At 57.4% G+C, this 55,472-nt stretch carries 59 protein-coding genes and 2 pseudogenes (2 of these 61 running past the window's edge); 32 read left to right on the forward strand and 29 right to left on the reverse strand.

The features are described 5' to 3' along the window. From RA27_RS09740 to RA27_RS09760, 5 genes are all read left to right on the forward strand, one after another. Positions 1-6, forward strand: partial view of an accessory factor UbiK family protein gene (locus tag RA27_RS09740; protein ID WP_039537794.1) — the 3' portion only. The gene continues 243 nt to the left of window position 1, outside the view; 6 of the gene's 249 nt are visible here — the last part of the coding sequence; its start codon lies off the left edge, out of view; the stop codon is at positions 4-6. Positions 7-320: 314 nt separating this feature from the next. Then, a complete protein-coding gene (locus RA27_RS09745) occupies positions 321-821 on the forward strand; it encodes a YbjN domain-containing protein (protein ID WP_039537797.1) in 501 nt (166 codons plus the stop codon). A gap of 33 nt (positions 822-854) precedes the next feature. Next, positions 855-1,670 (forward strand): pyrroline-5-carboxylate reductase, encoded by an 816-nt coding sequence (proC, locus tag RA27_RS09750; RefSeq protein ID WP_039537800.1) that lies wholly within the window; start codon positions 855-857, stop codon positions 1,668-1,670. After that, entirely contained in the window at positions 1,663-2,001 is a 339-nt protein-coding gene (locus RA27_RS09755) for a tRNA-binding protein (protein WP_039537803.1), read from the forward strand. The genes proC and RA27_RS09755 overlap by 8 nt, the downstream gene beginning before the upstream one ends. Beyond that, positions 2,001-2,951, forward strand: a complete 951-nt coding sequence (locus RA27_RS09760; protein ID WP_039537805.1) for a D-glycerate dehydrogenase — start codon at positions 2,001-2,003, stop codon at positions 2,949-2,951. Before RA27_RS09755 ends, RA27_RS09760 begins: the two co-directional genes overlap by 1 nt. Here RA27_RS09760 and RA27_RS09765 read toward each other — a convergent pair. Further along, entirely contained in the window at positions 2,948-3,526 is a 579-nt protein-coding gene (locus tag RA27_RS09765) for a thymidine kinase (RefSeq protein WP_039537808.1), read from the reverse strand. The two genes, RA27_RS09760 and RA27_RS09765, sit on opposite strands and share 4 nt — an antisense overlap. 357 nt (positions 3,527-3,883) lie before the next feature. Between RA27_RS09765 and RA27_RS09770 the strand changes: the two genes are divergently transcribed. Further along, positions 3,884-4,345 carry a hypothetical protein gene (locus RA27_RS09770; protein ID WP_039537811.1) on the forward strand — a complete coding sequence of 154 codons (462 nt, stop codon included), beginning with the start codon at positions 3,884-3,886 and terminating at the stop codon, positions 4,343-4,345. Positions 4,346-4,474: 129 nt separating this feature from the next. Here the strand turns inward: RA27_RS09770 and RA27_RS23135 are convergent, their stop codons facing one another. Then, on the reverse strand, positions 4,475-5,059 hold the full coding sequence (locus RA27_RS23135) for a hypothetical protein (protein ID WP_052265244.1): 585 nt from the start codon (positions 5,057-5,059) through the stop codon (positions 4,475-4,477). A gap of 176 nt (positions 5,060-5,235) precedes the next feature. Next, on the reverse strand, positions 5,236-6,360 hold the full coding sequence (locus RA27_RS09780; RefSeq protein WP_039538176.1) for a beta-ketoacyl-ACP synthase III: 1,125 nt from the start codon (positions 6,358-6,360) through the stop codon (positions 5,236-5,238). A 154-nt stretch (positions 6,361-6,514) separates the two neighbouring features. Here RA27_RS09780 and RA27_RS09785 point away from each other — a divergent pair, with 154 nt between their 5' ends. From RA27_RS09785 to RA27_RS09795, 3 genes are read left to right on the forward strand one after another with little or no spacing between them, the layout of a single operon-like run. Further along, complete coding sequence (locus tag RA27_RS09785; RefSeq protein ID WP_039537814.1) at positions 6,515-6,991, forward strand: MarR family transcriptional regulator; 477 nt, start codon at positions 6,515-6,517, stop codon at positions 6,989-6,991. Beyond that, the gene (locus tag RA27_RS09790; RefSeq protein WP_039537817.1) at positions 6,979-8,016 is read left to right on the forward strand and encodes an efflux RND transporter periplasmic adaptor subunit; all 1,038 of its coding nucleotides are present in this window, start codon (positions 6,979-6,981) and stop codon (positions 8,014-8,016) included. The genes RA27_RS09785 and RA27_RS09790 overlap by 13 nt, the downstream gene beginning before the upstream one ends. A gap of 11 nt (positions 8,017-8,027) precedes the next feature. Then, positions 8,028-11,069 (forward strand): efflux RND transporter permease subunit, encoded by a 3,042-nt coding sequence (locus RA27_RS09795; RefSeq protein WP_039537820.1) that lies wholly within the window; start codon positions 8,028-8,030, stop codon positions 11,067-11,069. A 20-nt stretch (positions 11,070-11,089) separates the two neighbouring features. Here RA27_RS09795 and RA27_RS09800 read toward each other — a convergent pair whose 3' ends face one another. Together RA27_RS09800 and carB are read right to left on the reverse strand one after the other, a co-directional pair. After that, the gene (locus tag RA27_RS09800; RefSeq protein WP_039537822.1) at positions 11,090-11,500 is read right to left on the reverse strand and encodes a VOC family protein; all 411 of its coding nucleotides are present in this window, start codon (positions 11,498-11,500) and stop codon (positions 11,090-11,092) included. A 109-nt stretch (positions 11,501-11,609) separates the two neighbouring features. After that, complete coding sequence (carB, locus tag RA27_RS09805; RefSeq protein WP_039537825.1) at positions 11,610-14,954, reverse strand: carbamoyl-phosphate synthase large subunit; 3,345 nt, start codon at positions 14,952-14,954, stop codon at positions 11,610-11,612. Positions 14,955-15,131: 177 nt separating this feature from the next. On the opposite strand from carB, the gene RA27_RS09810 reads away from it, so the two are divergent. The 4 genes from RA27_RS09810 (at position 15,132) to aspS (ending at position 19,384) form a co-directional block, all read left to right on the forward strand. After that, positions 15,132-16,259: an aminodeoxychorismate synthase component I gene (locus RA27_RS09810; protein WP_039537828.1), complete on the forward strand. Its 1,128-nt coding sequence runs from the start codon at positions 15,132-15,134 to the stop codon at positions 16,257-16,259. Continuing rightward, on the forward strand, positions 16,214-16,861 hold the full coding sequence (locus RA27_RS09815) for an aminotransferase class IV family protein (protein ID WP_039538179.1): 648 nt from the start codon (positions 16,214-16,216) through the stop codon (positions 16,859-16,861). The genes RA27_RS09810 and RA27_RS09815 overlap by 46 nt, the downstream gene beginning before the upstream one ends. A 5-nt stretch (positions 16,862-16,866) precedes the next feature. Then, positions 16,867-17,529 carry a CPBP family intramembrane glutamic endopeptidase gene (locus RA27_RS09820; RefSeq protein ID WP_052265245.1) on the forward strand — a complete coding sequence of 221 codons (663 nt, stop codon included), beginning with the start codon at positions 16,867-16,869 and terminating at the stop codon, positions 17,527-17,529. A 79-nt stretch (positions 17,530-17,608) separates the two neighbouring features. Next, positions 17,609-19,384: an aspartate--tRNA ligase gene (gene aspS, locus RA27_RS09825; protein ID WP_039537833.1), complete on the forward strand. Its 1,776-nt coding sequence runs from the start codon at positions 17,609-17,611 to the stop codon at positions 19,382-19,384. 207 nt (positions 19,385-19,591) lie between these two features. Here the strand turns inward: aspS and RA27_RS09830 are convergent, their stop codons facing one another. After that, a complete protein-coding gene (locus tag RA27_RS09830) occupies positions 19,592-20,308 on the reverse strand; it encodes a response regulator (RefSeq protein WP_039537837.1) in 717 nt (238 codons plus the stop codon). A 134-nt stretch (positions 20,309-20,442) separates the two neighbouring features. Between RA27_RS09830 and mce the strand changes: the two genes are divergently transcribed. Further along, positions 20,443-20,847 (forward strand): methylmalonyl-CoA epimerase, encoded by a 405-nt coding sequence (mce, locus tag RA27_RS09835; protein WP_039537840.1) that lies wholly within the window; start codon positions 20,443-20,445, stop codon positions 20,845-20,847. Between the two features lie 5 nt (positions 20,848-20,852). Next, entirely contained in the window at positions 20,853-21,128 is a 276-nt protein-coding gene (locus RA27_RS09840; protein WP_039537842.1) for a DUF1467 family protein, read from the forward strand. Position 21,129: 1 nt separating this feature from the next. On the opposite strand, the gene RA27_RS09845 is transcribed toward RA27_RS09840, so the two are convergent. The 3 genes from RA27_RS09845 to RA27_RS09855 all read right to left on the reverse strand — a co-directional run bounded on the left by RA27_RS09845 (position 21,130) and on the right by RA27_RS09855 (position 22,795). Then, entirely contained in the window at positions 21,130-21,828 is a 699-nt protein-coding gene (locus RA27_RS09845; protein ID WP_193746495.1) for an EI24 domain-containing protein, read from the reverse strand. Next, positions 21,825-22,403: a nitroreductase family protein gene (locus RA27_RS09850; RefSeq protein WP_039537846.1), complete on the reverse strand. Its 579-nt coding sequence runs from the start codon at positions 22,401-22,403 to the stop codon at positions 21,825-21,827. Before RA27_RS09850 ends, RA27_RS09845 begins: the two co-directional genes overlap by 4 nt. A 143-nt stretch (positions 22,404-22,546) precedes the next feature. Further along, positions 22,547-22,795, reverse strand: a complete 249-nt coding sequence (locus RA27_RS09855; protein ID WP_039538185.1) for a hypothetical protein — start codon at positions 22,793-22,795, stop codon at positions 22,547-22,549. 120 nt (positions 22,796-22,915) lie between these two features. Between RA27_RS09855 and RA27_RS09860 the strand changes: the two genes are divergently transcribed. The 5 genes from RA27_RS09860 to RA27_RS09875 all read left to right on the forward strand — a co-directional run bounded on the left by RA27_RS09860 (position 22,916) and on the right by RA27_RS09875 (position 24,846). After that, on the forward strand, positions 22,916-23,617 hold the full coding sequence (locus RA27_RS09860) for a M48 family metallopeptidase (protein ID WP_039537849.1): 702 nt from the start codon (positions 22,916-22,918) through the stop codon (positions 23,615-23,617). After that, positions 23,617-23,985, forward strand: coding sequence for a YigZ family protein (locus RA27_RS09865; RefSeq protein WP_052265246.1), 369 nt, complete (start codon positions 23,617-23,619; stop codon positions 23,983-23,985). Before RA27_RS09860 ends, RA27_RS09865 begins: the two co-directional genes overlap by 1 nt. Before the next feature lie 68 nt (positions 23,986-24,053). Then, positions 24,054-24,305 (forward strand): DUF6455 family protein, encoded by a 252-nt coding sequence (locus RA27_RS09870; protein WP_039538190.1) that lies wholly within the window; start codon positions 24,054-24,056, stop codon positions 24,303-24,305. Between the two features lie 15 nt (positions 24,306-24,320). Beyond that, positions 24,321-24,584: a DUF6455 family protein gene (locus RA27_RS23665; RefSeq protein WP_343294157.1), complete on the forward strand. Its 264-nt coding sequence runs from the start codon at positions 24,321-24,323 to the stop codon at positions 24,582-24,584. Between the two features lie 4 nt (positions 24,585-24,588). After that, complete coding sequence (locus RA27_RS09875; RefSeq protein WP_039537852.1) at positions 24,589-24,846, forward strand: DUF6455 family protein; 258 nt, start codon at positions 24,589-24,591, stop codon at positions 24,844-24,846. A gap of 2 nt (positions 24,847-24,848) precedes the next feature. Here RA27_RS09875 and RA27_RS09880 read toward each other — a convergent pair whose 3' ends face one another. Beyond that, positions 24,849-25,091, reverse strand: coding sequence for a CDGSH iron-sulfur domain-containing protein (locus RA27_RS09880; RefSeq protein ID WP_039537855.1), 243 nt, complete (start codon positions 25,089-25,091; stop codon positions 24,849-24,851). Between the two features lie 215 nt (positions 25,092-25,306). Here RA27_RS09880 and RA27_RS09885 point away from each other — a divergent pair, with 215 nt between their 5' ends. Together RA27_RS09885 and RA27_RS09890 are read left to right on the forward strand one after the other, a co-directional pair. Continuing rightward, a complete protein-coding gene (locus RA27_RS09885; RefSeq protein WP_010441832.1) occupies positions 25,307-25,495 on the forward strand; it encodes a hypothetical protein in 189 nt (62 codons plus the stop codon). Positions 25,496-25,631: 136 nt separating this feature from the next. Then, positions 25,632-25,988 (forward strand): diacylglycerol kinase, encoded by a 357-nt coding sequence (locus tag RA27_RS09890; protein ID WP_039537861.1) that lies wholly within the window; start codon positions 25,632-25,634, stop codon positions 25,986-25,988. Positions 25,989-26,005: 17 nt separating this feature from the next. Here the strand turns inward: RA27_RS09890 and rimO are convergent, their stop codons facing one another. Continuing rightward, complete coding sequence (gene rimO, locus RA27_RS09895; protein WP_039537864.1) at positions 26,006-27,403, reverse strand: 30S ribosomal protein S12 methylthiotransferase RimO; 1,398 nt, start codon at positions 27,401-27,403, stop codon at positions 26,006-26,008. Positions 27,404-27,501: 98 nt separating this feature from the next. On the opposite strand from rimO, the gene RA27_RS09900 reads away from it, so the two are divergent. Further along, positions 27,502-29,430 carry an AsmA family protein gene (locus RA27_RS09900; RefSeq protein ID WP_039537867.1) on the forward strand — a complete coding sequence of 643 codons (1,929 nt, stop codon included), beginning with the start codon at positions 27,502-27,504 and terminating at the stop codon, positions 29,428-29,430. A 53-nt stretch (positions 29,431-29,483) separates the two neighbouring features. Here the strand turns inward: RA27_RS09900 and RA27_RS09905 are convergent, their stop codons facing one another. Genes RA27_RS09905 through RA27_RS09920 form a run of 4 tightly spaced genes read right to left on the reverse strand, consistent with a single transcriptional unit; the run spans position 29,484 to position 34,058 of the window. Then, on the reverse strand, positions 29,484-30,980 hold the full coding sequence (locus RA27_RS09905; protein WP_039537869.1) for a phosphomannomutase/phosphoglucomutase: 1,497 nt from the start codon (positions 30,978-30,980) through the stop codon (positions 29,484-29,486). Between the two features lie 15 nt (positions 30,981-30,995). Continuing rightward, complete coding sequence (gene kdsA, locus RA27_RS09910) at positions 30,996-31,829, reverse strand: 3-deoxy-8-phosphooctulonate synthase (RefSeq protein ID WP_039537871.1); 834 nt, start codon at positions 31,827-31,829, stop codon at positions 30,996-30,998. 5 nt (positions 31,830-31,834) lie between these two features. Continuing rightward, a complete protein-coding gene (locus RA27_RS09915; protein ID WP_039537874.1) occupies positions 31,835-33,421 on the reverse strand; it encodes a capsule biosynthesis protein in 1,587 nt (528 codons plus the stop codon). Next, positions 33,399-34,058: an ATP-binding cassette domain-containing protein gene (locus RA27_RS09920; protein ID WP_039537877.1), complete on the reverse strand. Its 660-nt coding sequence runs from the start codon at positions 34,056-34,058 to the stop codon at positions 33,399-33,401. The genes RA27_RS09915 and RA27_RS09920 overlap by 23 nt, the downstream gene beginning before the upstream one ends. 209 nt (positions 34,059-34,267) lie before the next feature. Between RA27_RS09920 and RA27_RS09925 the strand changes: the two are divergent. After that, positions 34,268-34,540: pseudogene (locus RA27_RS09925) on the forward strand (uracil-DNA glycosylase family protein); the annotation flags it as partial. Between the two features lie 89 nt (positions 34,541-34,629). On the opposite strand, the gene RA27_RS09930 reads toward RA27_RS09925, so the two are convergent. From RA27_RS09930 to RA27_RS09945, 4 genes are all read right to left on the reverse strand, one after another. After that, entirely contained in the window at positions 34,630-35,301 is a 672-nt protein-coding gene (locus RA27_RS09930; protein WP_039537880.1) for a nucleoside triphosphate hydrolase, read from the reverse strand. Beyond that, on the reverse strand, positions 35,298-36,104 hold the full coding sequence (locus RA27_RS09935; RefSeq protein ID WP_039537883.1) for an ATP-binding cassette domain-containing protein: 807 nt from the start codon (positions 36,102-36,104) through the stop codon (positions 35,298-35,300). The genes RA27_RS09930 and RA27_RS09935 overlap by 4 nt, the downstream gene beginning before the upstream one ends. Beyond that, a complete protein-coding gene (locus tag RA27_RS09940) occupies positions 36,080-37,150 on the reverse strand; it encodes an ABC transporter permease (protein WP_039538196.1) in 1,071 nt (356 codons plus the stop codon). The genes RA27_RS09935 and RA27_RS09940 overlap by 25 nt, the downstream gene beginning before the upstream one ends. Positions 37,151-37,266: 116 nt before the next feature. Continuing rightward, the gene (locus RA27_RS09945) at positions 37,267-38,241 is read right to left on the reverse strand and encodes a sugar ABC transporter substrate-binding protein (protein ID WP_241484045.1); all 975 of its coding nucleotides are present in this window, start codon (positions 38,239-38,241) and stop codon (positions 37,267-37,269) included. A 231-nt stretch (positions 38,242-38,472) separates the two neighbouring features. Between RA27_RS09945 and RA27_RS09950 the strand changes: the two genes are divergently transcribed. The 4 genes and pseudogenes from RA27_RS09950 to RA27_RS09955 all read left to right on the forward strand — a co-directional run bounded on the left by RA27_RS09950 (position 38,473) and on the right by RA27_RS09955 (position 41,891). After that, a complete protein-coding gene (locus RA27_RS09950) occupies positions 38,473-39,672 on the forward strand; it encodes an ROK family transcriptional regulator (RefSeq protein ID WP_039538200.1) in 1,200 nt (399 codons plus the stop codon). 544 nt (positions 39,673-40,216) lie between these two features. Further along, entirely contained in the window at positions 40,217-40,813 is a 597-nt protein-coding gene (locus tag RA27_RS23670; RefSeq protein WP_082025098.1) for a uracil-DNA glycosylase family protein, read from the forward strand. A gap of 131 nt (positions 40,814-40,944) precedes the next feature. After that, positions 40,945-41,094 (forward strand): annotated as a pseudogene (locus RA27_RS24690) (uracil-DNA glycosylase family protein); the annotation flags it as partial. A gap of 8 nt (positions 41,095-41,102) precedes the next feature. Next, positions 41,103-41,891, forward strand: coding sequence for an SseB family protein (locus tag RA27_RS09955; protein ID WP_039537889.1), 789 nt, complete (start codon positions 41,103-41,105; stop codon positions 41,889-41,891). 13 nt (positions 41,892-41,904) lie between these two features. Here the strand turns inward: RA27_RS09955 and yghU are convergent, their stop codons facing one another. Continuing rightward, the gene (yghU, locus tag RA27_RS09960; protein ID WP_039537892.1) at positions 41,905-42,780 is read right to left on the reverse strand and encodes a glutathione-dependent disulfide-bond oxidoreductase; all 876 of its coding nucleotides are present in this window, start codon (positions 42,778-42,780) and stop codon (positions 41,905-41,907) included. 244 nt (positions 42,781-43,024) lie between these two features. Here yghU and RA27_RS09965 point away from each other — a divergent pair, with 244 nt between their 5' ends. Next, positions 43,025-43,543 carry a YHS domain-containing (seleno)protein gene (locus tag RA27_RS09965; RefSeq protein ID WP_039537896.1) on the forward strand — a complete coding sequence of 173 codons (519 nt, stop codon included), beginning with the start codon at positions 43,025-43,027 and terminating at the stop codon, positions 43,541-43,543. A gap of 62 nt (positions 43,544-43,605) precedes the next feature. Here the strand turns inward: RA27_RS09965 and RA27_RS09970 are convergent, their stop codons facing one another. Both RA27_RS09970 and metF read right to left on the reverse strand, forming a co-directional pair. After that, positions 43,606-44,268 (reverse strand): J domain-containing protein, encoded by a 663-nt coding sequence (locus RA27_RS09970; RefSeq protein WP_039537899.1) that lies wholly within the window; start codon positions 44,266-44,268, stop codon positions 43,606-43,608. Between the two features lie 147 nt (positions 44,269-44,415). Further along, positions 44,416-45,282, reverse strand: coding sequence for a methylenetetrahydrofolate reductase [NAD(P)H] (gene metF / locus RA27_RS09975; RefSeq protein ID WP_039537902.1), 867 nt, complete (start codon positions 45,280-45,282; stop codon positions 44,416-44,418). Between the two features lie 94 nt (positions 45,283-45,376). Here metF and RA27_RS09980 point away from each other — a divergent pair, with 94 nt between their 5' ends. Beyond that, positions 45,377-46,282: a LysR family transcriptional regulator gene (locus RA27_RS09980; protein WP_039538203.1), complete on the forward strand. Its 906-nt coding sequence runs from the start codon at positions 45,377-45,379 to the stop codon at positions 46,280-46,282. A gap of 71 nt (positions 46,283-46,353) precedes the next feature. Here the strand turns inward: RA27_RS09980 and RA27_RS09985 are convergent, their stop codons facing one another. Beyond that, positions 46,354-46,713: a hypothetical protein gene (locus tag RA27_RS09985; RefSeq protein ID WP_039537905.1), complete on the reverse strand. Its 360-nt coding sequence runs from the start codon at positions 46,711-46,713 to the stop codon at positions 46,354-46,356. Positions 46,714-47,033: 320 nt separating this feature from the next. On the opposite strand from RA27_RS09985, the gene RA27_RS09990 reads away from it, so the two are divergent. Continuing rightward, positions 47,034-47,819, forward strand: coding sequence for an inositol monophosphatase family protein (locus tag RA27_RS09990; protein WP_039537908.1), 786 nt, complete (start codon positions 47,034-47,036; stop codon positions 47,817-47,819). A 56-nt stretch (positions 47,820-47,875) separates the two neighbouring features. Here RA27_RS09990 and bhcD read toward each other — a convergent pair whose 3' ends face one another. The 4 genes from bhcD to bhcA form a co-directional block, all read right to left on the reverse strand. Beyond that, positions 47,876-48,841: an iminosuccinate reductase BhcD gene (gene bhcD / locus RA27_RS09995; protein WP_039537911.1), complete on the reverse strand. Its 966-nt coding sequence runs from the start codon at positions 48,839-48,841 to the stop codon at positions 47,876-47,878. 85 nt (positions 48,842-48,926) lie between these two features. Then, entirely contained in the window at positions 48,927-50,090 is a 1,164-nt protein-coding gene (gene bhcC / locus RA27_RS10000; RefSeq protein WP_039537914.1) for a 3-hydroxy-D-aspartate aldolase BhcC, read from the reverse strand. 11 nt (positions 50,091-50,101) lie between these two features. After that, positions 50,102-51,073 (reverse strand): beta-hydroxyaspartate dehydratase BhcB, encoded by a 972-nt coding sequence (gene bhcB / locus RA27_RS10005; protein ID WP_039538206.1) that lies wholly within the window; start codon positions 51,071-51,073, stop codon positions 50,102-50,104. An 11-nt stretch (positions 51,074-51,084) separates the two neighbouring features. Then, positions 51,085-52,275 carry an L-aspartate--glyoxylate aminotransferase BhcA gene (gene bhcA, locus RA27_RS10010; protein ID WP_039537917.1) on the reverse strand — a complete coding sequence of 397 codons (1,191 nt, stop codon included), beginning with the start codon at positions 52,273-52,275 and terminating at the stop codon, positions 51,085-51,087. A gap of 202 nt (positions 52,276-52,477) precedes the next feature. Between bhcA and RA27_RS10015 the strand changes: the two genes are divergently transcribed. Further along, positions 52,478-53,299 carry an IclR family transcriptional regulator gene (locus RA27_RS10015; RefSeq protein WP_039537919.1) on the forward strand — a complete coding sequence of 274 codons (822 nt, stop codon included), beginning with the start codon at positions 52,478-52,480 and terminating at the stop codon, positions 53,297-53,299. A gap of 6 nt (positions 53,300-53,305) precedes the next feature. Here the strand turns inward: RA27_RS10015 and RA27_RS10020 are convergent, their stop codons facing one another. Both RA27_RS10020 and putA read right to left on the reverse strand, forming a co-directional pair. Continuing rightward, complete coding sequence (locus RA27_RS10020; protein ID WP_039537922.1) at positions 53,306-54,049, reverse strand: rhomboid family intramembrane serine protease; 744 nt, start codon at positions 54,047-54,049, stop codon at positions 53,306-53,308. 42 nt (positions 54,050-54,091) lie between these two features. Beyond that, positions 54,092-55,472: the 3' end of a bifunctional proline dehydrogenase/L-glutamate gamma-semialdehyde dehydrogenase PutA gene (gene putA / locus RA27_RS10025; RefSeq protein ID WP_039537925.1), read on the reverse strand. It continues 2,021 nt past the right edge of the window; only the last 1,381 of its 3,402 coding nucleotides appear in the window; its start codon lies off the right edge, out of view — the gene reads right to left on this strand; its stop codon occupies positions 54,092-54,094.

Genomic DNA, 55,472 nt, shown 5'->3' on the forward strand with positions numbered 1-55,472 from the left:
AAGTAAAGCCAGCAAGTTCTCAGAAATTTTGCGAAAAACATCCGCCGCGCAATCCGGCCTTGGATTGTGCGGTGCTGTGTATTCTGCCGCTCTGCAGAATTTAATCAAGACAAAGCTGCATCCAGCGCCAATATTTTGATCGGCGTTGCCAACTGTCCACAACTTATTGCTGTTATCCCCAATAAATAGGGTTGCCAGCGCTTTGCTCACGTCGCACCATATTTAGTACAGGCAGACTGGGGAAGCCCGGCTTGTAGAGCAGGCAACTAGCGCTGGGGCGCTGCCAGCCCCAAATTGCTAGAGATTAGTGAGGTGGCATTATGGCCCTTTCCGAGCAGTATCTCGAAGAAGACCTTCATCCGATCGACATTGTTGAACATATTGCCGAACATCACGACTGGGATTTTGACCGGATCGGTGATGATCAGATTGCCATGGCCGTCGAAGGACAGTGGCGCACATATTCGATTACCCTGGCATGGTCGAACTACGACGAGACCCTGCGCATGGTGTGTTCGTTCGAGATGGAGCCTCCGGCAGAACGCGAAACCGAGCTTTATGAACTGCTGAACAAGATGAACGATCAGTGTTGGGCCGGTGCGTTCACCTACTGGGCCAATCAGAAGCTGATGGTCTATCGCTATGGTCTGGTGCTGGCCGGGGGGCAGATGGCCAGTCCGGAACAGATCGATACAATGATCACCGCCGCCGTGCTGAGCGCCGAGCGCTATTACCCGGCAATCCAACTGGTAACCTGGGGCAATCGCAACCCCGAAGAGGCGATGCAAGTCGCCATTGCAGAGGCTTACGGTCGCGCGTAAAGCTTTGCCCCGAACCATAGGGGAGGGGCAGTCATGGATATCTCGCGCGTCGCCGAGCAGGGGCTCGTGCTTCTGGGGTGCGGCAAAATGGGTTCGGCGATGCTTGCGGGCTGGTTGGAACATGGTCTGCCTGCATCATCGGTTTGGGTGATTGACCCCTATCCTTCGGATTGGCTGAAGGCGCAGGGCGTCAACATCAACACCGCTCTCCCCGAGGCGCCTGCAGTTGTGCTCGTGGCCGTCAAACCGCAGATGATGGGCGAGGCCCTTCCGGCCATACAGGCGCTGGGCGGTGGCGATACTCTGTTCATTTCGGTCGCGGCAGGCACGTCGCTGGCCACTTTCGAGAACGTTATTGGGGCAGATACGCCGATCATCCGTGCGATGCCAAACACACCTGCGGCGGTTCGGCAGGGGATTACGGCGCTGATCGGAAATGCCAACACCTCGGACGCGGATATCCTATTGGCTGAAGACCTGCTTTCGGCCATTGGTGAGACGGTTCGATTGGATGACGAGACGCAAATGGACGCCGTCACCGGGGTCAGCGGTTCGGGCCCTGCCTATGTATTCCACCTGATCGAAACGCTGGCGCAAGCTGGCGAAGCGCACGGCTTGCCGCCGGAATTGGCGATGAAGCTGGCCAAGTCAACCGTCGCCGGAGCAGGGGCGTTGGCGATGGCCGCTGATGAACACCCCTCGCAGTTGCGGGTCAACGTCACCTCTCCCAACGGCACCACTCAGGCCGCACTGGAGGTGTTGATGCATGAAGAAGAGGGTTTCCCGGACCTGCTGCATCGTGCCGTCAAAGCTGCAACCAACCGATCCAAGGAGCTGTCTCGTGAGTGAGATCACATTCGACGATTTTCTCAAGGTCGACATCCGCGTTGGCGAGGTGATCCGCGCCGAGCCGTACCCGGAGGCCCGCAAACCCGCGATCAAGATGTGGGTCGATTTTGGCGATGAAATCGGTGAGCGCAAAACATCGGCTCAGATCACCGCGCACTACGATCCGGCGACGCTGGTGGGCAAGCAGGTGATGGCCGTGGTCAACTTCCCCCCGCGCCAGATCGGCAGGTTCATGTCCGAGGTTCTGGTGCTGGGTCTTCCTGACGAAAACGGGGAAATCGTGTTGATTGGCCCCGATGGTGCGGTCCCCGTTGGTGGAAGGATGCATTGATGAAACTGCTGATCACACGACCGATGCCTCCGGCTGTCCAAGCGCGTGCCCGCGCCGACTTCGATGCGGAAATCCGCGGTAAGACCACGTTCCTGACTCAGGAAGAGATTCTGCGGGCGCTGACCGAGTTTGACGTTGTGGTCCCAACGTTGGGTGATCAGTTTTCGGCAGAGATTTTTGCTCAGGTGCCTGAACCACGCTGCAAACTGCTGGCAAATTTCGGGGTTGGTTACAATCATATCGACGTGGACGCCGCACACGCTGCCGGGGTAGCGGTTACCAACACTCCGGGCGCAGTCACCGATGCCACCGCCGATATTGCCATGACGCTGTTGCTGACGACGGCCCGCCGCGCGGGCGAGGGGGAGCGGCTGGTCAGGTCAGGTCGTTGGCAGGGATGGCACCCAACACAGATGCTGGGCCATCACGTGACCGGCAAGAAAGTAGGCATCGTCGGCATGGGCCGTATCGGGCAGGCCATCGCCCGGAGGTGCCATTTCGGGTTCGGCATGACCGTCTCTTATCAATCGCGCAACCCGAAACAACTGGAATTTCCAGCCGAGTATATATCCGATCTAAGCGTTTTGGCTTCGGCAGTGGATTTTCTTGTCATAGCCGTCCCTGGTGGCGCGGAAACACGGCATCTGGTCAATGCGCAGGTCCTGACATCCATGAACCCCACGGGCATTGTGATAAACATCGCGCGGGGAGAGGTCGTGGATGAGGCCGCGCTTATCACCGCCCTGCAGACGGGCCAGATCGCTGGCGCCGGGCTGGATGTCTACGAGTTCGAGCCTAAGGTTCCGCAAGCCTTGTGCGCCATGGAAAATGTGACCCTGCTGCCCCACCTCGGCACCGCGACCGAAGAGGTGCGCACCGATATGGGTCATATGGCGTTGGACAACGTTGCGGCGTTTATGGCCGGGCGATCTCTGCCCAACCCGGTCTAGGAGCCCACGGCCTCACGCCAGTGTTTACGGCAGAGCGAGACATAAGTCTCGTTCCCGCCAATCTGTACCTGCGCCCCTTCGGTGATGGTGTTGCCGTTTTCATCCTGACGAATCACCATCGTCGCCTTGCGTCCGCATTTGCAGATGGTGCGCACTTCGCGCATCTCGTCGGCCAGAGCAAGCAGGGCCGCCGATCCGGGGAACAGCTTGCCCTGAAAATCCACCCGTAACCCGTAGGTCAGCACCGGAACCTTCAGATCGTCGACTGCACGCGCAAGTTGCCAGACCTGATCTTCGGACAGAAACTGCGCTTCATCGATGAACACGCAAGCGATGCCCCCCTGTTTCAGGCGATTTTCGATCATGGCAAACACATCGTCGTCGGGACTAAACATATCCGCATGTTCGGAAATCCCGATTCGTGAGGCGATTCGCCCTTCACCGGCGCGTCCGTCGATTGCAGCGGTCATTAGATAGGTATCCATGCCGCGCTCACGGTAGTTGTGCGAGGCCTGTAGCAGCACAGTCGATTTGCCCGCGTTCATGGTTGAATAGTTGAAATAGAGCTTTGCCATGCCGTGGGTCTAATTCGCCTGACGGGTCTGGGCAACCCGTCCGAGCGGGTGGCGTAAGCGACGCCGCCGTCACAACAGCCGAGGCCGAGCAGATGCTCTTGGGGATGGATAACCTCGCGTCCGCGACAGCGGCGCCGTAGGCCAACATTTGGCCATACACCACAAGGCTAAAATCCTGCCTTGCATACACTCATTACCGGCACGAACGGCCGCCACTCACTCACAAAGTCCCTGCATATCTGAGGGATAGTCAATTTATGGCATTTCAATTATGAATCGAATATGGGAAATTTCCCTACCCTTTCCCCCGGCACGGACAGGCGGAGGAAAGGGAGCGCAGGTAACAAGGGTAGCAAAATGGCAGATATCGGGGCCTATCTGAAAAAGCATACCGAGGCATTGGTTAAAGATGTGGGAATCGAAGCAGCGTGCGAGATAACCGGAAAATCCAAGGCGACGCTGGGTAGATATTATTCTGACAATTCCGAACATGCGGACCGGTTCATGCCTGTGGACGCCGTTGCCCGACTCGAGAACGTAGCGTCCTATCCGCATGTGACTGCGTCTCTGGCGGATCTGAAGAATATCACGTTGTCGTATGACGGGCGAAACTCGGATGGCCCGCGTACGGGTGGGGTGAATTCGGACGTCATAGCGTTGAGCCAGCGGTTCGCCATGCTGATGACCGAATATCAATCGGCCATAGAAGATGGCATCATCACCGTGAATGAGGCGAAACGGCTGCTGAAAGAGACCAGTATGTTGCAGCAGGTGCTGATCGAGATGAAGCTACACCTGGAAGAAGAAAGCGTGAATTGACGTTCTGACATCCGAGGCAATCTGGATGGGCCATGCGACTGATGGTACCTTCCTGTCCCGGTTGAAGAACTGAGCTGCAAGGGCAGCCCAGTACGTGACCTCAATGTCATAGTCTGCTTTTGGGGTGGGTTACTTTTTTCCCTTACCGCCGCCCTTGCCGCCACCTTTACCGGGCTTATCGCCACCGCCACCTTTTCCGCCACCTTTTCCGGGTTTGTCGCCGCCACCACCTTTTCCGCCGCCTTTGCCGGGCTTGTCGCCACCACCGCCTTTTCCACCACCATCGCCGGGCTTGTCACCGCCTTCACCCGGGTCACCACTTCCGCCCTGGCCTCCGCCGGTATTGCCCGAGTTTCCACCGCCGCTCGTGCCGGACGACTGAGAGGGCCGATCGCTGCTGCGATCTTCCCCGCCATTCGTGCTGGCGATCGACGCCGTGGGCAGATCGGTCAGTAGCTGAGTCAAGCCGGGACATTGCGACGCAGTATTTTGCAGGATTGAATCAAAATCCGAACGCTTTTGCAGATGCGTGACAAATCCACGTGTTACGTGGGAACAACCGCAAAGCGTGTCGAAATCGCCTTCATTGGCGGCCAGGCGCGCGGTGTTGACGGTACAGATCTGCGGTTCTGCGGCTGCGACGCCGGTCGCCATGAACCCGATAAATGGCGCAGCGACGAATGCGGCCAATCCAACTCGTTTGTTTTTTCCCATAACGGTGGGCTCCCATAGTTACATCACTCGAATGCACGAGGCATTCGATCCTCGATGTGTTGGTCGAAGATGAAGGAGCGGTTGCGTTCTTCTGAAAAAATCTTGAGATAACGGCTTAACCCTTCGGCTTTACCAACCGTCGGTGAAAGCCGGGTCAGCCATTGGCTTCTGGCGGCTTATTGATGCCGTTTGACGATGACGGACCCAACCGAATATCCGGCGCCGAACGAACAGATCAGGCCCACATCGCCCTCTTCCAGATCGTCGGAATGTTTCGAGAAGGCGATGATCGATCCGGCGGACGAGGTGTTGGCGTAATCTTGCAGAATGTTAGGTTGCTCGCCTGCTTTCGGTTCACGGCCAAGAACCTTTTTGCCGATGAAGTCGTTCATTGTCTTGTTGGCCTGATGCAGCCAAAGACGTTTCAGGCTGCCGCTGTCTATACCTTCGGCCTCCATGTGGTCGCTGATGTGCCTGCTGACCATTGGCAGCACTTCCTTGAACACCTTGCGGCCGTTCTGCATGAATTGCATGTCACGGCGATCTGTGAGCCCGTCGGGACGAGAACGACGCAGAAAGCCGTTATTGTTGCGGATATTGTTGGAAAACGCGGTGGCGCAGCGGGTCGAGATGATCTCGAAATGCGACCCTTTCGCATTTTCGGCGCGTTCGATCAGCGTCGCGGTGGCCACATCGCCAAAGATGAAGTGGCAATCACGGTCGCGCCATTCCAGGTGCCCCGAGCAGATTTCCGGGTTTACCACCAGCGCCGCCCGAACCGAACCGGAGCGCACCATATCCGCCGCCGCCTGTATTCCGAAGGTGGCTGACGAACACGCCACGTTCATGTCGAACCCGAAACCCTGAATTCCAAGCGCCTGCTGAATTTCGATCGCGACCGCCGGATACGCACGTTCATGGTTCGAGGCCGCGCAGATCACCAGATCGACATCTTCCGCCCCGCGTCCCGCCTGTGCCAGTGCTTTCTGGCAGGCATCCACGGCCATCTCGGTCATGATCCCCGGTTCGTCGTCACTGCGCTGGCGCAGGGCCGGGTGCATCACGTCCGGGTTCAGCACACCGGTCTTATCCATCACATAGCGGCTCTCGATACCCGACGCCTTGACGATGAATTCCTCCGACGAATGCTGCATCGGTTCCAGTTGCCCGGCGGCGATGGCCTCGGCATTCTCGGCGTTCATCCGGTCGGCATAGGCGTTGAATGCTTCGACCAGCTCGGCATTGGTGATTACGTTTTCTGGCGTGTAGACACCGGTACCGGTGATGGCGGGGGTATACATGGCGGGTCCTGATTTCGTGATCTGCACAAAATGCAGCCGCTGACGCCGTTGATCAAGGTGTGTTGACCCAAGGGAATGCCAGGCAATCCACTTCATCACTTGAATAGTTCATAATCTGAAGTATATTTCGGCGCGATTCGAGCGGAGCGGTTTCATGTCAGATGATATCAGCGCCAGATTGGGACGCCTCAGCCCTGAGATTCAGGCGATGATGGGGGTCTATGCGCTTTATTGGAAACTGGAAGAGAGTTTTGACAGCATCGAAACGGACCTGAGTCATCAGGAATGTCACATGCTGATCAAGCTGGATGCGCCCAAACGCATGGGTGTGCTTGCAGCGGACATGTTGACAGTTCCGTCAACAATCACCGCGACTGCCGACGCGCTTGAACAGACAGGGTATTTGACGCGCCAACGCGATCCCGAAGATCGCCGCGCCTGGCTTTTGGTTCTGACGGAACAGGGCGAAGAGGCGCGAAACATGTTGGTCACCACTGCCGGAGAGCTATTTCGCAGCGCGTCTGGCCTGAACAGCGATGAAACTGCCGAGTTCGCGCGCCTCGCGCGTAAAATTCGCGACAATATTGTGAAAACCGGAATTCCCGAGGGATTGAAGAAATGCGACTCCTGACCTCTCTGAGCCTTGTGCTCTTTGCACTCGCGGTCCCCGCCGCTGCGCAAGACACGCCTAAACCTGTGAAGCTGATGCAGGTCAGCGAAACGACCCCCGGCTTCTCGCGGCAGTTCTTCGGCCGCGTCGCTGCCCGTCAGACGGTTGATCTGGCCTTTCAGGTTGCCGGGCAGATTGTCGAAATGCCAGTGACCGAAGGCTTTGTCATCCCAAAAGGGGGGTTGATCGCCCGGCTGGATCAGGAACCTTTCGAGCTGGAGCGCGACCGGACCCGCCTGCAAAAGGATCAGGCAAACCGCACGCTTGCCCGCCTGTCGCGCCTGCGCGGTACCGCGGCCAGCCAGGTTGCGGTCGACGACGCCGAAACCGCTGCGCAACTGGCGGCAATCGCCGAACGCGATGCAGAATATGCGCTGGAGCACGCGACCCTGACCGCGCCTTTCGATGCATTGGTTTCCAGTCGCGCGGTCGAAGCGTTCACAACCGTTGCCGCAGGCGCTCCGATCGTGCGCATCCACGATATGTCTGAACTGCGGATCGAGGTCGATGTACCCGAGATACTGTTTCAGAGGTCGAGACAGGAAGATGACATTACGATCACCGCCAAATTTCCGGCCAGTGACGATGTCTTTCCGTTGGAGATTCGGGAATTTGACGCGGAAACCTCCAGTGTGGGGCAGACCTTTCGCATCCAGTTCGGGCTGACACCCCCTGAGGGGCTGCAAATTCTGCCGGGCTCATCCGTAACCGTCACCGTCCGGGTGCAGGACGAGCGGGTTGGAATTTTCGTGCCACCAACAGCCATTGTCGCCGATGCAAACGGTGCGCTTGGTGTGCTGGTGTTCTCTCCTGCCGGCGCAGACGAGGGCACCGTCGTGCGTGTGCCCGTCACGATCGAACCGACGCAAAACGGTGATGTTCGTGTGCTTTCGGGCCTGTCGGACGGGGATGAAATCGTCGTGGCAGGCGGCGGGGCGCTGGTCGATGGCCAGACCGTCCGGCGGTTTTCCGGCTTTGCGAACTGAGGACGGACGGGATGAAAATCGCGCGCGCTTCGATCGACCGGCCACTCTATACATGGCTGTTTATCCTGATTGCCCTGTTCGGCGGCATCTGGGGGTTCATGTCGCTGGGTCGTCTGGAAGATCCGGCTTTCACAATCAAACAGGCGGTCATTGCTACGCAATACCCCGGTGCCACGGCCGAGCAGGTCGCGCTGGAGGTGTCGGAACCGCTTGAATCCGCCATCCAGCAAATGGGCGAAGTAGATGTCATCACTTCGGTCAATCAACCCGGTCAGTCCCTGATCGAGGTCGAGATCAAGTCCACCTATGACGGCACCGAACTGCCCGACATCTGGACGCGCCTGCGCGCCAAGGTGCGTGACGCCGCACGGGGTCTGCCATCCGGGGTCGGGACGCCCCATGTGAATGACGGGTTCGGCGATGTGTTCGGTCTGTTCTATGCGGTTACGGCAGACGGGTTCTCGGATGCAGAGAAACATGATCTGGCAACGTTCCTGCGCCGCGAATTGCTGACGGTGGACGGGGTTGCGGATGTCGAGGTGCAGGGCCTGCCTGATGAGGCGATCTTTGTTGAGCCCGATCTTTCGATTTCGGTGAACCAGAACGTTCCGTTTCAGGCGATCAACGAGGCTATTGCAAATGCGGATTCGGTCAATTCCTCTGGCTCGCTCAGGTCACCTGGTGACCGGACGACCATCCTGACCGCCGAAGGGTCCGACAGTGTATCCGCCATTGCCGGGCTTTCGGTCGGATCGCAGGGCCAGGTGATCAACCTTTTTGATATGTCCGATGTCTATCGGGGCAGGCAGACCGATCCTGATATCATGATCCGTTTCAACGGGACCGAGGCCTTCACGCTGGGCATCGCCGGATTGGCCACCGAAAACATCGTCGAGGTCGGCAAACGCGCGGATGCAAAGCTGGCTGAGCTGGATAGCGAAATTCCCTTTGGTGTCGAGATTCTGCCCATCTACCAGCAGCATGTGGTGGTCGAGCAGGCCTCGAATGATTTCCTGATGAACCTTGCAATGTCGGTTACCATCGTCGTGGCGGTTCTCGGCATCTTCATGGGCTGGCGCGCCGCCATCGTGGTGGGTTCGACCCTGTTGTTGACGGTGGTTGGCACGCTGCTGTTCATGTCGCTCTTTTCGATTGAGATGGAGCGGATTTCACTGGGCGCTCTGATCATTGCGATGGGGATGCTGGTCGACAACGCTATCGTTGTGGCCGAAGGGATGCAGATTGCCATGTTGCGCGGCAAGAATTCGCGTGATGCAGCGGAAGATGTGGCCTCGAAAACGCAAATCCCTCTGCTGGGCGCTACCGTTATCGGCATCATGGCTTTTGCGGGGATTGGGCTCAGCCCTGACGCGACCGGTGAATTCCTGTTTTCGCTGTTTGCGGTCATCGGAATCTCGCTGCTGCTCAGCTGGGTGCTGGCGATCACCGTCACACCGTTGTTGGGGCACTACTTCTTCAAGCAGGGCAAAGAGGGTGAGATCGATGCCTATGGAGGCATTCTGTTTCGCGTCTATGGCGCGGTCCTGAACTGGGCGCTGCGCTTCCGCTGGCTTGTCGTCGCGGGCCTGATCGGGATCACGGTAGCCTGTTTCGCCGGTTTTGGGCTGATGAAACAGCAGTTCTTCCCCAACTCGAACACACCTCTGTTTTTCGTGCATTACAAACTGCCGCAAGGTACGCCGATTGCACGTACGGCCGAGGACATGGCCGTGTTCGAAGATTGGCTTGCCGAACGGGATGACGTCGTTTCGGTCGCCACGTTTGTGGGGCAGGGGGCGACGCGTTTTATGCTGACATATGCCGCTGAGAAGCCGAACCCAAGCTACGGACACATGATCATCCGTACCGAGACGCTGGACGATATCCCGGCCTTGCAGGCTGATCTTGAGGCATTCGGCTCGGCCCAATTTCCCGAAGGTGAGTTCCGCACCAAACGCCTGATCTTCGGCCCCGGCGGCGGTGATCCGATCCAAGCCCGGTTCTCGGGCAGTGATCCGGTTGTTCTGCGTCAGCTGGCCGAGGAAGCGGTGCAGCGCATGTCCGCCGCCTCCCCCAATGCTTTGCATGTACACCACGACTGGCGCGAGCAGGAGCTTGCAGTTCAACCGATCTATGCCACCGAGCGGGCGCAGACCGCAGGCGTGACGCGCGAAGACATCGCGGCCACTCTGCAATTCTCGACCGATGGTATCACCGGGGGTGTCTTGCGGGAGCGTGATCGACAGATACCGATCATTCTGCGCCGCGCCGCGGACGGAGATTATTCGATTGTCGATCAGGTCGTGTATTCCGACCAGTCCGGGCGTTTTGTACCAATTGAACAAATGGTGGATGGATTCGAGTACAAACCACTCAATACGCGGGTCCATCGTCGCGATCGGGTGCTGACCATAACGGTCGGCGCCGACATCCCGCCGGATCTGACCGCCGCACAGGTTCATTCCGAAGTGCGCAGCGCCATCGAGGACATGGAACTGCCGCTCGGATACAAAATGGAATGGGGCGGCGAGTTCGAGGATTCGGGCGACGCACAGGCCAGCCTCGGGCGGCAACTGCCGCTGAGTTTGCTGATCATGGTGCTGATTTCCGTGCTGCTGTTCAACGCGATCCGACAACCTATCATCATCTGGCTGCTGGTTCCGATGTCGGTGAACGGGGTGGTCATCGGTCTGCTTGGAACAGGCCTTCCGTTCACATTTACAGCGCTTCTGGGCCTGCTGAGCCTGTCGGGTATGCTGATAAAGAACGGCATCGTGCTGGTCGAGGAAATCGATCTGGTCCGGGCGACCGGAAAAGCCTTGCGCCCCGCGATAGTCGAAGCCTCGGTCTCGCGTCTGCGCCCGGTGATGCTGGCAGCTATCACGACCATTCTGGGGATGGCTCCGTTGCTGACCGATGCATTCTTTGTGTCGATGGCGGTCACGATCATGGGCGGTCTGGCCTTTGCCACCATCCTGACCATGGTCGCTGCGCCGGTCTTCTACCTGCTGTTCTTCACCCGCGAAGAAAAACGGAGATTGGCCGCAAGTTGATAAGGCTGCGGGCGGTACGATCAGTCGCCCGCATCGTTCTCGGGATCATAGTGGTAGTAAAAGCAGGATAGCTTGTTGCCATCGGGATCACGCAGATAGGCAACATAGAAACCGGGTTCGTAGTGGGGGCGAACACCCGGCTTTCCTTCATCTGTGCCGCCGTTTTCCAGACCAGTGGCATGGAATCGCCGAACCTGATCGGCACTTTGGGCCGGAAATGCGATCATCGTGCCATTGCCGACGCTTGCGGGCGCTTCATCGAATGGCCTGCAAACCCAAAAGCCAGTCCCACTGTCAGGATCGGTGCCCCATCCGGCCCAGCCATCGATCCATCCGGGCAGGCGTGGTTGTTCGAGAACCGCAAAGATCGCATCATAAAAGCGGATCGCCCGTGGCAAATCATTGGTGCCGTATGTCGTATAGAGATCCATAAGCAACCCCCTTTTGTCACCATCATGTGGAGGCTTGATGCAAAGGGGAAGCAAAAAAGAAAGACCCCAGCCTGAGCCGGGGTCAAATCGCAAGAGGTTCTACCAAGATTTAGCCCTGTAGCGACTTCACTTCAACATCCTCTTCGGCCTGCGCCTTTATTGCCAGCGCTGCAGCGTGGCTTGCGGCGGCGGTGGTGTAGTAAGGGATCTTGTCATAGAGCGCGATAGAGCGGATGGCCTTGCTGTCCTCGACCGCTTGCGCGCCTTCGGTTGTGTTCATCAGCAGTTGAACCTGACCGTCTTTCAGCATGTCGACGACGTCGGGCCGGCCCTCATAGACCTTGTTGACCACTTCGCAGGCAACGCCTTGTTCTTCAAGCCAGCTTTGCGTGCCGCGTGTTGCGACAAGCGAGAAGCCCTGTTGTGTCAGAACCTGAGCGGCTTCGAGCATTGCAAGACCCTTGTCTGCATCCTTGATCGAAATAAACGCGCGACCCGAGGATGGCAGCACCATACCCGCCCCCATTTGCGCCTTCAGGAAAGCACGTGGAAAGTCGCGGTCCCAGCCCATAACTTCTCCGGTCGAACGCATCTCGGGGCCGAGGATCGTATCGACGCCGGGGAAACGGGCAAAGGGCAGTACCGCCTCTTTGACCGAGAACCAGGGCATGTTCGGGTCGGCCAGAGTCATCTGGTCGGCGATCTTGGTGTCGTCTACTGTCTTGTAAGGTGGGCGTTTGGGGAAATCCGCCAGTTTTTCACCTGCCATTACGCGTGCGGCAATCGATGCAATCGCGCTGTCCGTCGCCTTGGCCACAAAGGGCACGGTACGCGAGGCGCGGGGGTTCACTTCGATCAGGTAAATCTCATCATCCTTGATCGCGAACTGGACGTTCATCAGGCCGACGACATTAAGCGCCTTGGCCAGTTTGAACGCCTGATCCTTGATCTGCTCGATGATCTCTTTCGACAGCGAGTAGGGTGGTAGCGAACAGGCCGAGTCGCCCGAGTGGACGCCAGCCTCTTCGATGTGCTGCATGATGCCTGCGACGTGCACGTCGGTGCCATCGCACAGCGCGTCCACATCCAGTTCGACCGCACCGGCCAGATAGCTGTCCAACAGTACGGGGCTGTCGCCAGAGACCACCACGGCCTCGTTGATATAGCGCCGCAGCTGATCCATATCGCGCACGATTTCCATCGCGCGGCCACCCAGAACGTAAGACGGGCGGATCACCAGCGGGAAGCCGATCTCTTCGGCGATCTCAAGCGCCTGCTCGTCGGTCGACGCGATGCCGTTCTTTGGCTGTTTCAGGCCCAGCTCATTGACCAGCGCCTGAAAACGCTCGCGGTCTTCGGCAAGATCGATAGCGTCCGGTGTGGTGCCGAGGATCGGAATACCTTCGGCTTCCAGCGCGTTGGCCAGCTTCAGCGGAGTCTGACCGCCGAACTGAACGATCACTCCGTGAAGTGTCCCGCTTTCCTGTTCTTTAGTCAGGATTTCCATGACATGTTCAAAGGTCAGCGGTTCGAAATACAGCCGGTCGGAGGTGTCATAATCGGTTGAAACCGTCTCGGGGTTGCAGTTGATCATGATGGTCTCATAGCCCGCTTCGGTCAGCGCGAAACAGGCGTGGCAGCAGCAATAGTCGAACTCGATGCCTTGACCGATCCGGTTCGGGCCGCCGCCAAGGATGACGACCTTTTTGCGGTCACTCGGACGGGCCTCACATTCAACCTCACCCATCATCGGGGCTTCGTAGGTCGAGTACATATAGGGTGTCTGCGCTTCGAACTCAGCCGCACAGGTGTCGATGCGTTTGAAGACGGCGTTCACACCCAGATTGCGGCGGGCGCGGCGAACATTGTCTTCGTCGCGGCCGGTCAGGTTGCCCAGACGCGCGTCGGTGAAGCCCAGCATTTTCAGCTTGCGGATACCGTCTTCGGTGACGGGCAGGCCGTCTTTGCGCACCTGACGCTCGGCCTCAATTATCTCACGGATACGGGCGAGGAACCAAGGGTCGAACTTGGTGACGCCAAAAATCTCGTCGTCCGTCAATCCGTGACGCATGGCTTGGGCGATGGTGCGCAGACGATCAGGTGTTTGCTGGCTGATCGCCTTGATCACGGCGGCCTTGTCGTCGGCTTCGTCCCAGACACCCACGTTCAGGCCGGGAATTTCAACTTCGTCAAATCCGGTCAGGCCCGATTCCATCGACGCCAAAGCCTTCTGCATCGATTCGTGGATCGTACGGCCGATTGACATCGCCTCACCCACCGACTTCATCGCGGTGGTCAGATAGGGCTCGGACCCCGGGAATTTCTCAAAAGCGAACTTCGGGATCTTGGTGACGACATAGTCGATGGTCGGCTCGAACGAGGCCGGTGTGACTTTGGTGATGTCGTTGTCCAATTCGTCCAGCGTATAGCCCACGGCCAGTTTCGCCGCGATCTTTGCAATCGGGAAACCGGTTGCTTTGGAGGCCAGCGCCGAGGAGCGCGACACGCGCGGGTTCATCTCGATCACCACCATGCGCCCATCAACCGGGTTAATCGCCCATTGCACGTTCGAGCCGCCCGTTTCGACGCCGATCTCGCGCAGCACGGCAATCGAGTGATTGCGCATGATCTGGTATTCTTTGTCAGTCAGCGTCAGGGCAGGGGCCACGGTGATCGAGTCACCTGTGTGCACGCCCATCGGATCAACGTTCTCGATCGAACAGACAATAATGGCGTTGTCGGCGGTGTCACGCACCACCTCCATCTCGTATTCTTTCCAGCCCAGCAGGCTTTCGTCGATCAGGATCTGACCAACGGGCGAGGCATCCATGCCCGAGCGGCAAATATGGATGTAATCCTCGCGGTTATACGCCACACCACCTCCGGTGCCGCCCAGCGTGAAAGCGGGGCGAATGATGGCGGGCAGGCCCACGGTTTCAAGCGTTTCCAGCGCCAGCGCCACGCCCGCGTCGAGATCCTTCTTGCCGTCCTCATCCTTGGGCGCCGTCACGATCTCGGCCTTGGGGTTTTCGATGCCCAGCCGGTCCATCGCCTCGCGGAACAGGGCGCGGTCTTCGGCCATTTCGATGGCGTCGCGCTTGGCGCCGATCATCTCGACACCGAACTTGTTCAGTACGCCCATCTCTTCCAACGCCAACGAAGTGTTCAGGCCGGTCTGGCCCCCCATGGTGGGCAGAAGGGCGTCGGGGCGTTCTTTCTCGATAATCTTGGCGACAACCTCGGGCGTGATCGGTTCAATGTAAGTCGCATCCGCAAGACCGGGATCGGTCATGATCGTCGCGGGGTTCGAGTTCACCAGAATGACCCGGTAGCCTTCTTCGCGCAGAGCCTTGCAGGCCTGTGCACCGGAATAGTCGAATTCACATGCCTGACCAATAACAATGGGGCCCGCCCCGATGATCATGATCGACTGGATGTCGGTTCTTCTCGGCATGGCCTTGTTCCTTCGATTGTCCGCGAGTCAGGGCACCGCCCCAGCGCCCAAATTGTCCTGCGTTATAGGGACCGCGCGAAAAGGTGCAAGAGGTATCGGAAAGCAAGGCGAAATTGCCGCTTTCCCCCCTTTCGTTTGCTGGCGTATCCTCTATATCGCGCAGCACGGCAAATGAGGATGCACTTGCGTATTCGTTTCGATCAAGGACCAACCGGGCGCGGAACCCGGTTTGAGTGTCCATCCCAGATTATCCGCGCGGACCACGCGGAGGAGGTGCCCCAGGCTCTGGCGGCGCTTGATCAGGCGCGTTCAGACGGAGCGTGGCTGGCAGGATACGCAAGTTACGAACTTGGCTATGTGCTGGAACCACGTCTCGCGGATCGTTTGCCAGAAGGTCGTCGCCTGCCATTGTTGTGTTTCGGGGTGTTTAATGAACCGGATCGCGTTGGCCTGTCACAGGATGTTGGCGGTATCACCGAGTTTGAACCTCGTTGGGACGAGGCGCGCTATACCCAAGCCTTCCGATTGGTGCATGACGCCATCGGTGCTGGGGACATCTATCAGGCTAATCTCACTTTCCCGATAGACCTTGAAGTGACCGGAGACAGCGCTGCGCTTTACGCAGCGCTCGCGGCCGGCCAGCCCGTTGGTCATGGCGCATTGGTTCAGCAGGATGGCTTGCCCGACTTGCTGAGCCGATCTCCTGAACTATTCTTTCGCACCGATGCCGAAGGTCGGATCGAAACGCGCCCGATGAAAGGCACCCAACCGCGTAGTGAAGACCCGGTCGAGGACGAACGCCGCCGCGCTTTCTTGTCGTCAGACGAAAAGAACCGCGCTGAGAATCTTATGATCGTTGACCTGCTGCGCAATGACATCAGCCGCGTCGCACTGGCCGGGTCGGTCAAAGTGCCCGAGCTGTTCAAGGTTGAGTCCTATGCAACCGTGCACCAGATGGTCTCGCTGGTGCAGGCGCAATTGCATGTCGGCGTCGGGTTGTCGGATATTCTGACGGCGCTCTTCCCGTGCGGCTCGATCACCGGGGCACCTAAGATCAGGGCGATGGAAATCCTGTCTGATCTTGAGCCGTGGCCTCGCGATGCCTATTGCGGCACTATCGGCTGGGCAGCGCCGGATGGGCGATCTGAATTCAACGTGGCCATACGCACTCTTATGGTAGAAGACGGCAAGGCGACCCTGAATGTGGGAGGCGGGCTGGTCTGGGACAGCACCGCACCTTCAGAATATGAGGAGGCGTTATGGAAAGCCCGCTTCGCCCACCAGCTGAGCCTGACTTCCGCCTGATCGAAACTCTGGCGTTCCGGCCGGGGCAGGGGTTCATCCGGCTTGATCGTCATTTAGCCCGCATGGCGCGCACAGCACAGAAATTCGGCATCGACTTTGACCGAGCCGACGCTCGGACGATTTTGAATGCGAGCTCAGCAGAGATTGCATTGCGCTGCCGCTTGACCTTGGACGCGAATGGCAAATTCGAGCTAACAACCGGAGATCTGGCTGCCAATCCGCCCGTCTGGCGAGTGGGTATGGCGGATCAGAAACTGTCCTCACCGGATATCTGGCTGCGCCATAAAACGACGCGCCGGACGATCTATGACAAGGCACGGGCAGGCCTGCCCGATGGGGTCGATGAGCTACTATTTCTGAACGAACGGGATGAGCTTTGCGAAGGTACGATTACGAACCTGTTCCTGACTATGCCGGATGGAAGACAATTGACGCCCGCACTGCGTAGCGGGCTGCTACCCGGTATTTTGCGCGAGGAATTGCTTGATAATAAACAAGTTATCGAATCCATTCTAACCTTGACCGATCTGAAGAATGCACAAAATATCTACTGTGGAAATTCCCTGCGGGGGCTGATCCGGGCGGAGCTTGTAGCACTTTGAGTAAAATGACCGAGTGGGTGGAAACCCCAGCAACCAACCAACGCCTCAGGATCGAGTTCGTCCTGTTCTTTATCGCCGTCCCGGTCCTGATCGCGACCTTGTTTCCGCCGAATTGGATGTTTCCTTCTCTCTTTGCGTTTACGGGGCTTGGTATCCTTTTGCTGCAGGATACGCCCGGGTTCTCCTGGGCCGAGCTTCGGTATGGATGGCGGAACTGGTCGTGGTTCGAAGTGATTGGTTTCACTTTGTTCATGGCTGCGTTCTGCTCCGCCCTGGTGCTATGGGCGCGACCGGATGCAGCTTTTGTCATGCTGCTTCACAGGCCAGAGATGCTGATCTTCATCTGTATCGGCTACCCGCTTCTGTCTGCTCTGCCGCAAGAGCTGTTGTTCCGCTCGCTGTTTTTCCGACGCTACTATGCGATCCTGCCCCAAGGGCGCGCGGCCTATCTATTGAATGCGGGGCTATTTTCGTTGGCCCACCTGATGTATTGGAGCTGGGTCGTCGCCATCATGACCTTTGCAGGAGGCCTGCTTTTTACCTGGGCCTATCGCAAGCGTGGATCATTCTTTTATGCAGTTCTCCTGCACGCAATTGCCGGTAATATTATCTTTGCGGCTGGGTTGGGCGTCTATTTCTACTCGGGCAATGTGCAAAGGCCGTTTTGACGGCGCGACCCGCCTTGACTTTCCTAGCCCAAAGGGGTGTATCGGCGCGACGAATTCTGCGCCCGAAGGGATATGATCCATGCACGCCTATCGCAGCCACACCTGCGCCGCTCTGACCGCCGCCAATGTCGGTGAAACCGTCCGCCTGTCCGGCTGGGTGCATCGGGTCCGAGATCACGGCGGCGTGCTGTTCATCGACCTGCGCGACCATTTCGGCGTAACTCAGGTTCTGTGCGACGGCGATAGTGCAGCCTTTGCTGAGCTGGAAAAGGTACGGTCCGAGTGGTGTATCCGTATCGACGGTACCGTCAAAGCCCGCGACGCGGATCTGGTGAACCCGAAACTGCCAACAGGCGAAATCGAGGTTTACGTGCGAGAGCTGGAGGTTTTGGGCGCTGCCGACGAATTGCCGTTGATGGTGTTCGGCGATCAGGAATACCCCGAAGAAACGCGTCTGCGCTATCGCTACCTCGACCTACGACGCGACGCGATGCAGCAGAACATGACCCTGCGCTCGGACGTTGTGGCGTCGATGCGCCGCCGCATGTGGGATCAGGGGTTCCGCGAATATCAGACACCGATCATCACCGCCTCGTCGCCCGAAGGAGCACGCGACTTTCTGGTGCCCTCGCGGCTGCATCCGGGCAAATTCTATGCGTTGCCGCAGGCGCCGCAGCAGTTCAAACAGCTGATCATGGTGTCGGGTTTTGACAAGTACTTCCAGATCGCACCCTGTTTCCGCGACGAAGACCCGCGCGCTGACCGTTCGCCCACCGACTTTTACCAGCTCGACCTTGAGATGTCGTTTGTCGAGCAACAGGACGTGTTCGACACCATCCAGCCCGTGCTGACCGGTGTATTCGAAGAGTTCGGAGGTGGCCGCAAGGTCGATCAGGAATGGCCGCAGATTTCCTATAAAGATGCGGCCCTGTGGTACGGCTCTGACAAGCCCGACCTGCGCAACCCTATTAAAATGCAAGTGGTCTCCGACCACTTCCGCGGGTCTGGCTTCGCGATATTCGCGAAGCTGTTGGAGCAGGACGGCACCGAAATCCGCGCCATCCCGGCACCAAGTGGTGGCAGCCGCAAGTTCTGTGACCGCATGAACGCCTTTGCCCAGAAAGAAGGTCTGCCCGGTATGGGTTACATCTTCTGGCGGGATCAGGGCGAAGGTATGGAAGCCGCGGGCCCGCTGGCGAAAAACATCGGCCCCGAACGGACTGAAGCCATTCGTCAGCAGCTGGGTCTGGGCGTCGGTGATGCCGCGTTCTTCTTGGGCGGTAAACCGAAGGCCTTTGAAAAGGTAGCCGGCAAAGCGCGGGATGTGATTGGCGAAGAGCTTGGTCTGACTGAAAAAGACCGCTTTGCCTTTGCCTGGATCGTGGACTTCCCGATTTACGAGCAGGACGAAGAAACCGGCGCGATCGACTTTGAACACAACCCATTCTCAATGCCGCAAGGCGGGATGGAGGCTCTGCAAGGCAATCCTCTGGACGTGCGTGGTTTCCAATATGACCTCGCCTGTAACGGCTACGAGCTGGTGTCGGGTGCCATCCGGAACCATAAGCCCGAGATCATGTTGAAGGCCTTTGAACTGGCTGGTTACGGCGAGGATGAAGTCAAATCCCGCTTTGGCGCTCTGTTCAACGCATTCCACTACGGCGCCCCGCCGCACGGTGGCTGCGCGGCCGGTATAGACCGGATCGTGATGCTGCTGGCCGATGAGGCCAACATTCGCGAAGTCATGATGTTCCCGATGAACCAGCGGGCAGAGGATCTGATGATGGACGCCCCGTCCGATCCAACCTCGGATCAGTTGATGGAGTTGGGGCTGAGGATCATCCCGCAGGACTAAGACCAACCGCCCGCCTTGTGCGGGCGGTTTGCGTTAGGGGTATCTCGGCGCCGATCTGAGCAGGGCCAGAAGTGCCGCAGGAGTTCCATTCATTCCAATGGGGTTGCCGCATCCCGGCGGTTGCGGATGTTTTTGGCCGCGAGGCGTGTCTGACGATAGATCCAGAGGCAAAGGATTGTTGCCGTGATAAAATACGCGGTGAGCATGTCAGATCGCCTCTTGCCGCTCCAGACGGTCCTGCACCAGCCCGGCCACCCGCGCTGTCTGGGCTGTTACCGGCGACCCAGTTGTACGCAATCGGGCAAGGTCCGATGCGGCATCCGCAAGTACCACATCTTCAGCGTCTCGGGCTACGCTGTGCAGGAACTGCGCAACGTAGTCCAATGTGCGCTGATCGGTGGGGCCGGTCAGGACGTCGGCGATATGGGCCATGTCGTCCTGATAGGCCAGCGGATCGGGCTGAACGATGTCATCCCGCACTGCGGATATATCACCGGGGCGGCGATCCTCGGGCAGAAGCTCAAGAATGGACTTCTGGAAGTATGCGACCGATGTCAGAGGTTTGGCCAGAAATCCATCGGCGCCGGCACGCATGGCGATGGCCTGCATGTTGTCGTCCCCGGACAATCCAAGGATGACGCCAATCCGGGGCACGGCGTGGGTCATCTCGGCAATCAGGTCTGCACCTGACCCATCCGGTAGTCCCATATCGACGATCAGAACCGAAGGGCGGTATATCTGCAGATGCCGCCGCGCTGACTTCAAACAGTCCGCCCGCCTGATACGTGCACCGCTGTGCAGGCACATTAATCGTATTGCATCGCACGCATAGCGGCTGTCTTCGACCACAAGGATGGTTTGGCCCAGCAGCGGCCGCATCTTGGTGGCCAGCGCCGGTGAGGCGAAAGGTCCCGAATCGTCCATGGCAGAACTCCTAATCAGCAGATGCTTCACGCTAGGAACATCTGGCTAACACGGCGTTAACGACGATTTGGCGCACTTGCCCTTTGCCCGGGCAGCCCCCATAACCGCCGCAACGCAGAATGAAGGAGATTCCCATGATCGGTCGCCTGAACCACGTTGCCATTGCTGTTCCCGACCTCGAGGCCGCATCGGCCCAGTATCGCAACGCGCTTGGCGCCAAAGTCGGTGCGCCGCAGGATGAGCCCGATCATGGCGTTACTGTCGTCTTCATTGAACTCCCCAACACCAAGATCGAATTGCTGTACCCGTTAGGCGAAAACAGCCCGATCAACGGATTTCTGGAAAAGAACCCGTCGGGTGGCATTCATCATGTCTGCTATGAGGTCGAAGATATCATCGCAGCACGTGATCATCTGAAACAGACCGGAGCGCGTGTTCTGGGCTCGGGTGAGCCCAAGATTGGCGCGCATGGCAAGCCGGTATTGTTCCTGCATCCGAAGGATTTCAACGGCTGTCTGGTTGAGCTGGAGCAGGTCTGACGCCAATGACAATCACCGCCGCTTTCGTTTTGTTTGCAGTCATCTGGTTTCTGACCTTGCTGGTGGTTCTGCCAGTACGGATCAAAACGCAAGGTGATTTGGGGGAAATCGTTCCGGGCACCCATGCTGGTGCTCCGGAAGTCCATCACATGAAGAAGAAGCTGTGGATTACGACCGGGATATCGGTGGTGCTGTGGGTGATCATTGCCGGTATTATCCTATCTGGCGTGATCACCGTGCGGGACTTCGATTGGCTGAACCAAATGGAGCCGCGCGGGTAGCTTAGCGTCGGTTGCCCGACAATCCGTGATAGATATGGGTAAAAGTCGCGGCGCCGAGGATCGGGATCAGCAAGTTGATCAATGGCACTGAAAGCGGGACTGCCATAAGAACGCCTGCGACCCAGATTGTTGTGGCGTGTTTCGCACGTAGTTTTCGTGCACCCTCACGACCCAAACGACGCATGGCTGCCAGCGTGAAATATTCTCGCCCCAGAAGAAATCCGTTCATGCCCCAGAAAATGAACAACGCAAATGCCGGGAAAAACGCGTAAAGGATCAGCGCCAGCAGGTTGGCCGTGATCAGGACGCTCAGAAAGCTGAGCGTATCCCGCAATGCATCGCCAAACGGAACGCGCTTGGCTGGCGGAAGATTGGGGTAATGCCTGTCTTCAACCGCCTGCGCGACCTCATCCAGAAACATTGAAGTGATGGCCGAGGCAACGGGGACCATAAGAAACACCGACAAGACCATCATCAGCAAAAACGAAGACACGCTGAGCAGGTCATTCAGCCAGGTCACCTCACCCAATATCGGTAGGGTGGCCTGTTCTCCGACCATTGCGTTGATCAGCCACAAAAAGCCAGCGTATGTCGCGACCAGAAGCGCGAAGGTCAGCCCGACGCCCAGCAACAGCACTTTGCGGAACCGGGGATCGCCGATCTGGCCCAGTGCTTGCAGAAACGACTGGATGATGATCATTCCGAAACCCATTGGGTCAGCGCGGCCACATCGGGACGTGGCCGTTCAGGGGGGGCATTGCCCTCGGTCGCGATATGGATGAACCCCGCGATCTTTTCATTCTCGGCCAAGCCAAGCCCCTGCTGGCAAAAACTGCGGTCATGGGATTGCCACCCAGAGAGCCAATTTGCACCCCAGCCCGCAGCAAGCGCGGCGTTCAGCAATGCCAGACAGACAGCACCCGCCGAGTAGGTCTGTTCGATTGCGGGAATCTTGTCAGAAGGTTTCTGCACCTCGATGACAGCAACGGCGAGATGGCCCATGTCGAACTGGCTGCGGGCCTTGGCGATATCCTCGGGGCTTTTGCCCAAAGCCTGACCGCAGGTTTCGGTCAGATCTGCAAGGCGCTTCATGGCGCCGCGCTCGATTACAATAAACCGCCACGGCTCAAGCTTGCCATGGTCAGGGCTACGAGCGGCGGCGGTCAGCAGAGGCGTCAGTTCGTCCTTTGTCGGGGCCGGTGCCATGAGTGTTTTGGCCGGACGTGACCGGCGCGCGTGCAAAAAATCCAGCGCGGCTTGGTTCTTCAGAGGCATGTTAACTTCCTTCACATGGACAGATTCTATGTCGGAGAGATGTCGCCCCGTTTCAAGGGCAAACTGCCTTTTGAATCACATCGAATTCAACCGGATTTTCTGTGCGCCAGTTCTGTGCTCGGCGCAAGGTAACCGGGGAGTATCTATGAACCGGACTGATCGGTTTCGCGTATCTGATAAACACCTTCCGGAAGGTCCAGAGCGGCGGCCAGATCACGCACCTGCTCGGGCGACAAAGTGATTTTCTGAATCTGATCTGTACGCGGGTCCAACTGCTCAAGCGTGACGCATTCAGCGAAGTTGTTGATGACGACATCCTCTTGCAAGGGCTTGGCACCTTCGTCCACCAGCGTAATGACCGTCGAGTCGAATTCGTGTTCAATTGAAAACATGTGGGCAGAGTGCCGGGCCAGAGATCGCAATGCAACCCGTTGCAGGCGCATTCGCTTGTAGCCCAGTCAGATTTGCCGCGCTATGCTTGCCTGCCGGCAGAGTGACTGAAAGGAATGTGAATGCGCCGTCTTGCCCTGTTGCTGGTCGTGTTGCTGGCGGCCTGCGATTTCACGTCCGTTGTCGCGATTCCGGCTTCGCAATGGCAACCGAACTCAGCAGGTCAGCGGGAAAAGGCACGCGTGTTCGAGCAGGTCAGCCGCACGATAGGAGCAGCCGCCGAACAGGAATGCCGCCGTCGCTCGCAATCGGCCAATTGTGATTTCGTGTTTCTGGTCGATCTCTCCTCAAAGGCGCCCGCGAATGCGTTTCAGACGTTGGACAAGGACGGGAAACCTCTGATCATCTTCACGCAGCAGATGATCGGTTCGACGCAAAATGCTGATGAGATGGCCTTTGTCATGGGGCACGAAGCCGCCCACCACATTCTGGGCCACATTGCCCGTCAGGCCGAGAACGCAAAGGAGAGCGCTCGTATCTTCGGTGAACTCGCCCGCAAGCAGGGCGAGGATGACGCAGGGATAGAGCGCGCACAGGCGCTGGGGGCTGAGGTTGGCGCACAGAACTACACGCGTGAGTTCGAACTGGAGGCGGATCGGCTGGGAACAAAAATCACCCATGCGGCAGGATATGACCCGTTGGTTGGAATGGTTTTCTTTCAACGAATCCCCGATCCGGGTGATCGTTTCCTGGCGACGCATCCACCCAATGCCAAACGGGTCGAGGTGGTTTTGCAAACGGCGCGCCAGCTGGGATTGCGGTAATGATTCAATTGACCCGATTGGGCGTTGTGCTCAGCGACCGAGGATCGAAGTATGCAGTGACGGGCGCGCGGGTCTCCAGCCGCGCGGATGTCGACGCGGTGCTGACGGAACTGAAATCCGACAAGGCCTATGCAAAGGCGACCCACAACACGTGGGCAGCCACCCTGCCGACGGGCGCCCTCAAGGCTGACGACGGAGAATCCGGTGCTGCGATGGTCATTCTGCGGATGATGGAGCGGGCCGGGCTGGCAGATCACGTAATTATTGTGACACGCTGGTATGGCGGCAAGAAGCTGGGCGGTGACCGGTTTCGTCGCGTGCAGGATGCTACTCGGGCCTATCTGGACCAACTGGAGTCCGGGCATTGACCTGAGTCAAAGGCATCCTCGGGCTTATGGATTACCTTTTTCCTTGCATGAAAGAAAAAGGAAACCGCATGTCTGACCGCGAAACGCTGCGACGTCACGCCGGTCTTGTGGATAAGATGGCCACAACGCTGGGCGTTGATTTGCAAGAAGTTGCCATAGAAGGGTCTTTACGGTTCGATGAAATTTCGGACGCTGTTTTGCGCTGCGCCGAATGTCCCAATCCGGGTCATTGCGAGGCGTTTCTGGCCCGGTATCCGGCGGCGTCCAAGGCGCCGGAATACTGTCGCAACACCGAACTGCTGAGCAGGCTTATACCGTAACATCAGGGTGACGCCGTGCCACGACTCGGGCAGATCATGACCCACCTTCGCCTGGTTCTGAGGATGGCGCAGGCTACCGGGACCGACATAAAGTCCGCTCATCGCGATGGGCGGCTGAGCCAGCAGGAATGGGCTGAAATGATCCAACTCTGCCGTGGGTGCGAGTGGGCACCTGCATGTCCGGACTGGCTGAACGAGAACGAAACAGCTGAACATGCCCCCTGCACCTGCCCAAACCGGCACCGATTTGCCGCCCTGAGGGTCAGCGATCATGAGTGAGCACATGCACCGGACACCGTTGGGCGATATCGAGAAACACTTCTGGCTGACACGTTCGGTGGCAAGATGTATGGGGCTTTCTCTGACCGAAGCAATGGCCGAGGGTAAACTGACGCCCCATGACTATGCGCAGATGGTTACCCGCTGCAGAGGATCTGCCTGCAACGAACGCTGCCAGATTTGGTTGGCTGCACAGCAGGCGCGTGCTGCGACAGCGCCCGAGTTCTGCGCCAACGCCGAGGATCTGAACAAACTCACCTGATGTCAGAGTTTGGCGTGTGTTCCATCGCACAGGGGCGGTTTGGCGCTGTGTTTGCACCCACAGAAGAACACTTTTTTGCTGGCCTCGGCGGTATACTTTACCGGTTCAAACGCAGTTCCCTTGTGCGAGCCGTCACAGAAGGGCTGCCGCTGCGACCTGCCACAGGCACACCAGAAATAGGTTTTTCCCTCGGTCACTTCGACCGGATATGGCGCTTTCTGGGCGATGATCGGGGCGTCTGACATGGGGCTACTCCGTCTTTGGCTGATGTCGAAGACAGAGTTTAGCGCGCCTTGTCAAAAAGGACAGACTGCACATGATAACCCGTTCGCCAGCATGGATTCGCCTTATTTCACAATAACGTTATCGATTCGGTTGCCATATGAAATTCTTGGTCCTATTCTGATACCGGCCCCGAAAAACTGGGCAATATCAGAAAAGTAATAGAGGATAGATGGACATGAAACTGAAATTTGCTGCTATCTGCGCCACGGCCGTTGTACTGACTGCGTGTTCGCAGCAAGAGGAACCGACCCCGGTCTACATCCAGCCCGACTATGACAAGTATGGTACGCCCAGCTGCTCGGCAGGCTATGAACTGGCCACTACCGAAGCAGGCCAGACCGTATGTAACCCGGTCACCCAATAAGCATTCAGCAGGCGGTCTTTTTGTGGGGCCGCCTGCACATTCCAGCCAACGATCACCGCCCATGAGGCGGTTTTTTCTTGCCTTTCTGCCGCAGGTCGCGAACGTCATCTTCCAGAAAGGCTGATCGGAAGACCCTATGCGCAAACTCTTTGACCATCTGAAGGATCGCACTCGCTGGAGCTGGCAGGGCCTGTCCGCCACCTGGCACGAGGAATACTCGTTTCGTGCATGGGTCTGGACCAACTTGGTTTCGGCTGTCTTGGCCTTTGTGCTGCCACTCGGCACCGCAGAGAGAGCGTTGATCCTTGCGTTGGGGATATTGGTGCTGGTGGCCGAGCTGTTCAACACGGCCATCGAACGCGCGGTCGATCACACGTCAACGGATCATCATGTCCTGGCCGGACAGGCCAAGGATGCTGCAAGTGCGGCGGTGGCTTTATCCGCCTTCGCAGGGGCTGTGGCGTGGATCGTGGTATTGGTTGGCCTGCTCTGAGCCTGCCGGTCAACCTCTCAGACTGATGGGCGCAAACGTCCCCACAAATCGTATTCACCGGCCTCGTCTACCTCGACCGTGACGATATCCCCGGCTTTCAAGCCCTCGAACCCTTCGTCGATAAACAGGTTTCCGTCGATTTCTGGTGCATCGGATTTTGTGCGGCAGGTGGCAGCCTCGTCATCGACCTCGTCCACGATGACCTCAAGGGTTTGGCCGACCTTCGCGGCCAGCTTGGCCTCGGAAATGGCCTGAGCTTTCTCCATGAACCGCTCCCACCGATCTTGTTTGACGTCGGCCGGAACGTGATCCGGCAGATCGTTTGAGCGGGCGCCATCGACATTCTCGTACTGAAAACAGCCGACGCGATCCAATTGCGCCTCGTCCATCCAGTCCAGGAGGGTCTGGAATTCGGCTTCGGTTTCCCCGGGATAGCCGACAATGAAGGTCGAGCGCAGGGTGATATCCGGGCAGGTTGCGCGCCAGGCGGCGATCTCATCCAGAGTTTTTGCACCCGCTGCAGGGCGGGCCATGCGCTTCAATACATCCGGGTGCGCGTGCTGGAACGGTATGTCGAGATACGGCAGTACATTGCAACCGGCATCCGCCATCAGCGGGATCAGGTCACGCACATGAGGGTAGGGGTAGACATAGTGGAGCCGCACCCAGGCATCGAACTGGCCCAATTCGCGCGCCAGATCGGTGATGTGGCTGCGTACCTCGCGATTTTTCCAAGGGTTCATGTCGTATTTGCGATCCAGCCCATAGGCCGAGGTGTCCTGCGAAATCACCAGCAATTCGCGTACGCCGCTGTCGACCAGCTTTTCGGCCTCGCGCAGCACCGCATGGGCCGGACGGCTGGCCAGCTTCCCGCGCATATCGGGGATGATGCAAAACCTGCACTTGTGGTTACAGCCCTCGGAAATCTTGAGATAGCTGTAGTGTCGCGGTGTCAGTTTCACGCCAGAGGCGGGCAGAAGATCGACAAACGGGTCCGGGTCGGGCGGCACGGCGCTGTGGACCGCGTCCAGAACCTGTTCATACTGATGCGGTCCGGTAACCGCCAGAATACGTGGGTGATGTTCTCGGATATAATCCGGCTCAGCCCCCAGACAGCCCGTCACGATGACCTTTCCGTTCTCGACCAATGCCTCACCGATCGCATCCAGAGACTCGGCCTTGGCACTGTCCAGAAACCCGCAGGTGTTCACGATTACGGCATCCGCGCCCGCATAATCCGGCGATATACCGTAGCCTTCGGCGCGCAACCGCGTCAGAATACGCTCGCTGTCAACCAGTGCTTTGGGACAGCCCAGCGACACCATTCCAAGGGTGGGCTGGTCGCGGCGGGGCGTCTCGGTGATCTGTGCCGAGGGGGCCAGATCCGGGCGGAGGTTTGGTGGGTTCGTGCTCATGGCCGGGCATATAGAGGGGAAAGCTTCCCCTTGCAAATTTTGCCCGCACAGGGCTGACTTGAAACAGAGCAGATAAGCCGGAAAGGCGCAGTCGTATCATGAAATGGCTATTTCGCATCCTGTTCATTCTCGTCGCCGCGTTCGGGTTGGTGATCGGGGCCTTATTGCTGATGCCGGGTGACAAGCTGGCAACGATACTTGCCGAGCAGGTCAAGGCGCAAACCGGTCGCGATCTTGAACTGTCCGGTGACGTCAATCTGTCGTTCTGGCCGGTTTTGGGAATGGAAACCGGGCCTGTGAAATTTGGCAATGCGCCCTGGGCCGGACCCGAGCCGATGCTCAGCGCTCAAAGTCTGGCTGTGGGAGTCGATGCCTCGGCGCTGTTGTCCGGGGATATCCGGATCACGAGGGTGCTGGCCGACAGCCCGGTTCTGCGCCTTGAGCGCGCGGATGGGCGCGGCAATTGGGAACTGCACCAACCCGGCAACTCGGCGGCCACCGGCACCTCGGCGCAATCGGTCGAAAGCCGGCCGGTTACGTTGGAGCGGCTGGAGTTGACCGATGCCCGGCTGATCTACCTTGAGAATGGCGCGGTCAGCATGGACTTTGCCAATGTCGATCTTTCGGCGCGATGGCCGGATGTGACCGCGCCGATGGAAATGCAGGCCAGCATGGTCGTGCCCGGAGGTACCGTTGAGGTGGACCTCACCATCCCCGAGCTACCTGCCTTTTCCAGCGGTGTTGTCACACCTCTGCACCTGAGCCTGTCGGCACCCGGCGGGAACATTCAATTTTCCGGTCGGGTGAATCTGGCTGGAGAAATGGATGGCAAAACCACGGTCACCGCAAAGGACACGCACAGGATGCTGGTTGCGTTCGGTCAGGGTGGTGTGACTGTACCCGAGGGGCTGGGGCAGGTGGCGACTGTGTCCGGGCAGATGACCTATACGCGCGACGGCCGGATCTCATTACGGAATATGACCGCGGTACTGGACCAGAACCGGATTGAAGGGGAAGCGGATATTCAGATTTCGGCCCCGCCAAACGTCACCGCGCGTCTGAATGCAGGCGATCTCGACTTGTCCAAAGTGGGTGGAGAAGGCACTTCTGGTGGCGGTTCGGAAACAGAGGGGTGGTCAAAAACCCCGATTGATGCGTCATTTCTGGCGCTTGCAAACGGTAAAATCCGCTTGCAGGCCAATTCGATTGCGGTTCCGGGTATGGTGTTTGGTAAAAGCGACCTGACGCTTAGCCTTGATCGCTCGCGGGCGGTTCTGGAGATGCATCCGGCTTCGTTGTTCTCAGGACACCTGAACGGCCAGGTGGTTGCAAACAATCGCAATGGTCTGTCGGTCGGTGGAAATCTGACGGCCGACAATATCGATATTAATGAGGCTCTGGTCGCGCTTGCGGATATCAAACGCCTGTCGGGCACCGGGTCAGGCCATCTTGAGTTTCTGGGCGTTGGCCAGAACGAAGATCAGATCATGCGCTCGCTCAGCGGCAAAGGGAGTATCGAGGTCGGGAAGGGGGTCATTTCCGGGCTGGATCTGGATCGCCTCATGGGCCGCGGCAAGGGATCGGGGGGCACGACTGTGTTCAACAGCCTGACTGCCAGTTTCACGATGAAAGACGGCGATCTGAACAACGACGATCTGTTGATGAAGCTGGACAATGTCCGAGCGGACGGTACGGGTCGGATTGGTTTGGGCGCACGCGATATTGACTATCTGTTCACGCCGGTGGCGCTGCGCGCGAACTCGGGGCACGGGATATCGGTGCCTGTTCGGATCAAGGGTCCGTGGAGCGATCCGTCGATCAAGCCGAACCTTACCAAGGTCATTGAGGCCGCAGCCGGGGGCAAGGTCAAAGAGCTGGAAGGTGACGCAAAGAAGAAGGTTCTTGAGAAGGTCGGAAAAGAGCTGGATACCACTGTCACGGACACCGATCAGATCGAAGACGCGCTGAAGGGCAAACTTGAGGAAGAGGCCAAGAAAGGTCTGCTCAAGCTGTTTGGCGGGGATTGAGCAAACTGCGCAAAGAAGGGCGCCCCACCGGGTGCCCTTCTTTGACTTGTTGATCAGATGGTCTGATCGTAGTCGCCCACGCCGGGTTCTGTTCGAATCACGGCGTCGATATCGGCAAAGATTGCGCGCATCTCATCCTCGCTTTCGCTGCTTTCGCAGACCACGACAAGATTAGGTGTGTTGGACGAGGCCCGCACCAGTCCCCAACTGCCGTTATCCAGTATGACCCGTGCGCCATTGACCGTCACGACCTCTTTGATCGTGCGGCCCGCAAAGCTCTCACCTGCGTTGGCCTTTGCGACCAGCTTATCGACCAGCCGCTGGAGAATATCGTACTTTTCGGTATCGGCGGCGTAGGGTGACATCGTGGGTGTGGACCATGTCTTGGGCAGGGCCTTGCGCAGATCCGACATGCTTTGGTCCGGGTTGCGGTCCATCAGCTTGCAGATTTCCACCGCCACACGCATACCGCAGTCATATCCGCGCCCGACCGGTTCCGCCAGGAAATAGTGGCCCGATTTCTCGAACCCGGCCAGTGCGCCAATCTCCTTGACCCGGCGCTTCATATGGCTGTGGCCGGTTTTCCAATAATCCGCCTTGACGCCATGCTCCTGCAATTCGGGATCGCTTGCAAACAGGCCGGTGGACTTTACGTCCGCAACAAAGGTCGATCCCGGATACAGTTTGGCCAGATCACGTGCCATGATGACGCCAACCTTATCGGCGAAAATCTCTTCCCCCTCATCATCCACGACACCGCATCGATCGCCATCCCCGTCAAATCCCAGCGCCAGATCAGCGCCGCTGGCTTTGACCGTATCTGCCATGTCATGCAGCATTTCCATGGCTTCAGGGTTCGGGTTGTAATTTGGGAAGGTGTAGTCCAGCCGGGTGTGACTGGGCACAACCTCCACGCCGATCCGTTCGAAAATCTCGGGCGCAAACGCGGCGGCGGTGCCATTGCCGGTGGCGCAGACCACTTTCAGAGGACGGGACATTTTGAAGTCACCGACCAGATCGTCGATATAGGCCTCTTTCACGCCGTCAACGAATTCATACGACCCGCCCGGACGTGCGACACCTTCGCCATTCAGAACGATGTCGCGCAGTTCGGACATCTCGTCGGGACCGTGGGTCAGTGGGCGATCAAAGCCCATTTTTACGCCGGTCCAGCCGTTTGGATTGTGGCTGGCCGTGACCATGGCCACCGCTGGCACGTCCAGATGAAACTGCGCGAAATATGCCATCGGGCTGAGCGCCGGGCCGATGTCCTTGACCTGAATGCCGGCCTGCATAAGCCCGACAATCAGCGCATTTTTGATCGACAGAGAATAGTCGCGATAGTCATTGCCCACCGCAATAACCGGCGCGATTCCGCGTTTGTGCATCTGAGTGCCCAACCCCAGGCCCAGAGCGGTCATTCCGGGCAGATTGATTTCATCAGGGTATTTCCAGCGCGCGTCATATTCGCGAAAGCCGGTTGGCTTGATCATTGGATCGCGCAGAAAGCTCCAGGTGTTTGGCGTCACCTCGGGAAGGGGTTTGGTCATTACAAATCTCAATCGTTAAATCTGAATCGGGTTTTCTTTCGCCAGCGCATCAAAGCGCATCAATGTGTCGACGAGATGGCCCATCTGGTCGAGATAGATCATGTTCGGTCCATCACACGGCGCATTATCTGGATCTTGGTGCGTTTCCATGAAGACTGCCGCCGAACCCACGGCCACAGCCGCACGAGCCATTACGGGCGCGAATTCACGCTGCCCACCGGAGGAGCCACCATGCCCACCGGGTTGTTGCACCGAATGGGTCGCATCCATCACTACCGGATATCCGGTTTTTGCCATTTGAGGCAGTGAGCGCATGTCCGCGACCAGCGTGTTGTAACCAAAAGAGGTCCCGCGCTCGGTCAGCAGGATGTTCTGGTTGCCTGTGCTTTCGATCTTGGCGACGATATTGGGCATTTCCCAAGGGGCCAGAAACTGGCCTTTCTTGACGTTGATCACCGCACCCGAATTGCCCGCCGCCAGCAGCATGTCTGTCTGGCGGCACAGGAAGGCAGGGATTTGCAGGACGTCAACGGCCTCGGCTGCAATTGCGCACTGGGCTTCGGTGTGAACGTCGGTCAGGACCGGGATACCCATGGTCTTGCGGATATCGTCCAGCACTTTCAATCCGGCATCAATTCCCATGCCGCGTTTGCCGGACAGCGAGGTCCGATTCGCTTTGTCATAGGATGCCTTGAAGACATACTGAGCGCCTGCGGCGTCGCACACCTCTTTCATGGTGCCGGCGATCATCTGGGCATGATCGGCAGTCTCAAGCTGGCAAGGGCCGGCGATAATGGTCAGCGGAAGGTCGTTGCCAACCGTCAGGTCGGCGATTTTTACATGTTTCATGAGTCTTACGAGGATACCTGTTCACGAAGGACCGACGCGGTAAGCGAGATCATCAGGTAGATACCAGCAAACAACAGGAAAGCCAAAATCGTATTTTCGAACTTGCGCGGATAGCTGGGTTCCTGGCTGGCCACGGGGTTCACGGATACGGTGAGATACCGCACCTTCCGGTTGGCCTCGGTCCGCGTGGATTCCATTTGCTGCATTGCCGTTTGCAGCATCATGTCCCGGGCTGCCAGATCGGCCTGTGCCATCTGGATACGCACGCTCAAACGCGCCAGCGAATTTTCGCCAGCCGAGGCGTCAAGCATCTCGGCATTCAACTCATCCAGAACCGCCTGCAGCCGTTCTATGTCGGCGCGCGTGCCATCCACCTTGGCTTTGTTGGGGCGTGCATTGTCGAGTAGGGCGGCCAGTTGAAGTTCCTTATCCTGTAGCTCGATCTCGAACTGATCGATCCGTCCGCGCAGGCTGGCGATGACGCTTTGCGGGTCCAGTATGGCCCCTTGTAGTTGCAAATCAATCAGGTCTTCCTGCGCTTGTCTGCGCGCCTCTTGTGCGGACTCAAAGCTCGCCAAGGCGTCGCGCATCTGATCCTCACGCTTCAATTCGGTCAGACCATTAATGCGCTCCTCAGCGTAAGAGATAAGCCGCTTGGACCAATCGACGGATATTTCAGAAGTTGGGGCCGCGACCTCCATCCGAATAACGCCATCGCTGGGGTCATAACCGATCGTGATCATGCGTTTGTATAGCTTGTAGGTCTCCTCAAGCGTTGCGTCGGCTGGCAGGCGCTGGATCGGGTCAATCCAGTCTTGTTGGAAGAACTCGGCAAATCCGACATCCCGTTCGAGCCGTTCCAGCGCGTCCTTGGATTCCAGAAATTCCTGAGTGGCGACTGAATCCTGCGCGGTGGCAAACTGTGTGCCTGCGAGGAAGCCGCCAAAAGAGGCGCCGCCGCCATCGGCTTGCAAAATCGAAAACACGGAATCGCTGGCATACATCGGTGTTGCCACGCGATAGAAATAGTAACCCACAATAAATGTGGGCAGGATCACAAAGGCAGCCAACCGAGCGAATAGCGCTGCAAGCTTGCGGCGGCGGCGTTTCGCGATGTCTTTCTGGATTTGCCCGATCTCGTATTCGCGGCGTTGCGCCGGGCTGAGTTCCGGGCCGGGCAGGTTTTTCTGAGACTCTTTGGCCGTCTGGGGCAGGTGGATCTTTATGTTGTCCTGGGCCGGGTCATCGCCGGTCGATTTGCTTTGATCTGACGCTGCCAGATCAAGCAGGTTCGTGCGCTGAAACGGATCAATCCCCTTTTGGCGTAACAGCCGGACCGCATCGTAATCCGAGGTTGCCGCCAGTCCGTTCTTATGCGCAAGCCGCCGCGCAACACGCAGTTGACGCCCCGTCAGTCCTTCGCGTTTGATTGCGTCCAGTTCGGTCCCCGGCTGCTGGGCGTCGCCATCGGTGTTCGGGCTTTGAGTCGCCTTGCGAATACGGGAGATCGCGTCCGAGCGCGCCTCGGCCGTGCCAGCGCCGCGCGTCGCGCGGTCGGGGTTATATTTCCTAGCCTTGGGTTTGGTAGTCATAGAGTTGCTTTGCCTCTTCCAAGGTTTCAAACATATGAATCTGCCCGTCCACCAGAACAGCGGCCTGCCGCGCGAATTTCTCAAGAAGCGAGGGGTTGTGCGATACGATGACCAATGTCGTGGTCCGCAACTTCTCTTTCAGGATATCGCCTGCTTTCTTGTTGAATTCCACATCGGTCGTCGAGGGCATCCCCTCGTCAATCAGGTACATGTCGAAATCCAGGGCCAGCATCAGCGCAAAAGTGAACCGGGCGCGCATCCCGGACGAATAGGTGCCCAGCGGTTGATCGAAATACTCACCCAGATTGCAAAGCCATTTGCAATAGGCTTCGACATAGTCGGGGTCCATGCCGTAGATCTTGGCAATATACCGTGCGTTCTCGAGCGCTGACAGGCGTTTCGCCACGCCGCCGGTAAACCCCATGGGGAATGAGATACGGCAGTCGCGCCGGATCACGCCTTCGTCGGGTTTCTCCAGCCCGGCCATCATGTTGATCAACGTGGTCTTGCCCGTCCCGTTTGGGGCCAGCACCCCAAGAGACGTGCCAAGTTCAACCCGAAACGACACCCGGTCCAGAATCACCTTGCGGCGTGTTCCGGTCCAGAAAGACTTGCTGACATTTTCGAATTCCAGCATACGCGGCCTTTAGATCGCTCGGGTTTGGTCGGTTCGAAGACCGGAGTGCTACCGATCCATGTTGGCCACATTATGTCGAAATATGAAACAAATGATCAATGTGCATCCGGCGTCATGACATCGAAGTGTTGCCAAAGCGGGTTTTGTTGGCACGCCGACTGATCACGCCTATCTTCATCCGATATTAATTGCAGGAGCCTCACGACCGGATGAGGTCACTCACCAAGGAGATCAAAGAGTGTCGCCTGTGCGCAGACAGGTTTGCGCAGACCATAACCGCGCACGAGCCACGGCCGGTTGTCTGGTTTCGGCCAGGCGCGCGTATTCTGATCGCCGGGCAGGCGCCCGGCGCGCGGGTACATGCGTCCGGAAGGCCATTCACCGATCCCTCGGGTGATCGTCTTCGGGATTGGCTGAGGTTGGAAGAAGAAGAATTTTATGATCGCTCACACGTAGCGATTATGCCGATGGCATTTTGTTATCTCATGTCGAATGGGTGATTTTGATTGCACTTGAAACCGCGCAGAGGCGTTAGCGGTCCACGGATTGCTTCTGTATCCATCGCGTAGGTTTAGAACACGTGGTGAGTCCCGAGTTCGGTGTAGTTCTGGTTCAATGTCAGATCGGCTTTCCGGCTATTGCCGATGACAAGTTCAGCATTGGGCAGATCATTCGTCGTTGTACGATCCAACGCGGTTTCCGGATCAAACCCATGCTTGATCCATCGCTGTTGCAGCCTGCTAACAAGTTCTTCCAACGTTGGGCTTACAAAAACCGATACGGTAAAGACATCGGCCAAAGATCTCCACGGATCGTCGTCCATCAGAAGGTAGTTTCCTTCTACGACTACAATTGGCGTTTCAGGATGAACGGCAATGGCGTTGGCGATTGACATATCCAGTTGCCGGTCGAATTTGGGGTGAAACACTTCGTGTTCTGCGGACCGCAGTCCTTTGATGGCGGTGCAAAATCCAACCGCGTCGAACGTTTCCGGTGCGCCCTTTCGCGCCAGAGATCCCCTCGCTTCAAGCTGGCGGTTGTCCAGATGGTAACCGTCCATGGGCACCAGTGTGGCGTGTGGCACCGCCGAGTCCTGTTGCGTGTTAAGCGATCGCACAACCAATCTTGCCAAGGTCGATTTCCCCGAAGCAGGTGGCCCAGCGATGGCAACGATCGTCCGGCCCCCGACCTGCCTTCGGGAGGAGATCAGGTCGCAAACGCGCTCTACATCCTTTTCGATCACGCGGCGTCCTCTTTTGGGGGTTCCTTGGCACCGGTCATGAATGCCACCGCATCGGACATCGTGTAGTCCTTGGGATCGATCGTACAGAGCCGTTTGCCCAGCCGGTGCACATGGATGCGGTCGGCAACTTCGAAGACATGCGGCATGTTGTGGCTGATCAGGATGATCGGAATGCCGCGCGCCCGCACGTCCTGTATGAGTTCAAGCACTTTGCGGCTTTCTTTTACCCCCAATGCGGCTGTCGGTTCGTCCATGATGATGAACTTGGTCGCAAACGCGGCGGCGCGTGCAACGGCCACACCCTGCCGCTGGCCTCCAGACAGAGTCTCGACCGCCTGATTGATCGATTGAACGGTCATCAACCCAAGTTCGGTCAGTTTTTCACGAGCGAACTTCTCCATGGCTGGCCGGTCGAGCTGACGCAAATACTTGCCCATGAAGCCCTGTTTGCGAATCTCGCGCCCCATGAACATATTGTCCGCAATTGACAGGGCAGGGGACATTGCGAGTTGCTGATAGACGATCTCGATACCCATGTTTCTGGCGTCAATCGGGGAAGTGAAGTTGATTTTTTTTCCTTCAATCAGAATGTCGCCTTCATCCGGGATCGTGGCACCACAAATTGCTTTGACGATAGACGATTTCCCGGCACCGTTGTCTCCGATGACTGCGAGAATCTCCCCCTTACGCAACTCAAAGTCGGAATGATCAATGGCGGTCACGTGGCCATAACGCTTCACGATCCCACGACCCTGGACGACTGGATTTGTGTCTGACATCAGCCCGATACCTTTCTGATCCATTGGTCAACCGCAACCGCTGCGATGATGAGGAGCCCGATAAGCAGGAAGGTCCATTGCGCATCCGCGCCAAGCAGCCTCAAGCCAAGAGTAAAGACGCCAACGATCAGCGCTCCAAACAGCGACCCAAGTATGGAGCCGCGCCCGCCGAACAGTGAGATACCTCCAATCACAACAGCGGTGATGCTCTCGATGTTCGCCAGTTGACCTGATGTAGGAGAGACCGATCCGATGCGTCCGATCAGAGCCCAGCCAGCAAAGGCACAGATCAGCCCGGACAGCATGTAGACGGACATCAGTGTTCTGTGGACGTTAACACCGGAGAGTTCGGCGGCCTCGGGATCATCTCCTACAGCATAGACATGCCGGCCCCATGCTGTGTGTTTGAGCGCGTAGGCTAGCACGAAGATCAGGACGAGCATGAACATGACACCAATGGTAAAGGTTGCCCCGCCGATACTGAACTTGGTGCCGAAGAACTGCAGGAATGGGGCGTTCGCCTCAATGTCCTGACTGCGGATGGTCTCGTTTGCGGAATAAAGGAAGTTAGTCGCAAGAACGATCTGCCACATCCCAAGCGTGACGATAAACGGGGGCAGCTTGACGCGGCTCACGAGCCAACCATTGATCGCACCAATCGCCGTGCCCATGGCAAGTCCGCATATCACCGCGATTGGAACGGGAATGCCGTACCGGAACGTGAACTGACCCATGATGACGGATGAAAACACCATGATCGCCCCCACGCTCAGGTCGATGCCTGCGGTCAGGATAACAAGGCTTTGCGCTGCGGCCACGATGCCGACGATCTGAACCTGTTGCAGAATAAGGGTCATCGCAAAGGGCGAGAAAAACTTTGAGCCCAGTAGCAGGCCGAATATCAACATCGCGCCAACCAAAACAATAAGCGGCACAAAGGACGGGTTAACATGGAGAAGATGCTGCAGCTTCCCCAGGAAGCCACGCCGATGGTCCTCAAACTCTGCAACAGCTTCTGTCCTGCTCGCAGCAGCCTCAAACTCCTGGGCGCTTTGGTTTGATTCGGACATTTCCCCCCCTTTCGTGGCTTGCATTGCACCCACGAGGTCAGTTTACAGGAAGTTTCGGTTTGCTGGTGAAAGGATTGATGAGGCGCAAATGCGCGCCTCACCGTGTTGATCTTTGACTAGCCCCAGCAGAGCTCCAGGCCCTCAGCGACTGAGATCGAGTCCACGCCGTCAACAGGTTGGTCGGTAATCAGAGCGACGCCGGTGTCGTAGAAGTCTTTTCCGGGTGTATTCTCAGGCTTCACGCCTTCGTCTGCCCATTTCTTTACCGCCTCAACACCCAGTGACGCCATCAACAACGGGTATTGCTGACTGGTGGCACCGATAACCCCGGCTTGCACATTCTGAACACCAGGGCAGCCGCCATCGACTGAAACGATTAGCACATCATTTTCACGACCGATTGACTTCAGAGCTTCGTAGGCACCAGCTGCGGCTGGTTCATTGATCGTATGGACGACATTAATCGTTGAATCCTTGGCCAGAAGGTTCTCCATGGCACGGCGCCCACCTTCTTCGTTGCCGTCCGTTACGTCGCTTCCGACCAGACGAGCATCAGTTTCGTCGCCTATGACATTGGGGTCGGCGAGGTCCACTCCGAAGCCATCCAGGAAACCTTGATTGCGCAAAACATCCACGGTTGGTTGGCTGACGTTCAGATCAAGCGTTGCGATCTTTGCGTCCGCTGCCGCATCTCCCATTTTGGCCTTCGCCCATTGTCCAATCAACAGACCGGCTTTGTAGTTGTCCGTAGCGAAAGTGGCATCCGCAGAATCGATCGGGCTCAGTGGTGTGTCCAGGGCAATAACCAGAAGCCCTGCGTCGCGCGCCTGCTGCACTGCGGGGACAATCGAGCTTGTGTCAGAAGCCGTCAGGAGAATCCCCTTTGCGCCATCGAGGATGCAAGTTTCAATAGCCTGAACCTGAGTTTCATGGTCGCCGTCGATTTTACCGGCAAAAGCCTTCAAGGTCATGCCAAGCTCTTCCGCCTTGGCTGTCGCCCCTTCCTTCATCTTTACGAAGAAGGGGTTGGTGTCGGTCTTCGTGATCAGGCAGACGGTTTCCCCGGCCGCCTGAGCAGATGCGGCCGCCATTGTGAGTGCGGTCGCTGATGCGGCAAGCTTGAGTAGATTTCTCATGTTGTCCTCCCGGAAAGTTGTTGCTGTCCCGCGTGGCGTACCAGCGAGACCCACCTCCATCCTCCAATGCAGGTCGTATTCAGGAAACTGCGATTCTACTCGCCCTGTCAATAAATAAATAAAGTTTATTTATTAATTTGCCGGAACGCCTTTTCTTAAGGAAACGAGCTGGTTATGTTCAGTTTCATGGAGAAAGAGGCGCTCAGATTACTGACTGGCGGGGTTAGCCAACGCGGTGTTCGCGATCACAATGAGCGGCTGATTTTGACAGTTTTACAACGACATGGACCGACTGCAGGAGCGGATGTTGCGCGGCTGACGGGCCTGTCGCCGCAGACAGTGTCGATCATTCTGCGTAAGCTCGAAAAGGATGAGATTCTAAAGCGCGGCGCCCCTCTGCGGGGGAAAGTCGGAAAACCCTCGATCCCCATGGAACTGAACCCCGAGGGCATACTTTCGGTTGGAATGAAGATCGGCAGGCGCAGTGCCGATCTGCTTCTGATCGATTTTACAGGCAAGCCTCGTAGTCAGCTTTCCACGACCTATGATTATCCGCTGCCCGAAGCGGTTTTTGGTTTCCTGGAAACCGGATTGGAAACGCTTCTGGCTGACCAACCGCAGAGGCTTTGCGATCGCGTGTGCGGGATTGGTATTGGAACTCCGTTTGAACTTTGGAAATGGCACGACCTGTCGGGGCTTGCGGCAAAGAAATTCAGCTCCTGGAAAAACGTGAACTTCTTCTCCGAGGTCGCCAAATTCAGCGACCTGCCGGTGTTTGTGGTAAATGACGCGACTGCCGCTTGTCACGCCGAACATCTGTACGGGCGCGGGGCTGAATATCGCGACTATTTTTACTTCTATATCGGGTCAATGATCGGAGGCGGTGTCGCATTGAACGGTACTGTGTTCGAAGGCAACCAGGGCAACGCTGGCGCTTTGGGAGCGATGCGCACAACAGGTCCATTGGGTGAGAGCCAGCAACTGATCGACACAGCCTCGCTGTTTCTGCTCGAGGACAGGTTGATCGAAGCAGATGTCGACCCGGGCATCTTATGGAAGAAGCCGCAGGACTGGAGCAGCATTTCGCGATATGTCGAGCCATGGATCGGCACCACCGCGCAGGAGTTGGCCAAAGCCGCGTTGTCAATTTGTGCGGTCATCGACTTTGAGGCGATCTTCATCGACGGCGCGTTCCCGTCGGAGGTTCGGGAAGAATTAGTCTCACGTGTTCGCCGCTATCTGATCAACCAGGATAAACGCGGGCTGATCCCTCCTGTCGTAGAAGCTGCGGCGGTTGGAGAAAACGCCCGAGGTATAGGTGCTGCAAGTAGCCCAATCTTCCGCCAGTTTCTGTTGAATACCAATGCTGGGCTTTCTGGCATGTAGACGAAGCTCATCGCGGTCAAATTTTCTAAGCAATAAGGAACCGCGAACTCCTCTCGAGTTTTAGCTGCCGAGAAGCCGCCCAGCGTAGTAGCCTGTGAGGTAGATCTACCAAGAATCCCCATAAGAGCTGACTTGAAAGTGTCAGAGGTGGGCACAACAGCGACCATCCCGATCATCAGCGACAGACCAAGGATCAGACCCATTTTGAACTGAAAGGCAGTAACTGAGACAGACCTGCAATACCGCCAAACCAAGGTAAGCTTAAACTAAATGACGCAACCATTGCACTGGATGCCGCACGAGGGGTTTCGGCTTTGCGGAAGAATCTTGAGTGTTCGGAATTACGGGCGAGTCACTTAAGAGTTAGTTTAGTAAAAGCCGAGCGAGAGTTGTGGCAGTCAATCGATACCCAAGAACGGCTGGCTAGAGATAACAAAAATTTGTGTAAGCGCATTGCTAACGGGGGCTGAGCTTTGTGAGAACAAGATTACCTTGAGGGCTTACAATAGTATAGGGTTCTTTAGTCTTATTGATAGGGGAATGGATGCGACAGGACTTCCAAAAACTCAAACTAGAGATGCTGGCCTGTAGGTTGTGTAAAGAACTGCCACTCGGCCCGAGTCCAATTTTCCAACTTGAGGAACATGCTAAAATCCTGATTGTTGGTCAGGCTCCTGGCCGTCTAGCTCACTTAAAAAAACGCCCATTTGACGACCCTTCTGGAAATCGGCTGCGGGACTGGCTGGCTATCGACAGGAGTACGTTTTATGCGGACCCCCGGATCGGTATTTTTCCAATGGGGCTCTGCTTTCCCGGTACGGGCTCTGCTGGTGACAATCCCCCACCAAAAATCTGTGCAACGACATGGCGTAACAGAGTGTTGCAATCTCTCAAAAATGTCGAGCTTACACTGGTGCTAGGCGCATATGCCATTGCATGGCATACGCCTCATCTTAAGGGGCAGAGCGTCACGGGGGCAGTAAAACAATCCTCCACTGGGAGAGGTGACTTTTTTGTGTTGCCGCATCCAAGCCCCAGAAACAATAAATGGCTCAAGAAAAACGCATGGTTTGAAGCAGACGTCATTCCAAGAATTCAGAAAAAGGTGAAGCAGGTACTAAATGGATCTGCGAGGAGCTAAGAGAAGCGTCGCAGGATAACCACTGGTAAGAAACGACCTATAGTTTATTACTCTCAGCAGTTAATAAGTTAACTATATATTTATGGATTTAACAGGATTGTGGGCGTTTTGCAGGTATGTACAACTTGGTCTTTCCCGGATTTAACGAGCGCAAGGCGGATCTGCCTCCGCCACCGATATGTGGTTGCACCTGGCATAACAGGGTGATGGCAACGCTGGGCGACGTGCCGCTGACGATCCTTGTCGGCGGTTACGCGCATAAATACCATTTGGGTGCAAGAGGTTTTGAATGACTGACGCGACAGCCCTGGATGCTGCACATGCCACCATGCAGGCGGCTCCGGAAGATGATGCCGCAAGATTGCGATTCTTCGAAAGACTGGCCGACAGCGAGTTGTTCCTGATGCTCAGCGAAGAAGCGAAGGACGAGAACATCTCGCCCGAGCTGTTCGATGTGGCCGATGGGCGTTTCGTGCTGGCCTTTGATCTCGAGGAACGGTTGGCGGAATTCGCGGGGCGGCCGGTTCCTTATGTGGCCCTGTCCGGTCGCGTTCTTGCCGGGATGTTGTCAGGGCAGGGGGTCGGGCTGGGTCTGAATCTTGAGACAGCACCGTCATCAATGCTGATTCCGTCCAAGGCGCTGGGCTGGTTGACGAACACATTGCAGCACGGTCCTCGGGAGGTGCGGCAGCGGCTGGCTGAATTTCACCCGCCCACAGGTCTGCCGGACAGTCTGCTGACCGCGCTTGATGCCAAGCTGGCGACTGCGGCGGGTCTTGCGGCCGCTGCATTTTTGGTTGGAACGAAAGCCGATGATGGTGGTCGGGGCCACCTTTTGGGTTTTGTGTCTGCGGCAGAAGGCGCGCAGCCTGCGCTGGCTCGTGCGGTTTCGGAAGCACTGACCTTCTCGGGGATCGAGGCGGGGGCGCTGGATGTCGGGTTCTTCGACCCGGATGAACCGGCCGCCGCTGCGCTGTCGAAGGTCGGGCTTCGGTTCGATTTGCCTCAACCACAGGCGCCAAGAATGGAAAGGGCCGCTCCGGGCAGTGATCCGGAGCGGCCCCCAATTCTAAAATGAGACAGAAAGCAGTTTAGTCCGCTGCTTCAAGCTTATCCTGCGTGCGTGTTTCAAAATCGCTGGCGTCATGACGTTCATGCAATTGCGTGTGGGGCTCACCAAAGGGGCGGTTGACCATGCGACCGCGTTGAACAGCCGGACGGGCGTCAACGGCCTTGGCCCACCGCATAACGTTTTCATAGCTTTCGACATCGAGGAATTCTGCGGCATCATAAAGACGGCCCAGAACCAGTTGCCCGTACCACGGCCAGATTGCCATGTCGGCAATAGAATAATCCTCTCCGGCAATATAGGTTTTCTCGGCCAACTCCCGATCCAACACATCCAGTTGACGCTTGGCTTCCATGGCAAAACGATCAATGGGGTATTGCCATTTCTCGGGCGCATAAGCGTAGAAGTGGCCAAAACCGCCGCCCAGATAAGGGGCGCTGCCCATCTGCCAGAACAGCCAGTTCATTACCTCGGTTCGCTCGGGGCCGCTTTCGGGAAGAAATTCACCGAATTTTTCGGCCAGATGCAGCAGGATCGAGGCGCTTTCGAACACACGCACGGGCGCTTCGCCTGAATGGTCCCATAATGCGGGAATTTTTGAGTTGGGATTGGCTCCGACGAAACCGGAACTGAACTGGTCACCCTCGCCGATGTTGATCAGCCAGGCGTTATACTCGGCCCCGGTATGGCCGCGCGCCAGCAGTTCTTCGAGCATCACGGTAACCTTGACGCCGTTGGGGGTGGCCAGAGAATACAGTTGAAGCGGGTGTTTCCCGACGGGAAGATCCTTGTCATGGGTGGCCCCGGCAATGGGCCGGTTGATATTGGCAAATTGCCCGCCGCTTTCGCTGTCCCATGTCCAGACCTTTGGAGGGGTATAGGTGGATTGTTCGCTCATCTCATGCCTTTCCTGCATCTCTTGGCCAACGGGCCGCTGCTCCCACAGCTAATATTGCAGAACTCAAAGTCCAACCCCGGATGCGGTGAGATATCTGTAACATTTCACCCGGATCGCCTCACGAAATCCCATTCGTTTTCACAGCGGCGCGAGTGGGCCTTCGCGCCGGGTCAAAATCACCTATTGTCTGTGCAGGCCCGCAACTCGGGTGCCTGAAAACCGTTAGGACATGAGGATAAATCACATGAAACGCTTTGCGCTGACTCTTGCCGCGACGATGGCCTTTGCCGTACCCGCTTTCGCCGGAGATCAATATGTCGATGGCACCGGATTCGCCGTGTCGGGGTATGACGTCGTTGCTTATCGTGACCTGGACCAGGTCGCCGTGGGCCAGTCGCAGCCCGAGGCCGTTCGTGGCCGGGCCGATATCACCGCAGAGTACAACGGTGCGACCTGGGCTTTTTCGACGGAAGAGAACCGCGACAAGTTTCTGGAGAATCCGGCCTATTACGCTCCGCAATTTGACGGCCACTGCGCCTATGGTGTGTCACGCGGCGGAAAAGTTCCAGCCAACCCGAACCTGTGGCGGATCGTCGATGACAAACTGTATCTGAATATTACCGATGTTGTTGTTGGCTTTTGGGATGAGGACATTCCCGGCAACATCAATCTGGCGGACGGCAATTGGCCGGGTATCGAAGCGGACGCTGCCTCTACCAGCGTGATCCCCAAATTCACTTCGGAAGGTCCGGTTTCCAACTGACCGTCGAGAGTCGAAGAAGGCTCGGCTTCAAAACCGGGCTTTCTTTGCATCGGTGTGCGCTTTCAACCCGCCAATTCGAACATGTCCCGCATCTGCTGATCCGCTTCGAACCGAATTCTCACACTCTTGGCGCCAGGGAACTTTCGCTCACGTATCGGGTCGGGAATGACGATATCGCCTGACCCCGAGCTCTTGGATTGAAAGGTTAGAATCTCGGTCTCTGCTTTTCGGCAACTGGCCAGCACCGAGGTCGGAAGTGCAACGCGGTTTGAACCTTCACAGACCGGCGAGGCGATGAAATAGGTCAGATCCCGCCCGAAACACCCGATTGCATCAGGTATATGGTCTGAAGACGCGATCTTAACTTCGGTTGCACCCGGTCCATCTGGTTCGGAAAAATCTGACAGTGCGCGGTCAGAACTCAACAGATCGCGGCAGGCTTTGATCTCTTCCGCAGCGAGCTCGATAACACGTTTTTTCAGGCGCGGACGACGCGGAACCGAGGAATCGGACGATCCTTTGCAGGTCATTCCTTCCCGGCGCAAGAAATCGTAGGCCGCTTTAGCTTGCGAAAAGCCCGAGTAATCACCATCGGTATGATCGGGGTGGTCGTGAAAGGCGACGTTACGCCAGGCTTCACGTATCTCGTTTGCATTCGCGCCTGGGGGCAGGCCAAGAACCTGCAACGCTTCGGCCCGAGCCTTTATCTTGCTCACTGGCTCCATACTCAAAACACTCGTCAAAACTACACTGAAGCCAGATTGCCATCAGTCGTATTTTTGTCAATTTTTTTGGGGTATTAGGCCGGGACGCAGCAACAGTTAGCGCGTTCAATTCGAGATTGTCGCCTGTGTTGCAGTTGCTGCCTGGAGTTAGGCGACGTTCTGCAATTCGGTCTGTGGTGTAATGCCCAGGGCGAAACAGACATCGCGGGTAAGCTCTGGACGGTTGAGCGTATAGAAGTGCAGCTTGTCCACGCCACCATCGATCAGATCCGAGCAGAGTTCGGTGCAAAGTGCCGTGGCCAGCAGGTCTTCGCGATCATCCCGTATCGCCTTGTCGAAAGCGTTTTCGACCCAGTCGGGAATACGTGTTCCACAGCGTTTTGCGAAGTTGCGCGCCCCCTTCCAGTTTTCGATTGGCAAGATACCGGGCACGATGGGCTTATCGATGCCCGCTTTTTCGCAGGCGTCACGGAACCGAAAGAAGGTTTCAGCTTCGAAAAAGAACTGGGTCAGAGCCTCGTCTGCGCCCGCATCCAGCTTGGCCTTCAGCCAATCCACGTCGGTGCGGGCGTTCTGCGCCTCCGGGTGGATGTCCGGGTAAGCACCGACACGGATGCTGAACATCTCGGTTTCGGCCAATGCAGCAATCAGTTCGACCGAGTTTGCAAAACCGTCCGGATGGGGTTCGAACCGATCCTGACCTTTGGGTGGATCGCCTCGCAGGGCCACGATGTCCTGTACGCCCGCGCGTGCGAACGTGTCTGCAATTTCAAGGGTTTCCTGACGCGAGGCATCGACGCATGTCAGATGAGCAGCGACAGGCAGGCCCGAGGATTTGTGCAGGGTTGAAACGGCATCGCGCGTCAGTTCGCGGGTTGTACCGCCCGCACCATAGGTGACTGATACAAATCGTGGGTTCAACGGGGCCAGCGTCTGTACCGTGTCCCACAGGCGAAACGAGGCCTCCAGAGTTTGGGGCGGGAAGAACTCGAATGAAATCTCAGGCTTGGTCATCTTGGCCTCGTAACTGTCATTTAGGTTCTTGTGCCACTTCGCGCATTGTGAGACAAACTCATATTGTTCAACAACAACATGAGCTGGATGAGTGGTGCATATTGAATTTCGCCATTTGCGGACAATCAAAGCCATCCACGAGTGTGGTGGTCTGGCACGTGCCGCCGATCAACTGAATATCACGCAATCTGCGCTAAGCCATCAGATCAAAGGGTTGGAAGACCAGGCGGGGGTTGAGCTGTTTCTGCGCCGATCCAAGCCGATGAAGCTGTCGGCTGCCGGATTGCGCCTGTTGCGGCTGGCAGAGCAGATTCTGCCTCAGGTCGAAGCGATGCAGGATGAGTTTACTTCGCTGCGTGCTGGGCGCACTGGCCGGATGCATATCGCGATCGAATGCCATGCCTGTTTCGAGTGGCTGTTTCCTGTTCTCGAAGCGTTCCGTAAATCCTGGTCTGATGTCGACGTGGATATCCGCCCGGGCCTCGCCTTCGACGCGCTGCCCGCGCTGCAGAAGGAAGAGGTCGATCTGGTGGTATCCTCTGATCCCGAAGACTTGCCGGGCGTCGAATTCATAGAACTTTTTGACTATCAGGCCGTGTTCGTTGCCGCATCCTCGCATCCGTTGGCAGATAAACCATATATCGAGGCCGAGGACTTTCGGGGGCAGACATTGATTACCTACCCTGTCGAGCGGACCCGGCTGGATGTATTCAGTCAGCTGCTGATCCCGGCGCGGGTCGAGCCAGCTACGATCCGTCAGGTTGAACTGACCGCTGTGATCCTGCTGTTGGTGGCGTCCAACCGAGGTATATCGGTGTTACCCGACTGGGTTGTGCGAGAGGTGAAGTACAACTCTGACTATGTCACGCGTCCGCTTACCGAGGGCGGGATCACCCGAAGATTGTATGCGGCAGTACGGACCGATGACCTTGAGAAACCCTTTGTGCAAGAGTTGGTGAAACTGGCCCGAACCGAGGCTCAGAAATTGCAGGCGCAGTGAAAGCTGCACCTGCCTCGGATCCGTTGACTGAACAACAACGGCCCGGCAAAATGCCGGGCCTCGCAGCTATGTCAGCATTTGCCGAAACACTGGTGAACCACCTGAATACCCAGCGCGGTGATTGTGACGCAGGCACCTGTCGGGAAGCCCAGAGTCGTACAAATCTTGACGCAGGCTTTGGCGGCTGTCCCGTTTGGAATTGATGGCGGTATAGGAAAGCAGATTTTCTTGTCCACAATCGGAATCGTGAGGCAAATCTTGCCGTCTTCCACAGTCACAGAAATGCAGGTTTCACCAAGAATCATTGGTGTCGCTTCCAGCATCAAGTCTTGGGGTGGAACGGCCAAGAGGTTTCTCTCGGCGTAGTGCGCGCGCGCCGTTTCCACCAGCTGTTCAATATCCTGCTGCGGAAACTCGTGATAGGTTGTCATGATTATTCTCCTTTGAAATTACGAATGCGCGTTCAGCGCAAGTGCGGCAAAGAAACAAATTTCAAACCAAATACACTCTTAAGTTGCTCTGCTGAGCGGCTTGACACTCGGTGCCATTGCTCAACGAGTCTGTGTTCAAGTTCACATTCCGCGTATGTTTTTTGGTTCATCGAAGCCTGTGGGGAACCCGGATCAGCAAATAAACGAGAGGGTCTGCCCTAACGCTTTGGCGCGCAGAGCAGCCATGCGTATCATTCCTCTTGGCAAGGGCGCATTGCCCCAGTATACGCGCGGTTTGACCGGACAGGAGCCTTTGGACAATGGTTGGCAGTGCAAATCTCAACATCATGATCAAGGCCGCGCGCAAAGCGGGGCGTTCTTTGGTCAAGGATTTCCGTGAAGTCGAGAACCTGCAGGTGTCGATGAAAGGCGCCGGTGATTTCGTATCCAAAGCGGATATCGCGGCTGAGGCCATTCTGAAAGAAGAACTGCTGGGTGCGCGCCCGACCTATGGCTGGCTGGCCGAAGAAGGTGGTGCGATTGATGGCGATGACCCAACGCGCCGTTGGATCGTTGATCCCCTGGACGGTACCACGAATTTCCTGCACGGGCTGCCGCACTGGGCGGTTTCGATTGCGTTGGAGCACAAGGGCAAGATTGTTGCCGGTGTGATCTATGATGCCGCCAAGGATGAGATGTTCTTTGCCGAAAAAGGCGAGGGCGCATGGATGAACGACATGCGTATCCGTGTTTCCGGTCGCCACCGCATGATCGAGTCGGTCTTTTCGACCGGATTGCCGTTTGGTGGTCGCTCTGATCTGCCCGCAACGCTGCAGGATTTGGCACGTTTGATGCCCGCCTGTGCAGGCGTACGCCGCTGGGGCGCTGCGGCGCTGGACATGGCTTATGTGGCCGCCGGTCGCTACGAGGGTTTCTGGGAACGTCGCCTGAACGCCTGGGATCTGGCCGCAGGCATCATCATCGTGAAAGAGGCGGGCGGCTTTGTTCAGCCGCTGAACCCCGAAGGCAGCGTTATTGAGGATGGCGAAGTGATCTGCGCCAACGAACCGATCTTTGACACCTTCGCCAAAGTGATCCGGGGCTGAACTATCTTTGACGTCTCTAAGATTGACGCGCGCTCAGTCGGAGCGCGCGTTCCTGTTTAGAAATCCACCTCAATCGCGATACCTCGTTCGACCGCAAGGTCGACCACCGCACCTGCAACAGCAAGATCCTGCAATCCGACGCCGGTTCCGTCGAACAGCGTGACCTCTTCGTCGGTTTGTCGTCCGGGGTGTGTACCGTTGATCACCTCTCCGATCTGTCGGATATCGGCTTCGGTTTTCGAGCCCTCGGCGACAACATGCTGGCATTCGCCCAGCGTGATGGACTGAGCGACCTCATCCGTAAAGACAGTGGCGCGGGTGATCAGGTCGACCCCGACTTCTTGTTTGCCGACCGTATCGGTGCCCATGCAGGCCACGTGCGTACCGTTCGATACATGGTCCGACATCAGGATCGGTGCGAAGGAGGAGGTGATTGTGATGATCACATCCGCCTCGACCATGCCCGGCAATTCAACGGCCTCGAAGCGCAGACCGGCTTCGGAGGCGATGTTTGCAATGTTGGGGAGCATCTCGGGATGCAGGTTCCAGCCGATGACCTTCTCGAAGGACCGCTGCTCCAATGCGGCGCGCAACTGATATGTGGCCTGATGACCCGCACCAACCATGCCGATCACCTTGGCATCTTTTCTGGCCAGATGATTGATCGAAACCGAGGACGCCGCCGCCGTTCGCAGCGCAGTCAGCAGATTGCCGCCAACCACCGCCCTCACCCGTCCGGTGTCCGGGTCAAATAGGAACACGGTGGACTGATGGTTGATCAGTCCGTGCGTTTCCAGATTATTGGGCCAATACCCGCCGGCCTTCAGTCCAAGCGTCATACCTGCGCGGTCGAACCCACCTTTGAAGCCATAAAGGGCGTTCGCATGGCCGATGGCTTCGCGAACGACCGGAAAGTTATACGCATCCCCTGCAGCCATTGCCGCGAAGACCTGCTCGACCGCGTCGTAGCTTTCTGTGCGACCCAGCAGAGTCGCTATTTCCTTTTCAGGAACGATGATCATCGATCATGCCTTTCTTGTTTTCTGATGATCCGAGGACCAACGGGGCAGTTCATGAAGCCGCCCAGCTGCCCAGTTCTCGCAGTTCTCAGTAAGCCTTGCCGCGCGCGGATACCGGCCACAGCACTTCGACCTTGCCGTTTCGCACGCCGACATACCAGTCATGAACATTGCAGGTCGGGTCGCAGTGACCTGGTACCAGTCGCAGTTTATCGTTTACTTTCAATGCGCCATTTGGATCACCGATGACGCCATGTTCGTCCGAGCACTTGAGGTATTCCACATCATCGCGCCCGAAGATGAAGGGCAGGCCGCTGTCAACCGATTGCGCCTTGAGACCGGCGTCGCAAATGGCTTTGTCCGCCTTGGCGTGGCTCATCACGCTGGTCAGAATGAACAGCGCGTTCTCCCATTCGCCCTGATCGATGCGCTTGCCATCCTTGTCCAGAATGCGGCCATAGTCGGCATCCATGAAGGCGTAAGACCCGCATTGAAGCTCATTGTAAACGCCTGAGTTCGCTTCAAAATAGTACGAGCCGGTGCCGCCTCCCGAGACCAGCTCGCAGTCGATGCCAGCAGCCTTCAGGCCATCATAGGCGTCTTCGACCATCGCAATGGCAGCATCCAGTTTCTCTTTACGGGCCTCGTAGGTGTCGAGATGCTGCATCGCGCCTTGATAGGCCTGTATGCCGGTGAACTTCAGGTTTGGCGCGGCCTCCGCAGCCTTTGCAATCGCAACCACATCTTGGGTCGTTGTCACGCCGCACCGACCAGCGCCGCAATCTATCTCAACGAAAACTTCCAATTCTGTGCTGTGACGCTGTGCGGCGGCAGACAGATCGGCGATATTATCGATGTCGTCGACGCACACAATTGTCCGAGCACCTAAGTTGGGCAGGCGGGCAAGGCGGTCGATCTTGGCCGGATCACGCACCTGATTGGAAACCAGAACGTCCTTGATGCCGCCACGGGCAAAAACCTCGGCCTCGGATACTTTCTGGCAACAAACGCCAACAGCGCCGCCCAGCTTTTCCTGCAGCTTCGCCACGTCCACCGATTTGTGCATCTTGCCATGCACCCGGTGGCGCATCCCATGGGCTTTTGCGTAGTCGCCCATCTTTTTGATATTCCGCTCCAGCGCGTCCAGATCGAGTATCAGGCAAGGCGTTTGAATTTCGCTTTCGCCCATGCCAATGGCGGCAGGGATGTCGTAGCCAACTTCCAGTTGATCGATGTTCATCGGTTTGTTCATCCTGTTCCTCCTTACCCGTTCAGCCAAGGCAGTTTGTCTAAATCCACATTGCCGCCGGTGATGATGACGCCGACGCGCTTTCCCCGGAACGTGTCGTGGTTCTTGAGAATGGTAGCCAGTGGGACAGCCGAAGACGGCTCCATCACCACGCGCAGGTATTTCCAAGTGAGCTTCATCGCGTCGATGATCTCTTGCTCGGACGCGGTGAAAATGTCGGTCACATGGTTCGATACAAAGTGCCACGTGTTTTCCTTGAGCGGCACGAGCAGCCCATCTGCCACGGTTTTCGGGGCATCATCGGCGATGATGTGGCCCGCCTTGAATGAACGGTAAGCATCATCCGCCTGTTCGGGTTCTGCCGCGTAGATCGCTGTTTCCGAAGCCAGATTTGAAACGGTCAGGCAGGTGCCCGAGACCATGCCGCCACCGCCAATCGGGGCGATTACCGCATCCAGACCATCGGTTTGTTCGAGCAATTCCGCCGAACAGGTCGCCTGGCCGGCAATGACGCGCGGATCGTTATAAGGATGTACGAATTCGCCGCCGGTCCGGGCCTGAACCTCGGCAAATGTTGCCTCGCGCGAAGAGGTCGAGGGCTCGCACTCTGTGATCGTGCCACCATAGCGGCGCACGGCGTCTTTCTTTGCCTTTGGCGCGGTGCGCGGCATCACCACGTTGCAGGGGATTCCGCGCCGACCTGCTGCATAGGATAAGGACAGCGCGTGGTTGCCGCTGGAATGGGTGCACACACCCTTGGTAGCCATATCATCGCTGAGCCCGAAAACCGCATTGCTGGCGCCGCGCACCTTGAATGCACCGGCTTCCTGAAAATTCTCGCATTTGAAGAACAACTGCGCGCCGGACAGGTCGTTCAGATAGTCCGAAGTCATAACCGGAGTGCGCCGGATATGAGGTCTGATCCTCTCATGCGCTATACGCATGTCGTCGATCGTCAGGTCAGCTGCTGAGATTTGATCCAACATCATTGTCCTCCTCACGCTGCGGCTTTTGCATCGCTGGACGAACCAGCGCGATAGTATTCCTGCGCCGCAGCAACGCCGCTGCCCAGATTTACGGGGTAGTTCAGGTCAGCCATTGCCATTTCGATCGTCGCCAGGCCGGACAGGACCATCACGTCGGTCAGGCTTCCCAGATGGCCGATACGGAAGGCTTTGCCGTTCATCTCGCCCAGACCTATGCCGAACGACACGCCATATTTGTCAAACGCGTGATCGGTCAGTTTGTTGCTGTCAAAGCCCTCGGGCACGTAAATTGCGCTAACGGTGTCAGAGTAGAGCTCGGGTGACTGCGCAACCAGTTTCAGTCCCCAGGCGTTGACAGCGCGGCGCACGCCTTCGGCCAATCGGTGGTGGCGGGCATAGACAGTGTCCAGACCTTCCTCGAAAAGCATCTTCAGGCTTTCGCGCATTCCGTAGATCAGTTGCAGCGGCGGTGTATAGGGAAAACCGCCAGACGCGTTGGCCGCCATCATGTCCCGAAAATCGAAGAACGTACGCGGCAATCTCGCGGTTTCCATCGCCGCAAGCGCTTTGGGGCTGACGCACAGGATCGCCATGCCGGTTGCCAGCATGAAGCCTTTTTGAGACCCCGATACGGCGATATCGACGCCCCATTGGTCAAACCGGAAAGGCATTGACGCCAGCGAGCTGACGCAATCCACGAACAGCATCGCGGGATGTCGCGCTGCATTCATGGCGCGCCGTACGGCGCCGATGTCAGAAAGCACACCGGTTGCGGTTTCGTTATGCGTTACCAGAACAGCCCTGATTTCGTGTGCCTTATCGGCCGAAAGTATCGCTTCAAACCGGTCTGCGGGTGCGCCGGTGCCCCATGGACATTCGACGATCTGCACATTCAGCCCATGCCTTTCGCACAGATCGATCCAGCGGTGACTAAATACGCCGTAGCGAGCAACCAGAACTTTGTCACCCGGGCTGAGCGTGTTGGTGATGGCAGCCTCCCAACCGCCTGTTCCGCTGGCTGGAAAGGTGACGACCTGACCTTTGGTTGTTCCAAAGACCTGTTTTGTGTCTTCGAGCACCGGTCCGAAGGTCTCCACGAAATCGGGGGCCCGGTGGTCTTGTGTCTGAACCTGCATGGCAAGGCGCAGGCGATCTGGGATATTGGTCGGGCCTGGAATAAAGACCGGGTTCTGGTTTGACATAACTCAATCCTCTGCTTTGCAACCAAGTGTCGCCAGAACGGATCAGGGTTGCAATTTTCTTGAAAAATATTTTCATTTTGCTCGTTAAATTGTTAAAGTGCTGAAACGGAACGGATTTCAGTTTCTCAATTTTGGTTTCTGAAAACTATGGTTCAGAAAATCTGACTCTGAATCGTGGCCGAAATCGGAAGGCAGGACAAAAATGGAGACCCAGAAAAGGCCGCGCGGCAGGCCGAAATCGCTGTTCAAGGAGAGTTCAGCCGGAACCATGCAGTCGCTGGACCGGGCGCTTGGTGTGCTCACCACCGTGGCCCGGTCAGAGCGTTCCTCGCTCAGTGATCTTGCACGCGAGGTCGGAGTGCCCACCGCCACCACGCATCGAATTCTCGTGACGTTGCAGAAGCATGGTTTCGTTACGTTTGATGAAGAACGGCAGGAATGGATGGTCGGGATCGAAGCCTATCGGACCGGCGCGTCCTTCCTGCGTCGCAACAGTGTCCTTGAAATCGGTAGACCGATCCTGCGCCGTTTGATGCAGGACAGCGGAGAGACCGCAAATCTGGCGGTGCCGGATGGGGCAGAGGTGGTTTTTGTCGGGCAGGTTGAAACCCAGAATCCCATCCGGGCCTTCTTTCCGCCGGGCGCGCGCACGCCCATGTATGCCTCGGGCACAGGCAAGGCGATACTGGCAGCCTTGAGCGAGGAAGGCCTGAAAAAAGTACTCGGTGCAACCGATCTGACGGCGTTTACCGAGAATACCTATCTGCCCGGGCCGGGTTTGTATGAGGACCTGACCGAAACCCGCGCCCGCGGCTGGTCCTTTGATCGCGAAGAGAGGTATGAAGGCATGTCCTGCATAGGCGCGGCCATCTTCAATGACCGTGCCGAGCCTTGCGCGGGTATATCCGTATCTGGCCCGACCGTACGTTTCAGCAGCGAACACGCCCCCGAGTTGGGAGAGCTGGTGCTGAACGCTGCGCAGGAGATTACCTATCTCAGTGGTGGCAGACTGCCCAAAGGCTGATCCTGCCTACTTGCGCGGAACTTTAGGGATACGCGATTGCGAGAGTTTATAGCGATGCTCCGGGTGCGGTGGATGGCCATGAGTGCGATTCCAGAACGCGGTTCCTCCGCGCCTGAGCCATATGGGGACACACAGGATCAGGCCGACAAAGAAACCTCCGGTATGCGCCCAGTAAGCGACACCACCCTGATCCGGGTTGCTGGACAGGCTTCCGAAGAATTGCAGGCCCAGCCAGACCCCCAGCATGACAAAGGCCGGGATAGTGAAGATTCGGATATAGACGATAAGGATCAGAAGGATATCGACGCGCGCTTTCGGAAAAAGCAGAAGATAGCCGCCCATGACGCCGGCGATCGCCCCAGACGCGCCGATTGTCGGCACCACCGAATCCGGGGCCGAGATCACGTGGATCAAACCGGCACCAATCCCCGCCAGCAGATAGAACACGAAAAAGAGAACATGCCCCATTTCATCTTCGAGGTTATCGCCGAAGATCCAGAGAAACAGCATGTTCCCTGCCAGATGCATCCAGCCTCCATGCAGAAACATCGACGTAACAAATGTCTCAAGCCCATATCCGTCGGTGATCCGGGCGGGAATGATGGCGTAATCGAAGTAGAGCTTATTGATAAGCCGCACATCCTCCATGATCCCTACATAGCTTAGGAAAATCAGGATGTTTGCAGCCATCAGCGTATAGACGACAAAAGGTGTGCGCCCCGAAGGGTTATGGTCGCGGATCGGAAACATGGCGCGACGCTGGGCTTTTCACAACCCAGCGTCAAGGTCTGGTTATGCCGCACCTCCCAGCAATGCGGCATTCCCGCCCGCAGCCGTGGTGTCGACGCAGACATGACGTTCGCCCAGAACACGCGCCCGGTCAGGCTGACCGGGGATCAGGGGGATAATCTGACCAGTACGCCGGGACAGATGCTGTTCGATCTGACGGCCCGTTTCAGCGTCTCCCCACCAAAGGACACCCGAGATACCGCGCAGGTTCTCAAGCCGGTGTAGGTCCAGCGCCCCGGTGGCGCGGGTTGCCGTGCCACCCAGAGCCTTGACCGCTTCGGCCTGCGCCCGCGCTGTCTCGGGCCCTGGCCCCATGCATAGCAAAGGCTCACGGGCAAATTCGGTCAGTCGGTTCGATTCACCCGTCGGGCCGGGCAGCGATTGAGTCCTGGCGGCGGCAGGTGTGCCTTCTGGGGCTTCGAGAGTTGCCGAGGCGCCATCCCAGTTCTCCTGCACTTCCCTGCGATCAGGCGCACAGAACCGTGCCATGTAATTCGGACCACCGGCCTTGGGTCCGGTGCCCGATAGCCCTTCGCCGCCAAAAGGTTGCGAGCCGACGATCGCTCCGATCTGGTTGCGATTGACGTAGATATTGCCCGCGTGGATCGCTTCGGTGACACGCTGCACGCGGTCGTCAATCCGCGTGTGCAGGCCGAAGGTCAGGCCATATCCGGTGGCGTTTATATCGGCGATGATCTTGTCGATCTCCTGCGATTTGAAGCGCGCAACGTGCAGAATTGGACCGAATATTTCGCGCTCCAAAGCAGCGATGCCGGGGATTTCGATCAGCGTTGGTGCGATGAACGTGCCCTCGGGCGGCGTATTCAGTTCTTTCAGAACCCGGCCTTCGGCGCGGGCCTGCGCGATGTGATCGGCAATCGTTTGTCGGGCGGCTTCATCAATAACCGGACCGCAATCAGTCGATATCAGCCAGGGATCACTCACCTGCAACGCTTCCATCGCGCCTTGCAGCATGATCAGGACATCATCGGCGATATCTTCTTGCAGGTAGAGGCACCGCAGGGCGGAACAACGCTGACCTGCCGACTGAAACGCGCTTTCGACGATCGATTGAACGGCTTGCTCGGGCAGGGCGGTGCTGTCCACGATCATCGCATTCAGACCCCCGGTTTCCGCAATCAACGGTGTGCCGGGACGCAAGTGCGCAGCCATCGCCGACCGGATTTTGAGAGCTGTCGCAGTTGACCCTGTAAACGCCACGCCAGAGACGCGGGAATCCGACGTCAGCGCCGCGCCCACCTTCGGACCACCCGGCAACAGTTGCAGCGCATCGCGAGGCACGCCCGCTTCGTGCAGCAGCTGAACAGCCCGGTGTGCGATCAACGGGGTCTGAGGTGCAGGCGCTGCCAGTACGGCATTTCCC

The organism is Ruegeria sp. ANG-R (assembly GCF_000813985.1).
GTDB lineage: Bacteria > Pseudomonadota > Alphaproteobacteria > Rhodobacterales > Rhodobacteraceae > Ruegeria.

Bases quoted from the DNA above. Each gene is read 5' to 3' on its own strand.
- RA27_RS09745 (WP_039537797.1), top strand. From the start codon at position 321: ATGGCCCTTTCCGAGCAGTATCTCGAAGAAGACCTTCATCCGATCGAC.
- proC (WP_039537800.1), top strand. From the start codon at position 855: ATGGATATCTCGCGCGTCGCCGAGCAGGGGCTCGTGCTTCTGGGGTGC.
- RA27_RS09760 (WP_039537805.1), top strand. From the start codon at position 2,001: ATGAAACTGCTGATCACACGACCGATGCCTCCGGCTGTCCAAGCGCGT.
- RA27_RS09765 (WP_039537808.1), bottom strand. From the start codon at position 3,526: ATGGCAAAGCTCTATTTCAACTATTCAACCATGAACGCGGGCAAATCG.
- RA27_RS09770 (WP_039537811.1), top strand. From the start codon at position 3,884: ATGGCAGATATCGGGGCCTATCTGAAAAAGCATACCGAGGCATTGGTT.
- RA27_RS23135 (WP_052265244.1), bottom strand. From the start codon at position 5,059: ATGGGAAAAAACAAACGAGTTGGATTGGCCGCATTCGTCGCTGCGCCA.
- RA27_RS09780 (WP_039538176.1), bottom strand. From the start codon at position 6,360: ATGTATACCCCCGCCATCACCGGTACCGGTGTCTACACGCCAGAAAAC.
- RA27_RS09785 (WP_039537814.1), top strand. From the start codon at position 6,515: ATGTCAGATGATATCAGCGCCAGATTGGGACGCCTCAGCCCTGAGATT.
- RA27_RS09790 (WP_039537817.1), top strand. From the start codon at position 6,979: ATGCGACTCCTGACCTCTCTGAGCCTTGTGCTCTTTGCACTCGCGGTC.
- RA27_RS09795 (WP_039537820.1), top strand. From the start codon at position 8,028: ATGAAAATCGCGCGCGCTTCGATCGACCGGCCACTCTATACATGGCTG.
- RA27_RS09800 (WP_039537822.1), bottom strand. From the start codon at position 11,500: ATGGATCTCTATACGACATACGGCACCAATGATTTGCCACGGGCGATC.
- carB (WP_039537825.1), bottom strand. From the start codon at position 14,954: ATGCCGAGAAGAACCGACATCCAGTCGATCATGATCATCGGGGCGGGC.
- RA27_RS09810 (WP_039537828.1), top strand. From the start codon at position 15,132: ATGCACTTGCGTATTCGTTTCGATCAAGGACCAACCGGGCGCGGAACC.
- RA27_RS09815 (WP_039538179.1), top strand. From the start codon at position 16,214: ATGGAAAGCCCGCTTCGCCCACCAGCTGAGCCTGACTTCCGCCTGATC.
- RA27_RS09820 (WP_052265245.1), top strand. From the start codon at position 16,867: ATGACCGAGTGGGTGGAAACCCCAGCAACCAACCAACGCCTCAGGATC.
- aspS (WP_039537833.1), top strand. From the start codon at position 17,609: ATGCACGCCTATCGCAGCCACACCTGCGCCGCTCTGACCGCCGCCAAT.
- RA27_RS09830 (WP_039537837.1), bottom strand. From the start codon at position 20,308: ATGGACGATTCGGGACCTTTCGCCTCACCGGCGCTGGCCACCAAGATG.
- mce (WP_039537840.1), top strand. From the start codon at position 20,443: ATGATCGGTCGCCTGAACCACGTTGCCATTGCTGTTCCCGACCTCGAG.
- RA27_RS09840 (WP_039537842.1), top strand. From the start codon at position 20,853: ATGACAATCACCGCCGCTTTCGTTTTGTTTGCAGTCATCTGGTTTCTG.
- RA27_RS09845 (WP_193746495.1), bottom strand. From the start codon at position 21,828: ATGATCATCATCCAGTCGTTTCTGCAAGCACTGGGCCAGATCGGCGAT.
- RA27_RS09850 (WP_039537846.1), bottom strand. From the start codon at position 22,403: ATGCCTCTGAAGAACCAAGCCGCGCTGGATTTTTTGCACGCGCGCCGG.
- RA27_RS09855 (WP_039538185.1), bottom strand. From the start codon at position 22,795: ATGTTTTCAATTGAACACGAATTCGACTCGACGGTCATTACGCTGGTG.
- RA27_RS09860 (WP_039537849.1), top strand. From the start codon at position 22,916: ATGCGCCGTCTTGCCCTGTTGCTGGTCGTGTTGCTGGCGGCCTGCGAT.
- RA27_RS09865 (WP_052265246.1), top strand. From the start codon at position 23,617: ATGATTCAATTGACCCGATTGGGCGTTGTGCTCAGCGACCGAGGATCG.
- RA27_RS09870 (WP_039538190.1), top strand. From the start codon at position 24,054: ATGTCTGACCGCGAAACGCTGCGACGTCACGCCGGTCTTGTGGATAAG.
- RA27_RS09875 (WP_039537852.1), top strand. From the start codon at position 24,589: ATGCACCGGACACCGTTGGGCGATATCGAGAAACACTTCTGGCTGACA.
- RA27_RS09880 (WP_039537855.1), bottom strand. From the start codon at position 25,091: ATGTCAGACGCCCCGATCATCGCCCAGAAAGCGCCATATCCGGTCGAA.
- RA27_RS09885 (WP_010441832.1), top strand. From the start codon at position 25,307: ATGAAACTGAAATTTGCTGCTATCTGCGCCACGGCCGTTGTACTGACT.
- RA27_RS09890 (WP_039537861.1), top strand. From the start codon at position 25,632: ATGCGCAAACTCTTTGACCATCTGAAGGATCGCACTCGCTGGAGCTGG.
- rimO (WP_039537864.1), bottom strand. From the start codon at position 27,403: ATGAGCACGAACCCACCAAACCTCCGCCCGGATCTGGCCCCCTCGGCA.
- RA27_RS09900 (WP_039537867.1), top strand. From the start codon at position 27,502: ATGAAATGGCTATTTCGCATCCTGTTCATTCTCGTCGCCGCGTTCGGG.
- RA27_RS09905 (WP_039537869.1), bottom strand. From the start codon at position 30,980: ATGACCAAACCCCTTCCCGAGGTGACGCCAAACACCTGGAGCTTTCTG.
- kdsA (WP_039537871.1), bottom strand. From the start codon at position 31,829: ATGAAACATGTAAAAATCGCCGACCTGACGGTTGGCAACGACCTTCCG.
- RA27_RS09915 (WP_039537874.1), bottom strand. From the start codon at position 33,421: ATGACTACCAAACCCAAGGCTAGGAAATATAACCCCGACCGCGCGACG.
- RA27_RS09920 (WP_039537877.1), bottom strand. From the start codon at position 34,058: ATGCTGGAATTCGAAAATGTCAGCAAGTCTTTCTGGACCGGAACACGC.
- RA27_RS09935 (WP_039537883.1), bottom strand. From the start codon at position 36,104: ATGGATCAGAAAGGTATCGGGCTGATGTCAGACACAAATCCAGTCGTC.
- RA27_RS09940 (WP_039538196.1), bottom strand. From the start codon at position 37,150: ATGTCCGAATCAAACCAAAGCGCCCAGGAGTTTGAGGCTGCTGCGAGC.
- RA27_RS09945 (WP_241484045.1), bottom strand. From the start codon at position 38,241: ATGGCGGCCGCATCTGCTCAGGCGGCCGGGGAAACCGTCTGCCTGATC.
- RA27_RS09950 (WP_039538200.1), top strand. From the start codon at position 38,473: ATGGAGAAAGAGGCGCTCAGATTACTGACTGGCGGGGTTAGCCAACGC.
- RA27_RS23670 (WP_082025098.1), top strand. From the start codon at position 40,217: ATGCGACAGGACTTCCAAAAACTCAAACTAGAGATGCTGGCCTGTAGG.
- RA27_RS09955 (WP_039537889.1), top strand. From the start codon at position 41,103: ATGACTGACGCGACAGCCCTGGATGCTGCACATGCCACCATGCAGGCG.
- yghU (WP_039537892.1), bottom strand. From the start codon at position 42,780: ATGAGCGAACAATCCACCTATACCCCTCCAAAGGTCTGGACATGGGAC.
- RA27_RS09965 (WP_039537896.1), top strand. From the start codon at position 43,025: ATGAAACGCTTTGCGCTGACTCTTGCCGCGACGATGGCCTTTGCCGTA.
- RA27_RS09970 (WP_039537899.1), bottom strand. From the start codon at position 44,268: ATGGAGCCAGTGAGCAAGATAAAGGCTCGGGCCGAAGCGTTGCAGGTT.
- metF (WP_039537902.1), bottom strand. From the start codon at position 45,282: ATGACCAAGCCTGAGATTTCATTCGAGTTCTTCCCGCCCCAAACTCTG.
- RA27_RS09985 (WP_039537905.1), bottom strand. From the start codon at position 46,713: ATGACAACCTATCACGAGTTTCCGCAGCAGGATATTGAACAGCTGGTG.
- RA27_RS09990 (WP_039537908.1), top strand. From the start codon at position 47,034: ATGGTTGGCAGTGCAAATCTCAACATCATGATCAAGGCCGCGCGCAAA.
- bhcD (WP_039537911.1), bottom strand. From the start codon at position 48,841: ATGATCATCGTTCCTGAAAAGGAAATAGCGACTCTGCTGGGTCGCACA.
- bhcC (WP_039537914.1), bottom strand. From the start codon at position 50,090: ATGAACAAACCGATGAACATCGATCAACTGGAAGTTGGCTACGACATC.
- bhcB (WP_039538206.1), bottom strand. From the start codon at position 51,073: ATGTTGGATCAAATCTCAGCAGCTGACCTGACGATCGACGACATGCGT.
- bhcA (WP_039537917.1), bottom strand. From the start codon at position 52,275: ATGTCAAACCAGAACCCGGTCTTTATTCCAGGCCCGACCAATATCCCA.
- RA27_RS10015 (WP_039537919.1), top strand. From the start codon at position 52,478: ATGGAGACCCAGAAAAGGCCGCGCGGCAGGCCGAAATCGCTGTTCAAG.
- RA27_RS10020 (WP_039537922.1), bottom strand. From the start codon at position 54,049: ATGTTTCCGATCCGCGACCATAACCCTTCGGGGCGCACACCTTTTGTC.